The organism is Pseudoalteromonas luteoviolacea (assembly GCF_021654285.1).
Lineage (GTDB): Bacteria > Pseudomonadota > Gammaproteobacteria > Enterobacterales > Alteromonadaceae > Pseudoalteromonas > Pseudoalteromonas luteoviolacea_J.
On the sequence record NZ_JAKFZS010000032.1, the window covers coordinates 1 to 57,671 of the forward strand.

Here is a 57,671-nt window from a genome sequence, read left to right on the forward strand (position 1 = left end):
CTTTCTGTCTGAGCTGTGGTTAAAACGGCTTATTTCACCTTGCGCAAATTGAACGGACTCGCTTCGCTCATTGTCGTTGCATTTTGCACGTGATTCACCTTGCGTAAAAAGAGCGAATTCACTTCGTTCACTGTCGCTAATCTTTTACACTCCTCTTGCGTGAAAGAAATGTACTTACTGTGTTCGTTGTCCACTACGTCATCCTGAACTCGTTTCAGGATCCATGCTGTGCTTGTTTTGAGTTGGTTGCTGTGCTCAGAGAGGTGTATTGATTTTGTTCTGTTAAAACGGCTCATTTCACCTTGCGCGAAAAGAGTGTCAGCGCTTCGCGCTGTGTCACAAACCTTTCGCACGATATTCACCTTGCGCAAAGTAAACGCGCTCGCTTCGCTCGTTGTCGTTAATACTTTGCACTAACTTTGATGACAAAAAAATGACCGTTAAATAGATAAAATATATGTTTATTTTTATTTTTTTGGATTAATAAATTCCTTTTTTGGTGCGTTTTTTAACCTTTTTATCCAATTACCCATAGCGAGCACAGATCGATTGAGGTAACATAAATTGGTTAAGGATACCTCGTTTAGAAATATTTAAACTTACTGAACATGTATATGGGAAGCGTCATATGAGATTTGAACTCGCAATAGGTGACAGTTTTTTTATTAGTTCTACCCAAATAGGGAAAATTGAATTAAAAGATCTGATCAGCAAATTAAAGCCAATGCAAAAAAGGCGTTTAAGCAACTTTTCAAAGCTTGCGATAGGTGCTTTATTGAACCTAGATGGGCAGCTGTTAGAAGATGAAGATTGGGAGTTGGTGTTTGCCAGCCGCCATGGTGATTTTCATAAAACCAGCGAATTACTTACCAGCTTAGCGCTAAAAGAAAGTGTTTCTCCTTCAGGGTTTAGTTTATCCGTTCATAACGCCGTAGCAGGCATGTACTCAATATTTATGCAAAAGAAAGTGCCCATCACCGCTATTGCTGCGGGCAAAGATGGCTTATTTGCAGCGTTAACGGATGCATATATACGCTTAGAAAGTAAGCAGATAAGCAAGGTTGTGGTGGTATTAGTCGACCAAAGTTTGCCAGAGCAGTTTGCACAATACAGTGATGAGCAGCAGAAAGATTATGCACTCGCGATGGTTGTATCCAAAGTAGATGAGCGACTAGGTTCACAACCTCATGCGCTCCGTTTTGTTCGCGATCAACATGTATCTCATGCTGATGATACCGCTGAGCCGCCTGTGTGTGAGTTTGCAAAGTGGTTAGATGCAAATCAAGCGCAGCTAAACTTATCGGGTAGCAAGCAAAGTTGGGCTATTGAGCGACTAAATTAGCGCAGATACAGGCATAAGCTAATAGATTTATGCCCATTTCAAATTTAATAAAATTAAAGTGTTTTAACAAAAAAACAGTGATAGTATCCCAATTAGGAACCTTTGATTAACCTTTTGTTAAAGTTTGGTCAGGCTTCTATTTACTACATATGGTCAAACTCTCTAGAGCATTAGGTTATGCATAATTTGCCGAGAGTCGAAAAAAGGAGTTGAACAAAATGGCACACGCTGAACTGAATTTAGCAGTTAAAAAATTGATTATTGAAAGCCTCGATCTTGAGGATATTTCACCAGAGGAGATCATTGATGATGAGCCTCTATTCATTGATGGACTTGGCTTGGACAGTATTGATGCACTTGAGCTGGGATTAGCAATTAAAAAGCAATATGGCGTAAAAATTGACGCAAACAGCGAAGGCACGAAGCAGCACTTTGCTTCTGTTGCGAGTCTATGTGCTTTTATTGCCAGCCATGAGCCAGCATAAAGTTGTATTCCTCAACGGTCAATCTTCATCAAGGTTGGCTGTTGAAGCGCTTTACACGAAAGACGAGCCTACTCGTTTGACACAAATGCGTTGATCGTCTTTCAAAAGCGCCAAGTACCTTGTTAGGGACTGAAAAAGGAAATCATGCCAGATATTGAGCTGTAACCGCGCTGAGTTTGGGTGGTGCGGATGTGCATCCTGTCTGATTATTGGCTGTAAAGCGGGGTTTAGTTCTCAAAGCTGATGACCTTTAGTCTATGCATTGTTCTTTGTTGGTATGCAAAACTCTGTCAACCGCAAAGTCTGCTCGAGCTATAACAAATGACACCAGGCATTGGTAAAACCGGCTATTCAAATGGCTGAAAATAAGGATATACGCAAAGTAACTTATGCTTGCATCAATCGACTGTGCACCACAGGCCTTTTCGTTTGTGGATCACGAACATAATGAAATGAATGCTGATACTTTCTGGCGTTATTGTGCCGAGTACCAGCAAAAAATAAGACATATACAGGCCAATAATATTGAAGCAACGGCGATAAGGGCTGCCTTATTCGATACTGAACCAGGGGCGTTTTGCTACAAGTTATTTGCATTACTCAACCAAGGCGTTGAGGTCGTTTTACCCGCCAATATGCAGCCCGAGACCTTGTCTGAAGCGCAGCAAACTTGCGATTTGGTGTGCGGCAATGCCCCTTGGCAAGCTAAGTCTCATCATATAGATAAAATGGCTGTGAGTGGCGAGAATGAGTTTGCCCAACGGGCAATCTGGCCTAGTACTGGACAGCTCGTATTCTCAACCTCAGGCTCGACGGGCAAAAGTAAATTGATCATTAAGTCTTGGGCTGCTTTGCTCAGGGAGCTTAATCAGTTAATGGGTCAGTTTCCTCACCAAGGTGCGACCACTTTTATTCCAACAGTGCCCCATTATCATATTTATGGTTTGTTATTTAGAGTACTTTTACCTATGCAGCTGGGTGCAACGACCTATGCGACAAAGGCATACCCCGAACATTTTTTACCTATTTTAGCTCAGTCACAAACTCGTCGAGTGGTGGTGGTTTCGAGCCCTGCATTTCTTGAACGCTTAAGTGAAGATGCGGTGCTTGATGATTACGCAGATAAGCTGTGTTGTTTCGTATCTTCTGGCGGCGCACTGAGCGAGCATGCGGTGGTCAGTCTCTATGAACACCTTCGCACCATGTTTTATGAAGTGTATGGCAGCACAGAGTCAGGTGGCATTGCTTCGCGTATTCACGGCCAAGCGTTCCAACCGCTTTGGACGCCGTTTGATCTCATCAAGGTGCGTGCGCAGGCGAATACGCAGCGTTTGATATTGGACTCTGGCTATTTAGACGACGTTGAATTCAAGATGGATGACAAAGTTGAGATATATCCAAATGGTCAGTTTAAGTTATTGGGGCGTATTGATAGGACGGTCAAAATCGAAGAAAAGCGGGTCAACTTATCAGATTTGGAGCGCTACCTCTGTGAACATGATGGGGTAGACACGTGTCGGTTGCTGGTTATTAAGCGTCAAAGGCCACAGTTGGCGGCTGTTGTGGTACTTAATGAGTCTGTTGGCGAAAGGCCAGGGTTTAAGTTAAGCCAAGAGTTAAGAAAACATTTAGCAAATAAATTTGAGCTGATCTGTGTGCCTAAAAAGTGGCGTTATGTTGAGACTCTGCCAGTCAATGATCAAGGCAAAGTGATGATTGCAAATTTGGAGGGCTTGTTTGAATAAAGAGATAAAAATACCCGAGTGTCAGGTCGTCACTGAAAACCAGCAAGAGGTGGTGCTACAGCTTAGTATTACAGCTAACGCGATGTACTTCCAAGGTCATTTTCCCAATGCCCCCGTTTTGCCTGGTGTTGTGTTGCTCGATTGGGCAGTGCAATTCGCACAGCGCTACTTTCCATTTTTCTCAGCTCCTGTGATGGAAGTGCAAGCGCTGAAATTTCAAAAAGTTGTCCACCCAAATAGTCAGGTGATATTAAATCTGAATAAGTCAGGGGGCAACAAGGTGGTGTTTAAATATCACTCTCGTGAGGGGCAGTATGGCACTGGCAGGTTGTTGTTTTAATTTATGATTAGTTTGAGGATTCAAAGTGTCTCGTATGGGTGGGCAATTTGAATGACGTAAGGAAACGTTGAATGAGCTTGTTAAAGTTGTGTGCTTGCAAGGTATGAATGTCGTGATGTGATAGTCACAAACCAAGCACAACCATTGGCAAAGTGATCATGTGGTTCAACGCATTTTAATGTGAAGAGGGTAGGTGAGTGAGTAACAGTTTTATCACGTTTGGCGAAGGAAGGCTGACGATTAAAGATGTGGTTGATATTGCGATGAGCCGCGCCACAGCATCGATCAGTTGCAACCCCCAGTTTGAACAAAAAATAAATTCAGCGGTGGCTTTTTTAGATGGGTTATTGCAAGAAGAAGGCGTTATTTATGGCGTAACAACCGGGTATGGTGACTCTGTCACCGTGGATATACCACTAGATCTTGTCAATGAATTGCCACTGCATCTGACGCGTTTTCATGGTTGTGGGCTTGGGGCGTATTTTGATGAAGTGCAAGGCAAGGCAATCTTAGCAACGCGCCTAGCTTCATTATGCCAAGGGTATTCTGGGGTTGATTGGCCGATGTTAGAACTGCTGCGAGATTTCATTAACCATGATGTTATTCCACAGATCCCACAGGAGGGCTCTGTAGGGGCCAGCGGAGACTTAACGCCTCTATCCTATGTCGCTGGCGCCTTAGTTGGAGAGCGCAACGTGATGTATCAAGGGGAAGTGCGTGCTGCGAAAGAAGTCATGGAAACTTTGGGATTAATGCCCATCACACTTCGCCCAAAAGAAGGTCTGGCGATTATGAATGGCACGGCTGTGATGACCGCATTATCTTGCTTGGCTTATGAGCGAGCACGCTATTTAAGTCGACTTGCAACGCGTATCACCTCATTGGCAAGTATTGCATTACAAGGCAACTCACACCATTTTGATGAAATTTTATTTAGTGTTAAGCCGCATTTGGGTCAGCAGCAAGTTGCAGCAAGGATCCGTTCGGACTTAAGACATGTGGAACATCCGCGCAACTCACCTAGATTGCAAGACCGCTATTCTATTCGCTGTGCGCCTCATGTGATTGGGGTGTTAGAAGATAGCTTACCTTTTTTCGAGTCGACCATTGAGAATGAGCTTAACTCGGCCAATGACAATCCAATAATCGATGGCGTTGGGGAGCACGTGTTGCATGGCGGGCACTTTTATGGGGGGCATATTGCGATGGTGATGGACTCGATGAAAACAGCCGTTGCTAACCTTGCAGATTTAGCGGATCGCCAGTTGGCATCTTTGGTGGATACCCGTTACAACAATGGGCTGCCTTCTAATTTATCGGCCAGCAGCGAAGCGCGTAAATACATTAACCATGGCTTCAAAGCCGTTCAGATTGGTGCATCAGCGTACACCGCAGAAGCACTAAAGCTGACCATGCCTGCCAGTGTTTTTTCTCGCTCTACAGAGTGTCACAACCAAGATAAGGTGAGCATGGGCACGATTGCGTCAAGAGATGCGCTTCGTGTATTACAGCTAACAGAGCAAGTGTTGGCCAGTACGTTACTGGCGGCTGTGCAAGGAGTGCGTTTACGCATTCGTCAAAATCAACTGAGCCGTGATGATCTGGCCCCAAGTGTGGGTGCCATGTTTGATGATATTGATACGCTTTTTCCAATGTTAGAAGAAGATAGACCGCTTGAGTCAGTATTAAGAGAGACCATCGCGGCGATTCAAACTCAGAAGTGGGCATTATATGAAAAAGCTTAAGTCGTTGCTTGAGGCCAGTGTAGAAATTGAAATTCCGTTTCATGATTGCGATCCCATGAATGTGGTTTGGCATGGTAACTATGCGCGTTATTTTGAAGTAGCGCGTTGCAAGTTATTGAGCGCCTATGAATGCGGCTATGACAATATGGAGAAAATTGGCTATGTGTGGCCAATTATCGATATGCAAACGCGGTTTGTGGGGTCGTGTGTATTCGGGCAAAAAATTAATGTGTCAGCCCAACTATTGGAGTATGAAGACCGGCTAAAAATCGCATATTTGATCACGGATGTTGAGACCGGTAAAAAGCTTACAACGGGTGTGACCACGCAAGTGGCTGTGGAAATGGCCAGTAAAGCCATGCAATTTACAACCCCACAACCGCTTGCTAAAAGGTTGCGAGAGGCCATTGCCGCCTCAGCTATGTAATCAGGTTTCATTGTGGCACGACAGTAAAAACCGCGAGTAATATCTCAGTGAATACTGATGAACTCAGGTGCAAAAGAAAGGATATTTTGAAACTGGTAGCACACAGTGTTGGCAAATGTGTGCGCTATCAAAACACACTCAAAGAAGCGTAGGATTGAGTTAAATTATGACGACATTTTTAAATGATTTTGGGGTTGTGTGCGCGCTTGGAAATAATAAAAGCGAAGTCAAACAGGCGCTACATCACCCAGAGCTGGAGTATCAGAGCTTAGACCATGAATTGCATTTGGATGGTGATCCTGTCTATGTGGGTAAAGTTAAAGGGGCATTACCGGATATGTCTGCTTTTCCCTCATATCAGCGGACTCGTAACAATGCGCTGGCATTAATGGCCGTACAACAGCTTGAACCAACATTATCTCCCTTGCTAGCTAAGTTTGATAGTCAACGCATCGCGGTGATCATTGGCACGACGACGGCAGGGGTGCGCACGGCTGAAGAAGCGGTCGCGCATTACATGGCGACAGATGCTTTTCCTGTAGAGTATGGGCATCAATGTCAGGAACTGATTGCACCGGCACAGTTCCTCGCTGAATATTTGGGCGTAAATGGGCCAACTTACACTATTTCAACAGCTTGCAGCTCGAGCACCAAAGTGATGACGACTGCGCATATGTTGCTCGATACCGATATGGCAGATGTGGTGCTATGCGGTGGTGTTGACTCGCTGTGCCAATTAACTGTGAATGGCTTTGAAGCACTGGACTCAACCTCACAAAGCTTGTGCGAGCCATTTAGTGAAAGTCGCGACGGGATTAACCTCGGTGAAGCCGCTGCATTTTTTGTGATGTCCAAACAGCCCGGTCCAGTGGCATTATTGGGCGTTGGGGAGACATCAGATGCGTATCATATTTCAGCGCCTGATCCCAGCGGGGATGGTGCTATCCGTGCCATTAATATTGCTCTAGAGATGGCCAATCGTACCCCAGAAGATGTGGATTACATAAACCTCCATGGTACAGGGACACTTAAAAATGATGAAATGGAGTCAAGGGCAGTGTATACCTTGTTCTCGGATAAGGTTCCTTGTAGTTCTACTAAGCGTTTAACAGGCCATACGCTCGGTGCAGCGGGTGCGCTCGAGTTGGGTTTATGCTGGCTGCATTTGACTGATGCAGAGACGCCGCTTCCGCCGCACAAAATGACAAAACCACGTGATGAATCTCTAGATCCGATCCAATTGGTGCAATCAGTGACTCAACAGGCTTCGCGTATTTGCTTGAGCAATTCCTTTGCATTTGGTGGCAACAATATCAGTGTGTTGATTGGTCAGGCCGATGCAGCAAAATCGCTATGACATCGATCAGTTGATAGCACATCGAGCACCAATGGCATTGCTGAGCCGGCTTGTCGAATACGATAAGCAGCAAGCCATTGGTGAAGTCACCCTAGATGCGCAGTCGACTTTTATGACAGAGCAAGGGGTCGCGAGCTATGTGGGCATTGAGTATATCGCGCAAACTATCGCAGCCCTTGCCGGCGCGAATGCGTTGGATGCAGGGCAAGAAGTAGACATCGGGTTTTTACTGGGCACACGTCAATACCAAGCTCAGTACGCGTATTTTCAAGCAGGGAAAACGCTGCGAATTCATGTGACACAAGTTCATCAGGACGAGTCGGGACTCGGTCTGTTTGATGGGCAAATTCTCTGTGATGGAGATACTGTGGCTGCGGCGCAAATAAAAGTATTTCAGCCCAAAGATGCTACCCAGTTTATTTCCGCGTCAGACATGTAAATCGGTGTTTAGCGTGAACTTACTGACTCTCATGTCATTATTGCGAATGACCTAAAATCTGCTTAACTGTACAGAGTAAACAGCAAGATAGGAATTGAGCATATGGCATTGATTGAACGAAGTCAGGTAGGCGAGTTTTGTTGGTCTGAGCTTTGCAGCGCAGATTGGGCGGCAGGCAAAAGTTTTTATACTCAGTTGTTTGATTGGCAAAGTGTTGATCAGCCCATTGGTGAGGATTGCTATTACACCATGCTGCAAAAGCATGGCGTTGATATTGCTGCCATGTATGAAATGATGCCAGAGCAGAAAGCGGCAAAAATTCCAAGTCATTGGCTTGGATATATTGCGGTTAATAATGTGGATGAGCTGGCCGAGCGGGCCACGGCATTAGGGGCTGAGATCATTGCTGGTCCCCATGATGTACCAGAAGCTGGACGCATGGTGATGCTGCATGAACCAGGAGGGGCGCATTTTGCTCTGTGGCAAGCCGGTGCGCACACAGGCACTCAGCGAGAACTCGAAGCTAATGTCCCTTATTGGTATGAATTGGCCAGTCAAAACAGTGCCAAAAGTGAAGCCTTTTACTGCAATTTACTGGGTTGGCAAGCTGATCATCAGGCCATGGAAAATATGGATTATGTGGTGTTCAGTCATCAGGGTAAACCCGTCGCAGGTATGCTCGAAATGACGGAAGAATGGCAAGGTCTGCCACCACATTGGATGTTGTACTTTGCGGTGCTGGACTGTGACAAGTTTGCTGAAAAAGCAACCTCATTGGGCGGCGAGGTCTGTGTCCCACCAACAGATATCCCACAGGTTGGGCGCTTTGCGGTGATAACCGACCCTCAAGGAGCGGTATTTTCCATTATGACCTCTGCTATGGATGAAATCACAAGCTAGCCGGGACATGGTTTGAAAGCTTGATAATTTCACCATCGCAATCGGCAAACCCATTATTGATGCGATCAATAAAAGCGGCAAATTCGCCGCTTTTCATCATACCTTGAATGATGCTATCTAGCTTTGGTACCAATGCTTGATGTTTTTTGTGGATATAGTGGCGTATCACAATGCCCTTGGTGGGTAAAATACGCATGTAAATTTTATTCAGTCCGGAGCTGCATAAAGAGCCAATACTAAAGTGATCGGTTGCAAGCAATTGGTCACTGTGATGCCGTGTTAATGCCTGAAATGCCGAAACATTGTTTTTAACACCATGGCAAGTGAGTTTGGTACGACGACAAAAGCTGGTGGTGATCAAGCTTCCTTCAATGGTGATGATGTCACTGTCATTGTTGATGTGACACAGCTCTGGCTTTAAGCAAAACACCGCAAGCCGAACAGTGGCTAAGGGGGTCGGAATAGCAATCAGTTGAGTGTATGCGCTCATTTCATTTGCGGCACGTCCAGCCTCCGCATCAAAGCGGCCACTGTCGACCCATTGCAATCCACGCTGTGTTGGCAAGTAGTGAAAGCTCGGTTGGATATCCAGTGGGCCATAAATACGTGTGAAGATATCCTCGATTTGCTCTTTGGCTAAATGGAATGACAACCCTTCACTGATATTGATGTTGAACTCTTTGGCTAATGACTGATTGCATACCCACAGTAACATCAATGCAATTAAGCGATACACAGTTCTTCCTAATCTTTGCTGCTTGGTTTAAGCCTAGCAGAAGTCTTCAATTGCAGGCAGTTTGCGTGTAATTATTCTCTTGAATCCCGCTGTGTTTGCCCCAACAACTAAGATAAATCGTGACCTAAACTAAGAGGGAAACATGACCAAACAAGTAGTGATCACTGGAGCAAATAGGGGCATTGGACTGGAGTTTTGTCGTCAATATAAGGCGCAGGGCCATCAAGTGACGGCTGTGGTGAGACGCTCATCTGCAGAACTTGATGCATTAAACGTAGACGTGATTGATAATATTGATGTAAGTATTGAGCAGAATGTTGCGCGTCTAGCTGAATTAATGGCAACGAAGACCATTGATATACTGATAAATAATGCCGGTATTTTTAGTAATGAAAGTCTTGCTGATATGGATTTTTCCCAGCTAGAAGCCCAATTAGCCGTCAATGCGGTGGCCCCAGTACGCGTGACACATGCACTACAGTCTCAGCTTACAAGCGGCGCTAAAGTGGCGATGATCACTAGCCGCATGGGTTCAATTGAAGACAATGGCTCTGGTGCTTATATTGGCTATCGTATGTCAAAAGCCGCGCTCAATGCGGCAGGAGTGAGTTTGGCCCATGAGCTTAAACCTAAAGGCGTTGCTGTGGCATTGTTACACCCTGGGTTTGTACAAACGCAAATGGTCAATTTTGCCGGCGATATTTCTGCACAGGCGTCAGCAGAGCGACTGATCTTACGTATAGAAGAACTCAATCTGACAAACACAGGATCATTTTGGCATTCAAACGGTGAGTTATTACCTTGGTAATTAAATGACGGCGATGGGTCGAGTACAGCGGCCCACGCATTGTTGTTCGGGGCTGCGCTGGTGAACTATGCTACACTTGCAAAAAAATCACCTCAGAGACCCGTATGGAACTGCAAGAAAATACGCCATTAACACTTCCTCTTTTTCAATTAAATGAGCAACTAGAAAATCGCGATATTGAGTCACCCGACATGCAATTGTCGGTTAACTTAACCGCTGATTTACTCGCGAACTTATGCCAAAACCCAGCGCCAGAGCAAAGCATGAGCATTCCACTAGAAGACTATGCGGTGACTGACATTGAAGCCAGCTTTACAGCCGCTTTGAATGATGGACATCAAGCGCAGCTTATTTTAAATCATGGTCCTGTGCTCAGTGCGGTTTTAAGCCCAGTAGGCGAAGAGATGCTATTTGTTTCTCCACCTGTCGACATGATGCCAACCTTCGATCTTGGTCTAGATGACGAAGATGATGAAGACGAAGGGGAAGACGAAGAGACTGCAAAAAATAGTTAAGCAAAGAGGGTAGTACATGTTGCAAAAGCGCGTGATTTGGCTGGCCAGTGCCCTGTTAGCACTCAGTGGCTGTGCCATACTGGGAGTGAGTCACTATGACGATTTATTTGGACCAGAGCAACCACGTCAACGTGTGGTTGATTACCGTCAAGGTGGCGCGCAGTATTTGCAGCAAGTAAAGCCCATTTTGGATAATCGCTGTGTGGTGTGTCACGGCTGCTATGATGCGCCTTGTCAGTTGAAGCTGAGTTCGCCACAAGGCATTGAACGCGGATTGAGTAAAGCGTTAGTGTATGACGGTACGCGAATCTTAGCGACACCACCAACGCGCCTCTTATTTGATGCAACCACGACTGCCCAGTGGCGAGATAAGGGGTTTACGCCAGTATTAAATGAACGTGTGCAAACCCCTTATGCCAATTTGCAAGGCAGTGTGATGTATCACAGTCTACTGTTCAAACAGCGCACGGCGTTTCCTGTGCAATCAGTCTTAGGTGAAGAGTACGACTTTTCATTAGATAGACAACAGACTTGTCCAACGATGGATGAGTATGAGCAATACGCTAAGACCAATCCACATGCCGGCATGCCCTATGGTTTACCGGCACTGACCTCTCAAGAATATGCTCAGCTGCAGAGTTGGCTAGAGCAAGGTGCACGGATGGGGGAAGTCCCCGCGCCAAAGACCTCTGTGATTGCACAGGTCAATAAATGGGAAGCGTTTTTAAATCAATCAGGCAATAAACATCAGTTGGCTGCACGCTATATTTATGAACATTGGTATTTGGCCAATATCTACTTTAGTGACCATCGCCATTCAGACTTTTTTAAATTAGTGAGATCAAAAACCCCACCGGGAGAGCCGATTGAGTTGATCGCGACTGTTCGGCCATTTGACGACCCGAAAGTCTCACGAGTTTATTATCGCCTGATGCATGAGCGCAGCACCATTTTGTCTAAAACCCATCTGCCGCTAGCGCTCAGTGATAAAAAAATGGCCCGCTTGTATGCGCAATTTATTGGCAGTGATTATCAAGTATCTGAGTTGCCCGGTTATGCGCCTAAATTGGCCGCAAACCCATTTAAGACATTTGCAGCCATACCGGTTAAATCGCGCTATCAATTTATGTTGGACGAAGCTGAGCTGATCGTAAAAGGTTTCATTAAAGGCCCTGTATGTCGTGGGCAAATCGCCCTGAATGTGATTAATGACCATTTCTGGGTAACCTTTGTCGACCCTGATAAAAATGCGTCCCCAGCGGTAGAAGCACTGTTGATAGCCCATAATGATGATTTGTTGTTGCCTGCAGCTGAGCAAAGCAATGCCTTGCCGCTATCGAGCTGGGCAAAATACGCCAAACATCAAAGCGATTACCTAGAAGCAAAAACGCGCTTGTCGGAAGAGATATTTAACCAAGGTGGTAAGTTAGACTTAAACTTGATCTGGCAAGGAGATGGTCATAACCCCAATGCAGCCTTGACTATTTTCCGTCATTTTAACAGTGCAACCGTTGTCAAAGGGCTTGTGGGGCAGCAGCCAAAAACCGCTTGGGTATTAGACTATGCGCTGTTTGAACGCATTCATTATTTGCTGGTGGCCGGGTTTGACGTCTATGGCAATATAGGTCATCAATTAATAACGCGATTATATATGGACTTTTTGCGCCTTGAAGGCGAGCAGAACTTTTTGAACTTACTGCCGCAAAGTCACCGTCAAGTCATTAAACAGCACTGGTACCGCAACTCTCATTTGAGTTTAAGCGAGTTTATTAATCGCAAGAGCTTGTTGGGCGCACCGAGCCATATTCAGTATCACAGTCACGACCCACAACGCGAGCTCTATGACAAATTGACAGCCTACTTAGCGCCTGTACTGTATACAGAATATGACTATACGTCAGTCCCTGATACGCTAAAAACACTGAATCATTTACCCATCGAAGCCATCAGTACATTGCCGCAAGTGACGTTTATTTTGGCAAACGACGAGCTGGGCGAACTCAAAGGTTATACTTTGCTGCGCCACAATGCCCACTTTAATATCTCATCTTTACTGAATGAAGCAGGTCAGCGAGCGTATAAAGAGGATTATGTAACCCTGTTACCAGGTTTTGTTGGAGATTATCCTGAAGCCATATGGTACTTGCCAAATCAAGCGCATATCACCGCGTTTAGCGATGGCTTAAAGCAGGTCTCGGATGAAGCAAGTTATCAGGCGTTAAAAGCGCAGTTTGGGATCAGACGCACCCATCCTCAGTTTTGGCAATATAGTGACTTACTGCATCAGATTGCACAGCAGGCGCGAGGTGTAGAGTTTGGTCTATTTGATTACAACCGATTAGAGAATCGATAAATAAAAAAGTGGTGACAGCAGCTCAGCTAACACCACTTATCGCCTCGTTTAAAGTTTACTGGCTGCTGTCGCTGCAGCGAGTAACACATTTTCATCCAAACGCACTTTGTAATTGGGGTTTGCGTATTGGAACTGAATTAAGCCCTTTTTATCGATAACAAAGACTGCAGGCACAGGGAGTGCAACACGGTCCTTCCCATCGAGGTCAACAAAGCTCACGCCTAACTTGTTACGATATGCTTTGGCGGTTTTGTCATCCAAGTAGTAAGCCAACCCGAGTGCTTGAGAATAAGCCAGCTCAGCATCAGACAGCAGCATATAATTGGGTGACTCTATGGTGCTTTTAGCAAGAGACTGTGGAGAGTCTGGTGAGATAGCCACGATTTGCACACCTAATTTTTTCAGTTGCGGCTCAATTTTTTGGATCCCGTTCAGTTGGCGCACACAGTATGGGCACCATCCGCCACGATAAACGACCACGAGGGTCGTTTTGTTTTGATATAGCTTGGCTAAATCGACCGCTTTACCCTGACTATTTGTTAATGTCATCGCTGGGGCGTCTAACCCCGGTAGCAGCGGTGCCACCGTTTCTTGAGAGTTACTGATGTTGGTGACAGTGGCCGCAGATGCGCTTGGTAGCACAGCTAACAGTAAAGCAAAGAGTAATACTTGCATAAGTTCCTCGATAAAAATGATTGGTCAGTGATATAAGACAGGCAAAGTGACGAAAGGCTTTCGCTCGGGTATGATATTGTGTGTAACTTTTATAATTTATCAGGTCAAAGAGAGCGAATATGTCTGCAAATATCACAAAGCTGGTGGTAATGCTGGAAATGCAAAATGCGATGAATACCAAGGTGCATGAGCAATGGTTTAGTCAGGGTTTTGAATGGTATCGAGCTATTTGGGTCGAGTGTGCAGAAATGCTAGACCACTACGGTTGGAAGTGGTGGAAAAAACAAACGCCAGACACAGAGCAGGTGATTTTAGAGCTGGTAGACATTTTTCACTTTGGTTTATCACTGCGTATTGATGGCGAAACCTCATTTGACGAGTTGGCACAGCAGTTAGATAAAGAGCTTGCTGCTCCGAGCCAAGCTGATGACTTCAAACAAACGCTTGAGTTGTTAGCAGCCAGTGCTGTGGCCGACAAAGCGTTCAATGCAGCAGTATTTGCAGGATGCATGGCGCAAATTGGTATGAGTATCGATGATTTATACCGAGGGTATGTGGGTAAAAATACGTTGAACTTCTTCCGTCAAGATCACGGTTACAAAGAGGGGACCTACATCAAAGAGTGGGATGGTAAAGAGGATAATGAGCACTTGGTGGAGATAGTCAAAAGTCTAGACACTGAGCATCCAGACTTTGCTAAGCAAGTATATAGTGGCTTACAGTCACGTTATCCTGCGTAATTTACGTAATGGGTAAGAGTGTACGATAGTCACTGATGGCCATGTAGTCAGTGATCTCCTTTGGAGGTTGCTGACTGTCAGGGTTATTGATCGCCAATAAGTGGCCAATGCCATATTCTTTTGCAGCAGCTAATACGCTTAAGCTGTCATCTACAAATAAAGTCCTCGACTTATCAAAACCAAGGTCTGCTTGCACTTGCTGCCAAAGAGACTGACTTTCTTTACTGACACCATATTCATGGGTCGAAATGATCTTGTCCAAGTAGCCATCGAATTGCGTGCCAATGAGCTGGGTGCGCTCTATTTTAAGACTTAAGCTATCTGGATGGGCATTGGTAAGTAGCACCAATTCTTTACCTGCATCTTTGAGCGCCTGTAAAAATTCTGGCACATCCTCTCTGAGCGAAATGAGATGTTCCACTTCGCGTTTGAGTTCCATAATAGGTAGCTGAAGTTCTGCTTGCCAGTAATCAAGGCAATACCATTCAATTTGTCCTGTTACGGCTTCATATCTGGCAAGAATATCTGCGCGAGCTTGTTCGAGCGTAAGGCCCTGTCTGAGTGCATGGGCTTTGGGGATGATCTCCAACCAAAAGTGGTTATCAAAATGGAGATCTAAAAGGGTGCCGTCCATATCGAGTAAGACGGTATCGATTTTTGACCAATTTAGCATAGGCTTTTAACTGCAAAGGCTTTATGATTAGGTTATTCACATCATAGCAAATAAAAGTTTATGTCACAGAAAAAGCATCCTTGTCCGCCGGAAATTTTGTCATCTGATGTCGTTGCCTCGAGTCGGTTGTTTACCGTTGAAGCTTTATCTTTAGAGTTTTCAAATGGTGAGCGAAGGCAATATGAGCGGGTTAAAGGTGGTGGTCGCGGGGCGGTCATGATTGTGCCAATAACGGCTGAAAATGAACTATTATTAGTAAGAGAATACTGTGCAGGCACACATGACTATCAACTGGGCTTCCCCAAAGGGCTGATTGATCCAGGTGAGACACCAATAGAAGCCGGTAATCGAGAATTAAAAGAGGAAGTCGGATTTGGCGCCAATGAATTTGTCGACTTAAAAACGGTTTCTCTTGCGCCCAGCTATTTCAAAGCACATATGCATATTTTATTTGCAAAAGATTTGTACCCTGAACGTTTAGAAGGAGATGAGCCGGAACCGTTGGTGGTGGTGAAATGGCCCCTTGATGACTGGCAATCTCTACTGGATCAAAGTGACTTTACTGAAGCGCGAAGTGTGGCTGCACTGTTGTTATTACAGCAGCATTTATTAAAGGAGGTTTAAATTGCAAACCTACTTAGAGCCATGTATTGAACTTGCGCAATTGGCAGGTAAGGCCATTATGGCCATTTATCAGCAAGATGATATTGGTCAGCAGGAAAAGTCTGATCATACCCCTGTCACTGCCGCTGATTTGGCTGCCAATGAGGTATTGCTCAATGGCTTAAAAGCGCTCGCACCGGATATTCCCGTGATGTCTGAAGAAACGCCTATTCCCCCGCTTGAGCAGCGACAAGGTTGGCAACGTTATTGGCTTTTAGACCCAATGGATGGAACCGGCGAGTTTATTTTGCAAAGTGGCGACTTTGCGGTCAACATTGCTTTGATTGAGGGGAATCAGCCCGTATTGGGTGTGATCCATTGGCCAGCAAAAAATGTCACTTATTTTGCGGCTAAAGGGGCTGGAGCGTATAAGCGCTCAGGTGAGACTGATGAGCAAATATTCGTGGCGCCACCTGATACGCTAACGCTTGCTGTGAGCCGACGACAAAAAATTGAAGTAGTGAGTCAGTATTTAAATAGTCAGTTTGACACGATTGCACTGGGCTCTTGCTCATTAAAAGCGTGTATTATCGCTGAAGGCAAAGCGGATTGCTTTTTACGTGTCGGCCCAACAGGCGAGTGGGACACGGGAGCATCTCAAGTGATTGTAGAAGAAGCAGGTGGATGTATTACCGATGCACAATTCAATCCGTTGACATACAACCAGCGAGAGACGACCGAAAATCCTGACTTTATTGTTATGGGTCACCCTGATTGGCAGTTTCAGAAGTTGATCAGTCCTCATCAAAGGTAATGAGTAAGGTTCTAGCTGCGTATTTTGTCATGTTACGTGGGTAAAATACGTGGTTGGTACGTTAAGCTTTCTACTCAAATACGCGATTTTATAAAGAAAAACACAGTTTTGCCGTATTTTTGTTCATTTGAGCAATTATTTTTTGTCAAATCCTTGCAATAAAAATAAATTTAGATATTATAGCGACCTCTTTAAGGAAGAGCTGCAAAGCACTTATTTAAAGAGGCATCGATTTATTGATGCATACAGGCGCGGGATGGAGCAGCCTGGTAGCTCGTCGGGCTCATAACCCGAAGGTCGTCGGTTCAAATCCGGCTCCCGCAACCAACTTCTTAGTTAAGGAAGAAGCAAAACAAACTTAACATTACAGGCGCGGGATGGAGCAGCCTGGTAGCTCGTCGGGCTCATAACCCGAAGGTCGTCGGTTCAAATCCGGCTCCCGCAACCAACTTCTTAAGTTAAGAAAGAAGCAAAACAAACTTAACAATACAGGCGCGGGATGGAGCAGCCTGGTAGCTCGTCGGGCTCATAACCCGAAGGTCGTCGGTTCAAATCCGGCTCCCGCAACCAACTCCCTGTATTAATCAAAATTAATATTCCTAATCAATTTCTCCTTTAGATTTATATCACTTATTTATTCACATAGTCTTTTGCTGCTTTTTAAATGAGCGCACTATTCAGTACGCTGGTTATTTCTTTTCGCTTAACAACGGCAAGATGAGCGGTTACCAATGCAGCTATGTGCAATTGAAGCTTGGCAGCATGCTGTATTAGCGGTTCTTGCCCCTGCGATATTTGGTGTCTGTGCAGGATCTATTACTTTTTCATGTGTTAGCGATTTAAGCTTTTTTTCTCTATTTTTAATTTCATTAAATTTTCCTTTTTAACTGATTCAAAATAAAAGTGACCGTTTAGACGTCACCTCAAAAAATAACTTAATACATGTCATGTGAGAAATAAATATAAATAACAAGTTTACAAAACTTTACGCGGGATTACTTTGAAGATTTTGGCTTATAAATTAGATTAATAATGGAAAGCGGCGCTGCTTCTAACTTAAAATTAAAAAGGAAATTAAAATGAAATTATCTCTTCAAAAGAAAAAACTAAAAACCTTGTCTAAAAGCCAAAGTGTCATGACAGAGCAAACACCAAACGTCGCCGGTGGTGCGGCATTTAATACCACAAGACCGGGTTCTACATGTCAAAATACAACAGCTTGCCCATCTAGAGATAGGCCTGATACTTGCAAAACTATTTCAAGAGAAATCAGTTGCTTAATTGGCCACAGTTGTCTGTGCTAATACCATAATATGTTGCAGTGGGGGCGTGGGCTTTCGCTGCTTTTGTAAATCAATATCATTTCCTCACACGTATGCCTCAGATTGGATTAGCTGTCATTATAGTGAGGCTGTATAGGGCATGCCAACACGCATTAATTAATTGGAAGTCGTTATTTAGAAGTGTCTAAATTGGGAATTTTTTTTTGCAAAAAGCCGTGTTTTATTTAGTTGCGGATAAAAGCGCAGGCAGGCTGAATAGCCCACCTGATCTAAATTAAAATTGAGCAGAAAACGCTTCAGCTTGTTTCCAGACTCTAAGGGTATTCCCACCTAAAATCAGTTTAATGTCTTTATCGCTGTAGCCGCGATCAAGCAGGCCTTGCACAAGATTCGGGTAGGTAGAAACATCCTTAAGCCCGATTGGCAGTGAGTCGCCTACGCCATCGTAATCAGAGCCAATACCGACGTGCTCGATGCCAATCAGTTTAACCACATGATCAATGTGGTCTAGTACCTGCTCTAAAGAGGCGAATGGAAATGGGTTACGTGCTAAATATGCAGCACGAAAGTCTGTTTTTGTGGCACCGCGACTTGTCGCTTCTTGTTCTGCCTCGCTGCGCTTGTCATACCATTTTCGTGATGCTGAGGTGACAAAGCTCGAGCCAAAGTTGATCTGGATAACACCGCCATTTTTTTTCAACGCTAATAACATGTCATCATCCATGTTGCGCTCAAATCCCGGTGTATATTTTCGCAGCGATGAATGTGATGCAATCACGGGTACTTTTGAGATCTCCATGACCTGATAAAACGCTTTATCAGAAATGTGTGAGACATCTATCAACATGCCCACTTTGTTCATTTCGACAACCAGATCTTTACCAAAGGGACTGAGGCCTTTCCATTTTCGACGTAAATCATAAGACGAGTCAGAAATATGGTTACTTTGAGAGTGTGCTAGTGTGATGTAGCGTACGCCTCTGTCGAAGAAGTGCTGTAAGTTCTTCATCTCTCCCTCAATAGGCGAGCCGTTTTCCATACCCATCGCAATTGACATCAAGCCTTTGTCAAACTGTGACTCAATATCTTTAGTACTGTGGGCAATGGCAAACTTATGTGGCGCACGATGAACCAGCGCTTCCATCCCATCAATGAGCTGGTTGGCTAGCTGATAGCTTTTCCCTTTCCCCTCAAACTCAAGACTGGCAGGAATGTAAATTGACATAAAAGGCGCATTGAGTCCGCCCTGCATAGCGCGCGGGTAATCAAAATCCCCACCTTCGGTGGCTTTTGAGACATCGTCCCACTTCATGTTAATTCTATAAGGAACATCAATATGGGTGTCGATGAGCAGGTTTTCTTGTGCCAAACGAATGGCACGTTCGGATGCGGTGTATTCTTTTGCATGGACAGAGGTGCTTGCCAATGCCAGAACACAAAGAGCTAAGCTTAACTTCATGTTTGCGCCTTTATTATGATTGTGAAGTTTGATTGTAACAACTAATTATAAAGGCTCAATATGCGGTGTTATTTTAATCGCTGAATTATTAATAAACGGGCTCAGAAGTATAATCTTGGCTTTGCATCGCATGAAACTCAGCTTTACTGACAATATTCACGGACTCATGGAGCTCTGAGAAGACAATTAATGCTTCTCCACTTTGTAGCTGTGCTTTTACTTGCGCCACTTTTTGCTCTGTGGTGATTTCGCTATCGCCATAGTCTGTGCCTTCACGCAAAACATAATGCTCAATTAAACTATCGAGTGTTTCAGTGGCTATTTGTTGATAAGGAATAAGCATACAGATACCGCTATTTAATAAGTGAATGAATATAGTCAGGCACGACCTTTTCGAGCCAGTAAACAGGTTTGAATGGGTTGTTACCCGCAATAAAGCCAACATGTCCGCCTTTTGAAGAGACCGCCAACTTAACCTGTTTACTGACCTGCTCTGCTAAGGGGATCGCTTGCTTTGAAAGCATGGGGTCATCCTCTGCATGGATCAGTAAGGTAGGGGTTTCTATTAGGCCAAGGTATGGCTGTGAACTGGCCTGAGCGTAATAATCTTCAGCACCTTTAAAGCCATGTAGTGGCGCGGTGACGCGGTCGTCAAATTGCCATAAATCGTTTATCTTGGCTAGCTCATTGGCAGTCAGATTAATCGAGCTTTGTATTTGGCTGAGCTTGCGTGAAAAAGAGTGTTTCATCCTATCTAATAAATATTTTTGATAGAGCTTATAGCAACTTTTCCTGATCACCTGACATGATGAAGAGAGGTGGTAGGGGGCAGAAACGACTGCCGCGCCAGCTAAGCGGCTTGCTTGACCTTTTTCACCGAGATATTTGGCAAGTACATTGCCACCTAAAGAAAAACCAACAGCGAACAGCGCTCTACCTGGAAAGCGTTTGCTCAGTGTTTGAAGTAAAAAGCTTAAATCCTGCGTTTCACCACTGTGATAAGCGCGAGGTTGCTTGTTTACTTCTCGAGAGCAATTGCGAAAGTGCATCAGTACGGCATCTAACCCAGAGCGTGTTAGCGCCCGCAACATCCCCTTGGCATAAAAGCTGTTGATATTGCCTTCTAAGCCATGCAGAACAACAACTAAAGGCGCATTTGGGTTGCCATTATTAGCCCAAGCTAATTCTAAAAAGTCGTCATCTGGCGTAGAGAGGTGTTCAAAATTGACATTGGCTTTTAAATTTGGTCGAAATGCGCGAGGAAGTATGGTTTGAACGTGTCGGTTGCGCATCCACCAAGCGGGCCGAAAATTTAGATCAAGCTGCTTTGACATAGGACGGTGACATTCTCTTGTGACGGTTAACTTAAACAGTGTACCAAAGCTGCAACCAAATGAGTATGTGTGTCGATGAGATATAAAAAGCACCCGACCAGCGAAGCTGATAAGGTGCTTTGTGCGTCGTGCTTAATTCTGAAACGGGAACTAAATTTACTTAACAATAGTCAGGTGACTTGCTTTTACTCAGGTACTTCAGCCTCGTTGACCTTTTTCACAAAGTAATAGACATAGTAGATACACAGCGCAATGACGACGCCAAGCAGACCGAATGATAAATACAATACTGGGTCGGAAAAGAAATCTCTAAAGAATACGTTCATGGCTGTGACTCCTCAATTTGTCGATGAGTAAATAGTAGAGGAGCCTTGCGGATAGGGTTATGATCGAGATCAAGTTTATTATTTAGCCGATATTTACTCGGGATAGCGCTTGATCTTGATCATGTTTTCGCGTGCTCAAAGCGTGTGACGAGCTGCTTTGGCAAGTACAGTTCTAGGTTGCTGAATTGCTGAACACTGGGTTTTAAATCAAATCCAGTGACCAACTCAATGAGACAGTGCTGTTGTAGCTTTTCAAGCTCAAGCTCTGTACTTAATAGACTTGTTCTTAGGGCTGCATACTCAGGGTAATCATCAAATCGCTTTTTCACTTGCTGTCGAGTGGCGCGATATGGATGTAGTAATGTTTTATCTGTATCAGCAGCACAGGCTGCTAAGGCCTGAACTTGCTGTTCGGTAAGTTGGATAGAGTGCGTAGTCAGATAATCTAGCAAGAGGCAAAGGTTGACGTTTTTACTATGCAGGTCCTGGCACTCTAAGAGTACCTGTTGGACCTGCGTGTTGCGATAAACATCGCAGGCATAGCGCCAAAAACTGTCGGGGCTTAGCATATTTCGCCGGTGCTCGCGAAGTGGGCTTCTTTTTCCTCTAACTCTTCAAGGGCTAAAAGAAGCGATTCTTCCGTATCGTTGAGTTTAGGGGTCATGTCTGCTTGCTTGGCTAATAATTCGCTTAGCTTGGCCTTGTTTTCCGCTTCGTAAAGGCTGTTATCAGCCAATTGTGATTCAACCTCTGCGAGGGCACTGGTGAGCTTATCAAGCTGTTTTTCCAGTTTATCAATGGACTTTTTTAGCGGTTGTACAGATTTTCTAAATTCGGCTTCAAGACGTTTTTGCTCTTTGCGATTTACACTTGAGTGTGCTTTTTCTTCTACTTGTGGCTTTTGCTTCGCTTCTTTATTGGCATTGAGTAACCATTGATAATATTCATCTAGGTCGTAGCCAAACGCAGAGACGGTGCCATTATCAACAAGATAGTATTCATCCGCTGTGTTTTTCAGCATATGACGATCGTGAGAAACGGTGACCATCGCCCCTTCAAAGCCTTGTAATGCCATGACCAAGGCGTGACGCATTTCTAAATCTAAGTGGTTGGTAGGTTCATCGAGTAGCAGTAGGTTAGGTGATTGATACACTAACATGGCCAATACCAGTCTGGCCTTTTCTCCACCTGAAAACGGTGCAACAGGGTCGAGTGCCTTGTCTCCATGAAACGCAAAACCACCGAGGAAATCTCGTAGTGATTGCTCAGTGGCCTGTGGGTCTAAGCGCTGCAAATGAGTGACTGCACTGGCATTTAAGTCCAGGGACTCTAGTTGGTGCTGAGCAAAGTAACCGACTTTTAAGCCTTGGTGTTGGAATACCTCGCCCGCTTGAGGGCTAATATCGCCAGCCAGTAATTTGATTAAGGTTGATTTACCTGCACCGTTTCTACCCAATAATGCGATGCGGCTACCAGGCACAAGGTTGAGCTTAATTTGGTGCAGTATGGTGATATCTCCGTAACCTGCTTGTGCTTGATCGAGCGTCATCAGCGGGTTAGGGATGTTATCTGGGTTAGAGAATTCAAAACTAAATGGAGAGTCGGCATGCGCTGGTGCCAGCTTTTCCATACGTTCAAGGGCTTTAACACGACTTTGTGCCTGCTTTGCTTTACTGGCTTTGGCTTTGAATCGAGTAATAAATTGCTCAAGGTGCGCAATGGTTTCTTGTTGCTTTTCGTACATGGCTTGTTGCTGTGCCATGCGCTCTGCTTTTTGGCGCTCAAACTGGGAGTAGTGACCTTTATAGACATTGATACACTGTTGATCTATGTGCCAGATTTGGTCGATAACCGCGTCTAAAAACTCTCTGTCGTGAGAAATCAATACCAGCGTGCCTTGGTAGGCTTTTAAAAAACGCTCTAGCCAATAAACAGCGTCTAGATCTAGGTGGTTGGTTGGCTCATCCAGTAACAGTAAATCGGCGTCGCGGATCAAAGCCTGTGCTAAGTTCAAGCGCATTCGCCAACCACCAGAGAACTCGCTTACGGCGTAGTCGAGCTGTTCATTACTGAACCCTAAGCCATGCAATAACTCTCCAGCCTTGGCTTCGATGCTATAACCGCCAACCAGCTCCATCTGCTGATGCACTTGGGCTTGCTTCTCTCCATCGCCTTGCGCCTCTGCCTGTTGCAATGCCGTGCGTAGCTCATAATATTGCTGATGACCTTGCAGCACATATTCCATCGCTGAAATAGAAAGGGCAGGTGTTTCTTGTTTTACAGAGGCTATTGACCAGTCTTTTGGTATTTGAAAGTTACCGGCATCGGCATGCAGCTGGGACTTGAGTAAGGCAAATAGAGACGATTTACCGCAGCCGTTGGCCCCGACTAAACCGACTTTATGCTGTGCAAACAAGGTCGCGCTGGCATTTTTTAAAAGCGTTTTTCCGCCACGTAACAGTTCAATATCAGAAAGTTGGATCATAATAAGCTCAATTCAAAATCACTGTCTGAATGATAACATGGATCTATAACTAGAGAACAAGCGTATAAAAGCATCCAAACTTAAGTTAAAATAGCCTTTCACAGAGTCAGTGGGGTTGTATTGTGAGAACAAAAAAACGGTTTATTGCCGGCGCGTCTTGTCCAGCTTGTAACAAAATGGATGTGATGATGCTATACAAAGAGCATGATGTGGAAAAGGTCGAGTGCGTGGCATGTGGCCATTCAATGACGCAACCAGAAGAAGCGGTACAAGCGTCAACGCGTCAGTTTGAGCAAGTGATTGGCGTATTTAAACCACAGTAAATGATGCGCCCTAGCGCATCATTAGGGTCGTGCTTAGTAGTGTGGTGGAGGTGGCTCTTGCTCAATCGGCATCATGCCGTCGTCTTTCCCTTCTTTTATCTTTTCTGCCAGCAACCTGATCTGATGTTGCATGGTTGATAACCTTGCTTGATGGATTTTCAGCTCATCATTTAATGTCTCGATGGTATCTTCTTGAAAAGCAATCTTTGCTTCAAGTTCATTTACGCGACTTTCTAACTCTGTCATTACTCTATTACTCTTTCGAACTGCTCCATCAAACCACTCGAGCTCTCAGTAACCAAGATGCCGTCTCGTTTTGCAAATGCAACATCAAAGACAACGGCTGACTTAGGTCTGCTACCTTCTCGTGGCTTGACTCGCCAAGTTTTTAGCTTTGTACCATCGCTTATCCGCCACAGGGTAAGCTGGCGGTTAGGAGAGCCTGTTGCGAGCAGGTTGCCTTGTTGGTTGAAGCGGACAGCACTGAATATTTTCTGCCTCGCAATATACTGTAATTGTGCCACAAGATCACCTGAAGTCAGCTGCCAAATACTGGCTTTTTTCATGCTGTCAGCAGTAAATGCGTAGCGCCCTTGTGGATCTAAGGCGACTTTGGTTACTCGACTCGGGTGGTTAAAGCGGTGTATGACTTGACCTGTTCGGGTATCCCAAAAGTAGGCACTGTAGTCGTTTGCACCGGTTAGAGCGAAGTGGCCATTGGGTGAAAGCGCAATACTATTAATTTTTTCTTGGTGACCAAGGAACTCTATGCGCCTTCCGCTATCTAAGTCGAGATGCACAACGACATTATCGCTGCGACCATATAAAACATATCGACCATTATTACTGATGGCGATGTCGCGAATGGAACCGGTGTCTATTTGGTAGTAGCCGATGTTTTTTCCATCTGCAATTTGCCATATGGCAAAGCGGTCGTTGGCTGCTGTGATGGCCGTTGAGTTGTCGTGTGCGATGGCAAGGGAGTGGATCAGGTCATCAGGTTGGTCCGAGTGAGACCACTGATATTTCAGGCCGTGTGTAGTGTTATCCCATAAAACCGCACCATGTTCGACAGATGACACTAAACTGTAACGGCCATCGTGTGAAATAGCGGCTGCAAATGCCCCGCGAGATGCATGTTCAACGGTAAGTTGCGCTTTGGAGCTATCAGGTACACAGCCGGGCAACATCAGTATGAGCAGGCAAACACAGAGTGAAGTGTGCAATTTAAAAAATTTGGCCATAAATTCGGTATTTCCTCTTAACTCTATGATTTGCACCGAGTAGACTAGTGGTAAAATTGATTGGGCCACAAACAGATATTAGCGTATTCGCTAAAGTATGTCGTCAGTCGTACAGATATTTCCCGTGGCAAGGTTCTCTGGGTGTGAATCTTGGCTTTGGTGGCAATGAGTGATAATGTGACATCACCTTTTTAAATTAATAATTATTTAACATGACAATGAAGTTAGAGGGCAACGCGATGTTGCTGGCTGCTCGGATGTCGGAGAAAATAAAATGAAACAAACTATTAAGCTGTCTTTAATTGCAGCCTCAGTACTTGCACTAACTGCGTGTAATCAAAAAGCACAAGAAACTGCAAAAGTAGAAGAAGTAAAACTAGAAACTGAAGTACAACAGCAAGCATACGGTATCGGTGCATCAGTTGGTAACTTCCTACAGAAAGATCTAGCTGACAAGCAAGGCCTAGGCATTGAGCTTGATCAAGAGCTTCTGATGAGAGGCTTTAAAGATGCACTTGCTGGTAACTCTAAGCTAGATGACGAAAAGATTCGTGAAGTGCTAACGGCACTAGATACGTCTGTACGTGAAAAACAAACTGCTAAAGCGGAAGCAGACGCAAAAGAAAACAAAGAAAAAGGCGCAAAGTACTTAGCTGAAAACGCGAAGAAAGACGGCGTAACAGTCACTGAGTCTGGTCTTCAGTACGAAGTTATTTCAACAGGTGAAGGTAAGAAGCCAGTTGCGACTGACGTAGTTAAAGTACACTACAAAGGTACTCTACTAGACGGTTCTGAGTTTGATAGCTCATACTCTCGTAACCAACCTGCGACTTTCCCACTTAACCAAGTAATTGCGGGTTGGACTGAAGGTCTACAATTAATGCCAGTTGGTTCAAAGTATAAGTTCACTATTCCTGCAGAGCTTGGCTACGGTGAGCGTAACCTAGGTAAGATCCCAGCGAACTCTACGCTTGTATTTGAAGTTGAACTACTTGAGATCCAAGAAGACCAAGAAAAGCCTGCAGCATAATTTGCACAGCGCGAATAAAAAAGGGCCACTGTGAAGTAGCCCTTTTTAATGTCTATTATTTTAGTCAGTATGATTTGCGAAGAGGTTATCGATTAACTCATCTTCCAATCCGAAGCGTTGTTCTAATGCTTCGCCCAGCGTAGATAAATCTTTATCAAAATCCGCCAGTGGGTTTTCACTGCTCGCCTCAGCATATTTGTCGTTAAAATCCAAAGCCAAGTCTGTAGACGCAGTAATTTTTGGATAAATTGACTGTGCCAGTTTTAAGCTTTCCGGTCCTTTTTCTTTGCATGCAGCGACAATATTGTCATACACCTCAAAGTGGCCTGCCGACAAGTAATCCATTAGGATCTGGCAAAATGATTGGATTTGCACTTGCTCTGGCAAAGCTTTGTCACTGCTTTCAAAAGGCGATAATCCAGCGACTTTATAATACAGCAACAGTAGCTCTTGACGTTCCATGAGCCAGTTATCGATAACACTATGACTCCCTCCCCATTTTTGTTGGGCTTGTTCTAACCGTGAAAGCATAGTTATCTCCTTAGCGGGTCGTTATTTAGGCCCTGCACTGACCAAATTGTGTATATGTAACGGGTATTATTTTCATGGGTACATCAAAATAGGATGGTTTGGACCCAAAAACAGACAGCAATTTGGTAATACTGAATACTTAATCTTGCCTCCTATAAAAATGAAAACTGATGAAAAGATCAACCACTTTTTGCAAAAAGCACATATTTTCTTTGATTTGTACCCTAGCTGGGTTTTTTACTCTTGGTGTTAATCATTTTTATTCCGTATTCAGTTAGCTTGTATACGGGTAGTGTGTATTAAAAACAAAAAACCACCCGAAGGTGGTTGAAATCAGTTTAGCGATTTGAGTTTATTCTTGTTAGAAGGTGTTTTGTTATTGTTGTTTTGCGCAGCATTTTTATAGCAAGGTTTTTTTTGTGGTGCAAATGTTCTGCGCTACTTTTTTGTGAATTTAATATCTCAAGTTTATGAAACGCGGTTGCCAAGCGTTGGGTTTAGCATTGCGATTCATCATATTAGGCATACCTGGCAGTACAGCTCATTAATCTGGATCATAGAGAAGTGATTTAAACGTTTGAACAGCTAGGGCGAGTAGGGATAAAGTGATACAATTCGAACAATTTTTACAGCACTGGAATTGAATCACGCTATGAGCGAGTTGAAAAATGATCGTTATTTACGCGCGTTGCAGAAGCAGCCGGTTGATGTGACACCTGTATGGATGATGCGCCAAGCGGGGCGATATCTACCTGAATACAGAGCGACGCGAGCGCAAGCTGGCGACTTTATGAGTTTGTGCAAAAATGCGGAGCTTGCATGTGAAGTGACATTGCAGCCGTTACGTCGTTATCCACTGGATGCTGCGATTCTATTTAGTGATATTTTAACTATCCCAGATGCGATGGGCCTAGGTTTATACTTTGAAACGGGTGAAGGCCCTAAATTTGAGCGTCCAATTTCTTCTCTGGCTGATGTGCAAAAACTGCCTAAATTAGATCCAACTGATGAGCTGGGCTATGTCATGAATGCAGTGAGCACAATTCGTCGAGAGTTAAAAGGTGAAGTGCCGTTAATTGGTTTTTCAGGTTCACCGTGGACTTTGGCGACCTACATGATTGAAGGCGGCAGTAGCAAAACTTTTGGCAAGATTAAAAAGATGGCTTTTGCAGAGCCACAGACGCTGCACTTGTTGCTCGATAAAGTAGCGGATTCAGTGATTGACTATTTAAATGCGCAAGTGAAAGCGGGTGCTCAGTCGCTGATGATCTTTGACTCTTGGGGCGGCGTACTCAGCCCACGTGATTACAAAGAGTTTTCGTTGCAATATATGCATAAAATTGTTGATGGACTTATTCGTGAAAACGATGGACGCAAAGTGCCAGTGACGTTATTTACTAAAAATGGTGGTCAGTGGATTGAGTCTATTGCTGCGACAGGGTGTGACGCGATTGGTTTAGATTGGACCATTGATATTGCGGATGCGAAACGACGCGTTGGTGATAAGGTTGCGCTACAAGGCAATATGGATCCTGCGATGCTCCATGGCACGCCTGAGCGTATTCGTGAAGAAGTGCAGTCTATCTTAGCTGGTTTTGGTGAAGGCAGCGGCCATGTATTCAACTTAGGGCATGGGATCACGCCAGATGTAGACCCTGAAAATGCGGGTATATTCATCAACTCTGTCCACGAGTTTAGCCGCCAGTATCATCAAAAGTAATACTGGATAAAAACAAAAAAACCCAAGCTTTGCTTGGGTTTTTTGTTTTTATGTGGCGCGCTTTATTTGTCAAATGCGCGGCGCATAAAGTTTGGCGTTGCGAGTGCTCCTTTGTGAATACCTGTGTTGTAATACTCAGTATCAAACTCGGCAGCATCCACATCTTGCTCTCTGAAGCCATTAAACTGCTCACCTTTACGCGCCAAAGTGGCAGACCATAAACCGCTTGGGTAAATTGGCTGTGGGAACGGTAAAGTTTGTAAATCCGCAAAGCCAACATCTTTCATTGCTTGGCGCATCTCTTTTAACAGCGGCATGTGCATCAGCGGCGACTCACTTTGCTGGATTAAAATCCCGCCATCACTCAGTGCTGCTAAACAACTGGTGTAAAACGCATGGTTGAATAGGCCTTCACCAGGACCAACTGGATCAGTACCGTCAACGATGATCACGTCGATAGAGTTTGCCGCTGCTTCACGCATGTATTTGATGCCATCATCAAACATCACGGTTGCACGTGGGTCGTCATTGGATGCGCAAAGCTCTGGGAAGTATTTAAGTGACATTTGTGTCACTACTTCGTCAATGTCGATTTGCGTGACTGATTCAACATCTGGGTGCTTAAGCACTTCACGCAATGTACCGCAGTCACCACCGCCGATAATTACCACGTTTTTTGGTGCAGGGTGTGCAAAAAGCGCTGGATGGCTCATCATTTCATGATAGAAAAAGTTCTCACGTGTACTGACCATAGTACAGCCATCAATGATCATCAGATTGCCAAAGTCGGTTGTCTCGTACATTTCAACTTTTTGAAACGGCGACTGAACCTCATCCAGCTTTTTATTGATACGCAGAGAAAAAGCGCTTCCATCTCGGTCACTTATCTCTGTAAACCAGCGGTTTGCTTCTAAATTAGACATGTTTGCTTTCACATTGAATTTAAATTTGGCGCAAATTTACCAGCGCCGAGGAATTTGCTCAATCTATTTTAGTCGATAGCACGCAGTTTGTCTGTTTGTCATCAGTAGGTCACAGTCTGTGTATCTCAAGGCGTATTTAACGGTCGCTAATCACGATAAGGCGTATTAAAATGAGCACAGTATGAGAATTTTTTAGTAGGGTAAATAATGGAGTGGGGAGTCGATACCGCACGCAACACATACAATGTACAGCATTGGAGTGATGGCTACTTTGATATCAATGACAGTGGTGAGCTGATTGCTTACCCTGATGGTGACCATAGTAAAGCGCCAATCGTATTATCAGATCTCACTGAGCGATTTAAAGAGCAAGGATTGACCTTACCGGTATTGGTGAGGTTCACTGATATTCTTCAGAATCGTGTTGATACGTTAACAGGTGCGTTTGCACAGGCAAAAGCGCAAAGAGAGTATCAAGGTGAGTATACCTGTGTTTACCCTATTAAAGTGAATCAGCAACGCTCGGTGGTGAGCAAACTGTTGAGTCACCCAAGCGGCTTGGTTGGTCTAGAAGCCGGCTCTAAGCCTGAGTTGATGGCTATTTTAGGTTTGGCCACGTCGCCAATCACGATTGTTTGCAATGGCTATAAGGACAGAGAGTTTTTACGTTTGGCGCTGATTGGTCAAGCGATGGGCCATAAAGTACAAATTGTGGTAGAAAAACTGTCTGAGCTCGATGCATTAATCAAAGAAGTGGATGATATGCAAATTGAGCCAGCTATTGGTATTCGCATCCGTCTTAACTCGATCGGTAAAGGTAAATGGCAAAATACCGGAGGGGAAAAGGGCAAATTTGGTCTCACAGCAGGTCAAGTACTTAATGCCGTTGACACTTTGCGTCGTCATAACAAGCTGCATTTGATGCAGTTAGTCCACTTCCATATTGGCTCACAAATCGCGAATATTCGCGATATCCAACGCGCACTGAGAGAGTGTGCGAGGCACTATGCGGAGTTATCACAGTTGGGTGTGCCACTAAAAACCGTAGATGTAGGCGGTGGCTTAGGCGTGGACTATGAAGGTTCGGGTTCTCGCAGTGCTTGCTCTATGAATTACACGGTAGGCGAGTATGCGCGCAATGTGGTTAATGCCTTTGCTGAGGTTGCTGAACAACATGATTTACCACATCCTGATATTATTACGGAATCTGGTCGTGCCTTAACAGCGCATCATGCCGTGTTGATCACCGATGTGATAGATATTGAAACCGCGCCGAATGAAGATGTGCCTGAGAAGATCAGTGGTGATGAACACAATTTAATACAAGAGTTGCGACAGGCGTTATCTCGCCTTACGCCAAGGCTTGCGCTGGAAACGTATCATGATGCAATCCACTTATTTGGTGATGCACATGATCAATATGTTCATGGTCTCATTTCTATGGCGCAGTGGTCGAAAATTGAACGTCTGTATTTTACGATACTGAGACAAGTGCGCGACAGTTTAAGTGCGCAGTCAAGGGCACATCGTGAAGTCTTGGATGATTTAAACGAAAAGCTGGCAGATAAGCTGTTTGTTAATTTCTCATTGTTTCAGTCCTTGCCGGATGTATGGGGTATTCAGCAGTTGTTCCCTGTGGTGCCGATTTCAAATCTAGACCAGCCGTTGACGCAAAGGTCGATTATTCAAGACATTACATGTGATTCTGATGGGCAAATTCGTGAGTATGTAGAAGGCGCTGGGATTGAGTCTAGCTTACCTATGCCGCAATACCACCCATCTGAGCAGTATCATTTAGCGATGTTTATGGTTGGCGCGTATCAAGAGATTTTGGGTGATTTACACAATTTATTTGGTGATACAGACTCAGTGCATGTCGAATTAAATGAGACAGGCTATCAGCTGACAAATGCGCTCAAAGGCGACTGTGTGGAAGACGTGTTACGTTTTGTGCATTACGATAAGCAACAACTTATCGATAACTTCACTCGTCAGGTCAATGCAGTGGCCGTGGCGCCAAAAACAAAAGAAACCTTCTTAAAGGAATTAAAGATGGGGTTAACTGGTTATACCTATTTTGTAGATTAACTCTAACTGCTCAGATTTTTTATTCCCTTGAAATTGCGTATGATGCCCTCATCACAATTCTAAATTGTGATGAGGTATAGTCGAGTAAAATAAAAGTAGTAAAGGAACTTTGCATGTCGCTAGTCCGTCAAATTGTGGGGCTGATTTTATACGTCCTAAATACATTAATTTGGTTTGTGCCGATATTTATATGCGGTGTGCTCAAACTGATCCCCATTCCTCCGTTGCAGCGCTTATTAAGCAAACTTGCTAAATCATGTGCAAGTATGTGGGTGGCTGGTAATAACGTAAATCAGCGCTGTATCTCTCCGTATGAGCTGCAAATAAATGGTGCTGATGAGATCAACAGAAAAGATTGGTACTTGGTGATTGCGAACCATCAAAGCTGGGTAGATATTTTAGTGCTACAGCGGGTGCTGCATCGCAAAATTCCATTTCTAAACTTCTTTTTGAAAAAAGAGTTACTATATGTACCTTTTTTGGGGCTAGCTTGGTGGGCATTAGATTTTCCATTTATGACCCGCACGAGTAAAAGCCAAATTAGGAAAAATCCTAAATTAAAAGGCAAAGACATCGAGACGACACGCAAAGCCTGTGAAAAATTCAAAACGATGCCAGTGAGCATTGTGAATTTTGTTGAAGGCACGCGCTTTACAGATGAAAAGCATCAAAGACAAAACAGCCCATTTAAACATTTACTTAAACCTAAAGCGGGTGGTATTGCGTTTGTGATGCAGGCGATGGGAGAGCAAATAAATCAAGTGGTGAATGTGACCATTCATTACCCCAATGGTGTACCGACATTTATGGATTTCGTAGCAGGTAAAGCCGGGCAAATTAACGTTGAAGTTGAATTAATGCCAGTAAGTGACAAGTTAGTGGGTGACTACACGGGAGATAATGAGTTTCGTGTTCAGTTTCAGGGTGAGCTCAACCGCCTTTGGTCTGAAAAAGACAAATGCATTGAACAGTTAGCAACTCCAGGCGAATAGTCGTTTAGTACAACTCAGAATAATAAGCTAGTAAAGGAACAAACTATGAAGAGTATATTACCGAAGTGGTTTCACGGTGCGACTGGTGCTTTATTTTTGTTACTCAACACTGCATTTTGGGGCTTGATCATACTGGGTTTGGGTATCGTAAAATGGTGCCTACGCGTTCGCTTACTCTCGGTGCTCTTACACTGGGCTTATCATAAATGGTGTGTGGGTAATCGTATTGGTCTAAAGCTTGGCGGTGTGTCTATGCATGTCAAAATGCCGCAAGCTATCTCAGTAAATGGTTGGTATTTACTGGTATCAAACCACATTAGTTGGTTGGACATTGTTGTACTGAGTGCCCAATCCCAGCTGCCTGCCCCGAAGTTTTTTCTTAAAGATGAATTGAAATATGTGCCATTGATTGGCACTGGGGCATGGGCTTTGGATATGCCGTTTATGAAGCGTGCCAGTAAAGCGCAAATTGCTAAAAATCCGAAGCTAAAGCGTATGGATGTCGAGCGAACAAAGCAAAGCTGCAAAAATTTTAAGCATCACCCAACGACGGTGATTAACTTTGCTGAAGGGACGCGTTTTACAGTGCAAAAACATCGTCGCCAAGCCAGTCCTTTTGATAACCTTCTTAAACCAAAAGCGGGGGGAACTGCATTTGCACTGGATGTATTAAGCGAGCAGGTTGATGGCTTATTAAATACCGCTTTGGTGTATCACAGCGAGGATTTGCATATTTGTCGCGCTTTTGTATTTGGGCGTCTTGATGCGGTTTCTTTGCAAGTTGACTATATTCCTATGAGTGAATTGCCTTTAGGAGATTATCAAGGTGATAAAGCATATCGAGTACAATTTCAGGCTTATATGAATACACTTTGGCAGCAAAAATCTGCACAGATAGCAAGACTAGAGCAGCGCCCTGAAGGGGAAGCAGATAACTTGCCTTCAGAGGTAAACTCATTATGAGTATGGCCCATTTGCAAGATGTGATTTCGCCTTTTGTTGGCGGTCAGAGCATGCACCCATTTATCTTGGCGTCGCTGACAAACAGTGTGTCACTGATCGGGTTAGTGGTTATTTTTGCTTTGATAAAGCTTGCGCTCGTGCCCAAAGTCAAAAACATGTTGTCTCAATTCTTACGAGCTAAGATTGCATATCTTGCCCCTCAGTTAAGTAAACTCAGTGGCCGTGTCGCACTGCTGATCAGCAGTATTTTGTTTGTGATGATCAACAAGTACATGTTTGTTGCACCGGCGTGGGTCATGAGTCAGCTGCAATTGCTGGCCCAAGTGATTTTGATAGTGGCGTTTGGCTTCTTGGTGAGTTCATTATTAAACATTGCTCATACTATTTATCAACAACAAAAGTTTGCTAAAGACGTGCCTATCAAGGGCATCGTTCAGTTGGTAAAGCTAATGGTGTTTATTGTCACGACTGTGTTAGTAGTGAGCACCATTGTCGATAAGTCGCCGACATATATACTCTCAGGTTTTGGCGCCATTGCAGCGGTTACTTTATTGGTTTTCAAAGACACCATTTTGGGTTTGGTTGCCAGTATTCAAATTGCGGCTAATAAGCTGGTTGCCACAGGTGATTGGATCCAAGTAGATACATTTGGTGCCGATGGAGAAGTCATTGATTTAGGGCTGAACACGGTCCGAGTGCGCAATTGGGATAATACGGTGACGACCATTCCAACATACGCTTTGATATCAGATTCTTTTAAAAACTGGCGCGCGATGCAAGAATCTGCTGGCAGACGCATCAAACGTAATATCCCCATTGATATGAATAGTGTCTGTTTGCTGACGGAAGCACAAATCGGCGAGTTAAAAGCGAAGTTCCCTGCACTGAATGCGATCAAGCTACCCGAGATGTGCAGCAACCTCACTGCATTTAGAATGTATGCTGAGTATTTGTTAAAGCAAAGGCCCGAGATAAATACAGAGTGTACCTGCATGGTGCGTGAGCTATCACCATCATACCACGGTATTCCAGTGGAATTTTACTGCTTCAGTAAAGACAAAAGCTGGGTGAACTATGAGCATATTCAGGCGAATATTCTCGACCAAATGTTGTTGTTACTCAATGAGTTTGAGCTGCGACCATACCAAGTGCTGTAATCGCATTATCACGGTTAGCTAAAGCAATATGCACAACGCGTATAAAAATCACTGAGCTGAGTACACTTAGTATGTTAAGGTGATGACACAGTCACGATTTTATTGTGGTATTTTTGTGACAATCAGATATGTTATAAAGAGGGAAAGCAGGTAAAGGTAGTGGCGAGTACGCTGAGTGTCTTGATGTCAAAATGCGTGTTATTAGGTAGGTGATCGAATGAAGTTAATAAACGTGCTAATACAGAGTATGTTCGCTTTGACATTTAGTGCGTATAGCCTTGCGGTTGACCAAATTGTCCATGTTGCTGTTGATCATGCTCCGCCTTATAGTCGCTTAAACGAGAATAACCATCCGCAAGGTCTTATCTTAGACATCCTCAAATATGCTGAATTAACCAGCGGAAAAAAATATAAAATCAAAGCCGTACCCTGTCCTTTTTCACGTTGTGTGCGTTTGCTCAGCAAAGGCAAAGTGGATGTTATGGGCGGCTTAATTCGAACCCCTGAACGTGAAAAAATCATGTCTTTTGTCGAACCCCCTTATATGGTGTTGTCTTCATCGTTTGTCTTTTATGGTCAACAAAATAGCGATATTGAAGTCAACCGCTATGAAGACTTGCAAGGTAAGCGTATTGCTGTGATGCGCGGTGGCGCTTTTTTCCCACAGTTTGATAAAGACAATAGTTTAAATAAAGTCGCAGTGCCGTCTGAGCGTGTTGCGGTAGACCTTGTCTTGAAGGGGCGCGTTGATTTGGTGATTGCGGTTGAAGACACGGCTGATATTGCGATGGATGTGCTTGACCAGCCGATGCACAAATTAAAGAAAATGCAGTATCGCCATACACAGCCAATTTATGGCTATATGGCGATGAGTGAATCGTTTGCCAATTCGGGATTGGGTGGCCATATCTCTCAGCAAATGCACACCATGGCAAAAAATAAGACGCTGGACAAATTAGTCGCGCCTTATCATTTACCTAAAATTCCTACCCAGCTTATTGAACCTTTGGCCTCATTTACGCAGCACTAACTATGTTAGTGCTGCTGTTTTGGCAGTTGAAGAGTAAGTCTGAATAGCAAGGTTTCCAGTTGATTGTACACGGCTTTAACCTCGTCTGTTTTTGCGTAAGTATCTGTCAGTAAAACATAGCCAACTTGATTAAATCTATCAGTAAAGAGCAGCGAAGTTGGGCCTGTGCCATGGCTAAGATGGTAAAACTTGTGATTATCATGATGCCAAAAATAATGAGGGTGGGGTACATGCTCGCTGGATATCTCAGACGACTGTTTGCTCAATAAGTTGCTGATATCATTGGCGGTAGATATGAGTCTGTGATGCGTTTGACCTGATGCGTCAGACCAGTGTGTACTGTGCATATTGAGTGGTTCAAAAACATAGCGCTGGGTTAACTGAGACAAGGGGGCTTGATGTGTTTGTGAAAAAAGCGAGCCGGCAAGTGTGATACCTAAGCGAGAGAAAATCTCAGTATTGCCTGCATCAATCCCATAATGACTCGAAAAGTTGCCTTCGTGATAAAGTGCCCCTTCTTTATGTAAATATGCTTCTAGCAAAGCGTCTGGGCTAGTAAACATGTCAGGGCAGAGGGGGTGCGCGGGCTCGTTGATACAGGGCAAGAGGGATTGATCATCAACAATACCGCTTTTGCCCGTTAATAACTGTGCTGCTGTGATATGCTCAATGGGGCTGTCGAGCTCAAAAGGCAATATATGCGCCAAAGGCTGGCCGAGCTGTAACATGCCGTCAATGCTCGCATTGTGCATCGCATCCCCAATTAACACGCTGTCTAAACCCGTGACATCAAACGGACTGTTGGTATTGACGGTACGTTCGGGCTCTATTGAAAACCCTTGGCTATATATGGGTTTACCTTTTGCTAGAACCGCAATGGCGATACTTGGGATGTTACCTTGTGTTTGAAGCGCCGTGACTTGACGCTCAAAGTCGTCGATATCCATTGTGGGGAAAGGCGTTTTATCGAGCTTATTCAGCACAAAGTCGTAGGTTTCAAATCTGCGCATTTTGAGGTCATATTTACTGAATGCAGGGACAAGGTGATCTGGTGTTAAGCCTGTGTGTTCAAACATGTCGCCTTGGGCATTGCGATATACTTCATTGGATAAACTTATTTGCCAGCCGTTTGGTAGGGTAAAACGCAGGGCATCAGACAGTGACCCTGCGGTTTCCTCACCGACTAAGGCTACATGGGGGAGTTGATCCATGGCCATAGTGAATACCTCTGCGGCACTGACGGTTAACTGGCTAGTGAGTAGGTATACAGGTCGTGTGTAAGCCGTTTGCTTGGCTTTCAACTGTTGACGCACAGGAATACCGCGCCCTGCGGTGTTGATGGCTCGCTTGTTAAATGCCAACACATCTTGGTCAGAAAAGTAATTGGCAACGGCCAAAGCGATGGCATCATCCCCGCCGGTGTTATGGCGGATATCAATGATGATAGCGTCAGTATCTTGGAGGTCGGCCATAACATTGTCCATTACAGTACGCGCGGCCTTTAGGTTTTGAACTTCATCTGCATCATCGTGTGTGGCGTAGCTGTCTAGGTTGTTTAGAACCAGCACCCCAACATTACTTGCTGTCTTACCCCAAAGTGCAGTGGCATTGTCACTCTTTTGTGGGTGTATCTTGATGCTTTCTGTTAAGAGGTATTGTTTACTCACTTGCTGTGATTGAATTTGATAATCTTCGAAGAGTGCATTTACGTCACCGGGCTTGCCTTGCAAGCGCTGTAAGGCCGCATCTTGCTGTATGGCGCTTAGAATAGGCGTTGGCTTGTGAGAAAAATACTCCTGTTGTGCTGAGGAGATGGTGACATGCATATCTTGCAGGGGGGCAACCATGTCTGAAAGCAGTGTAAAAAGTGCTTCATCAGTCATTGTCTCAGTCACTTGGGCACGGTATTGCTGATACTGTGCCTGCCAATCAAGGTCTTTGACTGCGAAAAACGCATAGTAGTCGTTAAAAGTATGCCAGAAGTAGTCAAAGACAGCATGAGGCGAGGCGCTCTTAGATATTTTTATGGGTGTGGCACACTGACTTGGCAATGCATCATTGTGTGTATACTGACTTGGGTACACATCCCCTTGACGTTGTATTCGCAATCGATTTGAGTCGAGTATGTCAATGGATGACAACGCAGCGTTTGCTTCATGATGTGGTTGTGCTGACACTTGAATGCAGCCATAGCTATTGTATTGATAGCTGAGTATGCGATTCATGGTGATATGAAGGACCTGTCCGTAGCCTGTCTTTTGCCAATTCCCCGCTGAGCGCTGTAAATCAGTGCGATGATCTTGATTATCCTGACAACCAGTGAGCATTAAACAAGTGGCCATTAAACAGGAAGTGTATTTCAAAGCCAGTGTCATAATCAGCAATCCTTTGTATGTTGGTGTCTAAATAAAGTGACATCGAGTCTACAAGTCAGTAAGTGGATGTGCTGTAAGCTAGTTGACTAAAAACGTCAGTAAATGTGTAATCGATGCTACATTTTTAAACAGTTCGCCGCTATGTTTGCGGTTAGTCTGTTGAACATGGTGTGTTTAAGGATAAATAGATGCGGTTTGAAAATTTGGCAGCGAAGTACTTTTCTATGAGTGAGGACGTGTGGCAAAGACACACAAATCCTTGGAGTGTTTGGACGCGCTATAGCTGTTTACCGATGTTGATTGCGTGTATTTGGTGGCGTGAGCTATTTGGAGTATGGTTTTGGCCAATATTAGTTGCACTGAGTGTGTGGATTTGGATAAACCCTAGATGCTTTAAAAAGCCTGCCCATACAGACAGCTGGGCGTCACAAAGTGTGCTTGGAGAGCGCATTTTAATTTACCAGCGTGCGCAAGTACCCTTGCACCACTTCAAAACACTCGATGTGATTTCAGCGTTATTATGTGTATTTACCGCGATGTCTGTCGCGGGGCTGTTTTTTCATGAGCCGATCAGTACGTGCACCGGTACAGCTGGCCTCATCCTCGCAAAAACATGGTTTCTCGATCGCATGGTGTGGCTCTATCATGAGGTGCATGGTCGTGATGAGGTCATTAATTAGCAAACATCCTACACAACTCGTCTGCGCGACACGTTACGACAGTCACCCGCTGATAACCTATACGTTTAAGTTGCTCGGCGGCAAATAAAGCGCGACTACCCGCCGCACAATGCAGATAGATGGCGCGATTTTGATCCGGCTCTAATGTAGGCAGTTTAAACTCGAGTAAACCTCTTGGGATATTGACTGCACCCATGGGGGCGCCGGCTTGGTGCTCCGACACTTCCCGCACATCAATCAATAAACCGTGATCGGACTGTATTTCTTGTTTTGCTTGCATACCATCAATACACCTTTGTTGGTCTTTGAGGGTGGTGAGTAGTGCTTGCACAGATTTGAGCATAATTGTGAACTCATTACATTAGGATTTACTAATATTAGATCTTTCTAATATACTTGTCTATAATGCCGTCAAAGACAGGTGACATGGACATAATATTGAAAGCACAAGATATGGCGCAAAGTGCAGAGCACGCAGAGGCGCTACTTAAACTGATGGCAAATAAAAACCGTTTAATGATTTTATGTAGTTTGCTACAGCAAGAAATGAGTGTCAGTGAGTTAAATGCGCAGGTACCACTGGCACAGTCTGCACTATCGCAGCATCTGGCTGGGCTTCGTAAAGCCAATGTGGTGGCAACGCGTCGTGATGGACAGACAATTTACTATCGGATCATTGATGATAAGGTCACGGCGATTTTGGCCCAGTTGTATCAACTATTTTGTCAGCCAGCTATCGACGAGGACGACAGTTAATGTTTACACGCGTTATGAGACAGCTACTGCATAGTCGCATTCCTCTCTTTATCTTACTGATCAGTATCCTATTCGGGATACTGGCGCTGCATCAGACTGCACGTGAAGAAGAGCCGCAAATTGTGGTGCCAATTTTGGATATCCATGTTGAGGTGCCAAATATTGCGGCCTCTGAAGTGGCGCGTTTGGTGACCGAACCCCTTGAAAAAATACTCAGGCAAATCCCGGGTGTCGAGCATGTCTATTCGACCAGTGCATCTGGTAGTGTTGCTGTCACTCTGCGCTTTGAGGTTGGTCAGGACCGTGAGCGTGCTATCCTCAACACTTATACCAAGTTATATGCCAATGAAGATACGATGCCGAGCGTGGTAAAGCACTGGCAAATAAAACCGGTTGAAGTGGATGATGTGGCGATACTGATGTTGGGTTTATACAGTGAAGACCCTGAACGCTATAGCGACTTTGAGTTAACGCGCATTGCGCAAGAAGTCTCGGCACAATTGCAGACCATTAATGACACCAGCGAAGTGTCGGTGCTATCGGGCCGTACACGGCAAATACAGGTCGCACTCAACGCCAGTGCACTGGCTGCGTATCACACCACGCCACTTGATGTATTAAAGGCAATTGAATATGCCAACCAACTAGATACGGTGGGGGACTTTGTTGTTGGCGATAAGCACTGGCAGTTGCAAGCTGGAGATGTGCTGCGTACGACCGAACAATTAAACCAATTGGTTGTGAATGTCGTTAATGGCAAACAGATTTATCTCTCGGATATTGCCACCTTGCATGATGGACCCAGTGAGCCACATCACTATCAGTGGATCACACTGGATGATCAGCGACGCAATTTACCTATGGTGACCTTGAGCGTTGCTAAGCAGCGCGGCAGCAATGCCGTTCAGGTCGCTGAGCAAAGCCTGGCCATGATGGATAAGCTGGAGTCTGAATTATTGCCAGCCGGTGTACGATATCAGGTATTGCGAAATTATGGGCTAACAGCGGATGAGAAGGTAAACAATCTCACTGCGAGTCTGGCTTTTGCGATTGTGACTGTGGTGGTTTTTATTGGCCTCTTTTTAGGTTGGCGGCAGGCACTGATCATTGGCTTGGCTATTCCTGTGTGTTATGGGATCACACTCAGTTTGGGCTATCTATTTGGTTACACCATTAACCGGGTAACCTTGTTTGCATTGATCCTTGCCTTGGGGTTATTGGTTGACGACCCCATTACAGGGGTCGACAATATGACGCGTTTTTTACGTCGCCACACAGATAGGTTGAGCCCATCAAAACGTGCCAATACCATTGTGGATGCGATGCTTGAAGTAAAAGTACCGCTATTAACATCCACATTGACCATCATCGTGGCATTCATTCCATTGGCATTTATTACTGGCATGATGGGCCCTTATATGGCACCCATGGCGTTTAACATTCCAGTGGCGGTGATTGTATCAACCTTAGTTGCTTTGTTTGTCACGCCTTGGTTGGGCAGTAAACTACTGAGCAGCACGACAATCACGGAGACTGCGCAACATAATCAATGGTATAGAGGGTGGCTGAGTTCGTTGCTTGCTAACCCAATCAGAGCAAAATGGCTGCTTTGGTCTGTACTTGGCTTATTTATTGTCAGTGTAAGCTTGCCATTGCTGCGGGCGGTGCCACTCAAACTCCTACCATTTGATAACAAAAATGAAGTGCAAGTGCTCATTGATATGCCACGAGGTACGAGTTTAGAGGCCACGGCAGCAATGACGCAGCGAGTACAAGAGGTTGTTTGGCAGTTACAGGAAGTGACAGCAATGGCTGCCTATGTTGGTCGGCCATCCAGTGTTGATTTTAATGGCATGGTGCGCGGGTATTATCAACGCCTTAGCAGTCACTTTTCAGAATTAAGAGTCTTATTAGTTGATAAGCAGCACCGCGTTCATCAGTCTCATGCTGTGGTGCTGAGAATGCGTGACGCATTGGCGCCACTGATAAAAAATGGCATTCGCATCAAAGTGGTTGAGGTACCACCCGGGCCCCCTGTGATGTCGACATTAGTCGCTGAAGTGTATGCCAGTGACTTATTTACAGATAAAGCCACGCATGTGGCAGCCGCCCATGTGCTCAAAGCACGACTTGAGCAAGAAGCACATGTGACTGAGGTCGATATGTCTTTGGCCCCTCAAGCGATGCGCCAACGCTTCATTTTGGATAAACGCAAAGCCGCCTTATCAGGTATTGTCACTCAGGATGTGAACCAGACATTGCAGATTGCCAGTGGTGGTTTCGTTGCAGGTGTGTTGCAAATGCCCCATGAAGTCACCCCGCTTGATATTGAATTACAGTTGCCCTTTGCAGAGCGCAATCAATGGCCTGTGATCAATGCACTGCAGTTAAGAGGTACGCATACATTGGCAAAAATGACGGCGGGGAACGCACTTGAAAGTGCCACTTCACCTCTGGTGCCTTTGGGGGAGCTTGGACAGTGGCAGCAAAGTTTAGTGGAGCAGCCTATCTATCGCAAAGATCTCAAAGAGGTGATTTATGTGACGGCTGAGCTTAATGGAAGAACACCGGCAGCGGTCATTGCAGATATTGTCAGTGATGAGGGTAAAACAACACAGCACATTCAGTGGCCTTGGCAGTCACGAACATTTTTATCCAGTGGCGCTGGGCTTGGTTGGCAGTTGCCAGCAGGGACAGAATACCGTTTCTCTGGTGAAGGAGAGTGGCGTATTACTGTGGATGTATTTCGCGATATGGGGATTGGCTTTGCCTTTGCGCTGACGGCGATTTTCATCATTTTACGCTGGCAAACAGCATCGAGTGCACTGGCTGGCATCATTATGTCGGCTATTCCGTTGACCATGATAGGGATCATGCCGGGGTTTTGGTTATTAAATCAGTTTGGTGAGCGCACCATAGCTGGCGCACCTGAGCCTGTGCTATTCACCGCCACTGCCATGATTGGCATGATAGCGCTGGCAGGTATTGTGGTGCGAAATAGCCTTATTCTAGTCGAGTTTGTTAATCAGCAACGTGCCCGTGGGGTGACAATAAAAGAGGCACTGTATCAAGCTGGAGAAGTGCGCATGCGGCCAGTATTGCTCGCAGCTGGAACAACCATGTTAGGTAATTTAGTGATTATTTTAGACCCTGTATTTAGCGGTCTTGCACTGGCGATTATTTTTGGCACTTTGGCATCCACAGTATTGTCATTGTTTGTGGTGCCTGTGGTGTATTTTTTGGTGTTTAAAGACACACAATATGAGGAAATGGACAATGCGCTTAACAACTAGACATTGGGGAGCGATGGGCGCATTCATTGCTTTAGGGGTTTTATTAGGTGCTTTTTCCGGGCTATTTAATCCACAAGTTGAGCCGCAATTTCGCACTAAGCCTGCTGTATACAGTGGCGAGCAATACCTTGTTACCACGGCAAAGGTGATTCCTGAAGACTTTGTCAGCGCCAGTTTGGTTGCTAAAGAGAATACGCACGTATCTAGTCGTGTGTTGGCACAATTACACACGCTCGAGGTGCGAGCAGGTCAACTGGTGAAAAAGGGTCAATTACTGGCGACTTTAGAAGATACCCAACTACGTGCTTCTATGGAGGAAATTCGCGCGCAAAGTCGGGCCAATGAAGCGCAATTATCTCAGGCACAAAAACAGCTGTCTCGCAGCGAAGCTTTGTTGAGTAAAGGGCTCGTTGCCAACAATCAAATGGATGAATGGCAGAGTAAAGTTGAAGAGCTTAAGGCGCGTCGCGCTGCACTGACTGAGCAGTTAAGTGGCGCACAAGCGGCACTAAGTTATACGCGCTTGCATGCGCCATTATCTGGTGTGGTGGTGGAACGACTGCAAGAACCGGGTAGCATGCTTAGCCCAGGTGTGCCGATTGTTGAGATTTTTAATCCTGCGAGTTTGCAAGTCAGGGGGGCTGTGCGCTCTAGCTTAGCGGGGCAGCTCAAAGTGGGTGATGCATTGCAGGTGGAATTGAAGGCGTTGAGTACATCCGTTATGGGCACAATCAGTGAAATTGTACCTGTAGCTGATAGCTTAGCCCGACAATTTGAAATAAAGCTAGATATTGTGCCACCAAAAGGCAGTAAGCCGGGTATGTATGCACAGATTAGTTTACCGTCCACGCCGATCAAAAGGGTGGTGATCCCACAGCAATATGTAAAGCGCACAGGGCAGTTAACCATGGTGTATGTTGTTGAGCAGGGAATAAAACAGCGCAGACTGGTCCGCTTAGGCCAATCATTGGGAGAGGATGTGGTGGTGGTCTCTGGGCTGGCAGCAGGGGAAGTACTGGCGATAGCCAGTACACCCTCTTAATCAGTTAAATAAATGACGCAATCTCATCCAATGGCTTTTTAACTAATGCATGCTCTGGTACCGTGGCATCCTCAGCTGGATAGCCTGCTATCAGCAGCATGTATGGCCGCTCATTGTCTTTATCTCGTTGGCAGATCTCTGTTAAAAAGCTCATTGGCTTCGGAGTATGAGTCAATGTTGCCAATCCTGCGTTGTGTAGTGATTGGATCAAAAATCCAGTCGCGATACCGACGGACTCATGTACGTAATAGTTGGTATTTTTATCCTCTGCATGGATCCCGCCTTTCTTTTGGGTAAAAATAGCAATGAGCCAAGGCGCATGCTCCAAATACGGCTTTTGCGCATCTGTACCCAAAGGCTTTAATGCATCCAGCCATTCGTCACCTGCACGGCCTTCATAAAAGGAGCGCTCAAGTTGCTCGGCAGCGTCTCTAATTTGCTTTTTCACATCACTGCTGTGGATCGCCACAAAGTGCCATGGCTGGTGGTTTGCACCACTTGGCGCCAGTCCTGCGGTTTTGATACAGGTTTCGATAACTTCCTTGGGTACTGGGCGGTCACTGAAGCTACGAATGGTATGTCTACGTTGCATGAGCGAGAAGTTATCATCGGCGCGTTGTTGCATCTCTTGCGGCGAATATTCTATAAAGTCGGTGAGTGGGATATTGTCATGGGCTTTCATGGATGTGATTCCTAGTTACTTGCTGTGTGGTTTTTATAACTTGTGATTATAAAGGTTTCAACTTATCGTGCGTTTTTATTAACATAAAGTTTCCATAACAGTGGCAAAATAAGTTTACTGTCGCGTGCAGTGAGATGCGCAAAATAATATCTATGTATATTGAGTATAAGGATAATCTGCTCAATGTTTGTCTTGAAGTTAGATACAATTCTAGGAGAATCACAGGATAGTAATGGAGAAAGTAATGTATCAGCATAAATGGGTATCAGGAGAGGCGATATCGTTTCCAGCCGGTAAAGCAGTCTGTATTGGCCGCAACTATGTGGCTCATGCGCAAGAGTTAAATAATCCCATACCCGAGTCTCCTTTATTGTTTATCAAACCTGCCAGTGCGTTCTGTGATTTTTCCCCAGCATTCACGATTAATGAACAGCTTGGTGAGCACCATTATGAGGCGGAGTTAGTGTTGTTAGTTGGCGAGACGATAACCGCTGACACACTAGAGCCGTTATCACATATTTGTGGTATTGGTCTTGGTCTCGACCTGACTTTACGTCATCTACAGTCTCAGCTTAAAGCACAAGGACATCCTTGGGAGCGCGCAAAAGCATTTGATGGCAGCGCTTGTCTATCTGCATTTATACCTGCGAAAGAGTTAGAACTGACACAGCCTTTAGAGTTTAGGTTCTGGCAAAACGGTCAGCTTAGGCAATATGGTGAAACCGATAAGATGATTTTTAAACTAGACCACCTACTCCAAGAGGTAACCCGATACTTTACCTTGCAGCCGGGCGATATTGTGATGACAGGCACACCACAGGGGGTGGGTAAACTGAATGTGGGAGACTCACTCGCACTACAACTTGGCGACTTTGAGCAACTAAAATCTCAGGTTCAAGCAATACTGCAATAGTTTTTAATTAGTTGGACTGAACCTACTTAGATAATTTGACTGGACTCACTGTGCTCACTGGGCTTAGGCTACAGGGGTGAATTTACGTATATCAGGAAAAATTATGAAAACTAAGCTATTAGGCACCCCTTTTAGCCCAACAGCATGCAAAGTATTGTTTTGTGGTGGCGGAGAGCTGGGCAAGGAAACTGTGATTGAATTTAAGCGATTAGGGGCAGAAGTCATTGTGTTAGACCGCTATGACAACGCGCCAGCCATGCAGGTTGCAGACAGAAGCTATACGCTCTCTATGTTGGATGGTGAACGACTGGCAGAAATTATTCGTGCAGAGCAGCCTGATTACATCGTGCCAGAAATTGAGGCGATCGCCACAGATACATTGGTTGCGTTAGAGGCTGAAGGCTTTACGGTTGTACCAACGGCAAAAGCAACACAGCTCACCATGAATAGAGAGGGGATCCGCCGATTAGCAGCTGAAGAATTAAAGTTAGCCACTTCACCTTATCAATTTGTTGATAGTATCGACGACTTTCGTGCGGCCATAGAACACATTGGCATGCCCTGTGTAGTGAAGCCGATCATGAGCTCGTCGGGTAAAGGGCAAAGTGTGGTAAAAACGCATGAGGATATTGAGTCTGCGTGGGAATATGCACAGCAAGGCGGAAGAGCGGGGCAAGGGCGTGTTATTGTAGAGGGCTTTGTCGATTTTGATTATGAAATCACTTTACTGACCATACGCCACAGTCAGGGTACTAGCTTTTGTGCCCCAATTGGGCATGTACAAGCCGGTGGAGATTATCAGCAAAGCTGGCAGCCACAGGCAATGAGCGAACTTGCATTGGCACGCAGCAAAGATATTGCTAGCAAAATTACTGAGGCACTCGGTGGTCGCGGTTTGTTTGGCGTTGAGCTATTTATCAAAGGGGACGAGGTTTATTTTAGTGAGGTATCTCCACGTCCGCATGACACTGGCATGGTGACCTTGATTTCCCAAGATTTGAGTGAGTTTGCGTTGCATGCGCGTGCTGTGCTTGGTTTGCCAATTCCTGCGATTCACTTTCATGGCCCTTCTGCATCCAGTGTTATTCTTGTTGAAGGTGAGTCTGATCAAGTGCAATTTGGCAATTTAGGGCAAGCATTGGCAGAAGCCAATACCGATATCCGCTTGTTTGGTAAACCACAGGTTCAAGGTATCAGGCGCATGGGCGTTGCATTGGCACGAGATAATAGTGTGTATAAAGCGATAGAAAAAGCAAAGCGTGTCAGCGGTGCAGTTGAATATACCGTTTAATTGCCTGAAATAGGGCCTTACGGCCCCAAGGTTTGCAGCAAATTAAACCTATAAATCAAAATCGATGGCGTAGCTCACATAGACTTTGAGGTCGTCATCGGCATCAAGGTCGGTCTTTACTAAGCCAAAAGTATAGGCATCTTTACTCAGGCTGACGCCATAATCCATATAGCTGTCATCTTCTCCTGTCCATTCCATGACAGTATCACCACTGGAATTACCAATATGCAAGCCCAGCTCGGCGTCTGTGAAGACAGGGAAAGCAGCACTCAGTTCAACATAGAGCATATCTTCTTCTGTGCTGCTATCAGATTGCGCATGTGTCATATAACTCACTTTTAAACTGACGTTACGCCAACCGAGTGCACCATAGACTTCACCAAAATCGATATCGCCAGCTGCATCAGGATAAGCGTAGTGAATATAGCCAACGTCATAGCTCAGCGCCTTTACCTCGCCACTAAACCCTAAGTAGAAGTCTAATTCATAGCTGGTACTGGATGTGTCACCAAAGTCGACATTGGAGGCCCAAGTACCGATATAAAAGCCAGAGTCATGGCTATAGTCAATCCCCCCTGATACGGCTGCGCCATCATCAGATTGAGTAATGCCACGCCAAAAGTAATTTGAACTGGCAGCTGCATTGGCGGAGACCGAGTGTTCGCTGGCTGAAATAGCCTGAGTAGAAAAGAGCGCTGCACACGTACACAATAAGAGAGTTGCTTTATTTGTCATAGTGGTTCCTATATGGCACAGAGTAAATCGAATTTTAAACGAGTGGCTCTGGGGTGGTCAGCGATAGACCAAGCCGCAGAGGTATATCAGCAATCGCAAACTGCACGCCACTTTAGGCGCATTGGCTAGAATTTAGTTTAGGTGATTGAAATAAAATGTAATAAGTTTTTGTCAGACTAAATGTGTGAAGAGGTGTATTTTATCAGGGTGCACATCTATGGTGCGGATTGTTTCAGCCTGCACTGATAGTATGCAGGCTGTGAGCTAGGTGATTAGCCAAATATGGTACGCATTAATTGAATGGTTTCATCAACGCTTCGGCCTTTTTCGACTTCCGCGATGATTGAATCGCGTTTGGCACGAATATGTTCAGGCATAGATTCATCACTGAGTGCTCTATCAACCAGCGTTTCAGCTGATTCTTTGCTTCGGCGCACAGATTTAGTACCAGAGCCGCTAGCTGTGCGTTTTGGCTTATGCAGTAGCTTGTAATAGTTCGACGAGGTCGCCATGTCTTCGTCGGCATAATAAAACAGTACAGGTAGAAGCGCCTTGATATCAGCCAATTTGGTTTCAAGTTCATTGCTGCCACTGGCCATTGCAAACCAAGGCATTTTAGCGATTGTTTGCACTATATCTTGCCAGTACCGCTCAAAGTCACGGTTGTTTAAGCGTGTGATCCCCAACGCTTGGCAAAGGGCATCAAGGCGATTGTTACTGATAGGCGTAAATACATCAGGACGGCGCATAGCAAGTAAGCGCGTAGCTGGTGCAAGCGTTGGCTTTTCATCGCTGCCGTTGAAAGCGCTGAGAAATGCGATGGTAAAGCCTTGGTAGTGCTCTAACGTGACTGGGCCTTCAAGTGGAATATGCGCTAAGGCATCATCGAAAGCACCCGGTAGGTCAGCCAGCTGTTGGTGGAACCCTTTGGCACTTTTTGTCGACGCAAACCACTCGACATCAAACTGATAAACACTGGTATCATGCTTTGCTGTATGTTTGCCGGCAAAAGCTAGACGGTCCTCTACAATCATATCTTGTAGTCTGCTATCGCGTAGTGTGGCAATGTAATCCAATAGTTTTAACTGCTCATCTAGTACTAATACGTCACTGCGCTGAGCGATGAACTCACCGACCACAGGCCAAGGTGCAATTCTCAGGGTTTTGACCTGTAAAAAGCTGATAGCTGAGATCAGCATGTCTTGGAGTTTTTTAACAGTGGGTAGCTGGTGGTCATCCAGCAGGTCAAAATTGATTCGGTTTTTAGCCACATCGAGTAACTCATAACACCAACCCAGGAAGTCCTCCGGGTGATTTTCTACTTTAACTGCCATCAGGTTCAGGCTGATCTCAGTAGATTGCTTTAAGATGTTTTGGTAAATCTGACTTTCTTGTTCGCCCAAAGCCATATTTGACGGTGAAATGAGCAACTTTTTCATGCTGCGTGAGTACTCCAAGGTTAGGTTGAAATCTAGACTATTCAGTTTAGCGAACGTATCGTTAAACTGGCAAGGGCGAGGATCATACCGAGTTCTAGCACAGTTGCAATGTGGTTTTTGCGTCTTTTTTATTCTTTGATTTAAGCTGATTTTTTTATTGCGCATATTTTGCGAAAAATAGGGAATTCTGCGATTTGGTATTTTCTGCCTCTTGCCGCCCTTAGGTGAGCATGTAATTATCGGTGATTGATCGTTAAATGTACTTTTTAAGCTATAAAAACATAGGTTTAGGATTTTATGGTAATCTGTAAAATGATTCTATAAAACGTTAAATTGATTTATATTTATGCAAGATAGCATTTAGCCTCAGTGCTGCTTTGTGGTTTTTTATCAGCCTCGCTATCATAATGCATAGATAATTATTTCTCTGGAAGGATGGATGATGAAGGCGATATTAAAAGGTGTAGTAGGGTTACTGATATTTATTGTGGTGTTGATAGTTGTGGCACCCATGTTGATCCCAACGGAAACGATTGTGTCACAGATCACGACTCAAGTGGAGAAGACCACAGGCCGAAAGTTGACGATTGCAGGTGATAGTGAATTATCCATTTTGCCAGAGTTGAACATTAAGCTTAACCAAGTGGCCTTTGATAACATGCCAACGGGCAGTGCACCACATATGCTGGAAATGGAGCAGTTAGCTGTACATATTCCATGGGGATCTTTGCTATCTGGTGATTTTAAGCTGGAGCGTTTTGTCATTCAAAACCCCAAAATTTTGTTGGAAGTGGACTCAACAGGCAAGCCAAATTGGCAGTTATTTGGCGCAACATCGACATCAGCAAGTACATCAACGAATGAAACAAGCTCAGGTCCTGTCACCTTACCTGATGGATTTGATATTGCTTTAGGGGAAGTGGCAATTTATGGCGGCTCACTCACTTATGTTGATAACCAAGGTGGAACTAAAGAAGAACTGAATGATTTATCATTGAGTGTAGCCCTTCCTTCATTATATCAATCACTTTCAGTGCAAGGCCAAGTTACTTTTCAAGGTCAGCGCTTTGACCTTGAATTAAGTGCAGATACGCCAGCTAAGGCAATTCAAAGTGAAGACTTCAAATTTACTAAAAAGCTTCGCAATGAGTTGGTAAATATCGATTTTAATGGCAGCGTACTCAAGCAAGGTCAGCTGTTTGAAGGCGCGCTTTCGCTGTCGGGCAGTTCAGTGAAATCGTTAGCTGCATGGCAAAAGGTCGACTTGAATGCCAAAGACAATGCCTTTAACCAGTTTGAAGTCACAGGAGACATGTCATTTGCGGACAATGTGTTTAGTCTCAAGCAGTTCACTGCTGCGCTAGATGAGTTGGCCATAAAGGGTCGTGCACAAGTGAACTTAGCCCAGAGGTTATCGGTCACTGCAGATGTCGATTTGGGGATGCTTGACTTAAACCCGTATTTACCAGAGCCTGCTGCAGCGCCTGAGCAAACGTCAGAGTCAAAAGAAGACACGCCTGCGCAGCCAATCGTATGGGATGATACTGAAATTGACTTGTCCGCTTTAAATACATTAGATGCGGATATCGTGGTGCGCTCAACGGGATTAAAAGCGCGCAAAGTTACTTTAGGCAAAAACCAGTTATCAGTGAAGTTAAATGGCGGCAAAGCCATAGTGTCATTGGATAGTTTTAATGCTTATGAGGGAGCCGGTAAAGGGAAAATAGAAATCAATGGAGCTAAAAAACCATACCAGATCAAGACAAATTTTGCGCTCAATGGCATTAATGCCGAGCCATTACTCACTGATGCCATCGACTTTGATAAGGTACTGGGCAAAGGCAGTATTAATTGGCAGTTAACTACTCAAGGGGTGAGCCAAAAGCAATTTGTTTCGCAGCTAGGTGGACAATTGGCATTTGAGTTTAAGGATGGAGGCGTAAAAGGAGCCAATTTGGCTGAGATGGTAAGAAAAGGCCAAGAAATGCTCAAAGGCAATTTCTCTGGGCTGTCTGAAGGCATTAATGCAGATTTTGATCCTCAGCAGAAAACCGACTTTTCAGCACTCACGGGGAGCTTTAAGTTTAATAAAGGTGTTGGAACGAATACCGATTTATTGCTGGCAAGCCCACTTATTCGCGTGACTGGCTCTGGAGATGTTGATTTGCCTAAGACGTTTGTCGATTATCGTTTGGTAACAGGCATAGTCGATACCATTGAAGGGCAAAGTAGCCGTGATAAAAGTACAGGCTTTAAAGTCCCTGTACGGATCAAAGGCCCATTCCACAAAGTGGAAACGAATTTAGACTTAAGCAGTGCGGCTAAAGACAAAGCCAAAGATACAATTAAAGATAAACTTAAAGACAAATTCAAAGGCTTATTTGGCGGTTAAGCCTAGGCGATGCATATTATTCAACGCCAATAATATGCATCGCTGCTATTTCACTTCGGCGTTATTTTCCCCAATGCACCTCTAGCACATAATGTAAACCCGCCATTGGTATACATTAATTATTGCTTTTTTTACATATATTTTAGGCGTTATTATCCCTAAGTCTCAGTTATCTAAAACGATAAGTCATCGGGAATTTGATAATTGCGAATAGTACTGTGTACATGTAATATTTTTGATTGAAAAGTATACAGCTATTGTTTAATGCTATTAGGCATATTCCCAAAATAGATAAACATGTAGACCATGCTTATTACTCATGATTTGTTAGGTGTTATCAATTTAATCTGTGTTCTTTATTACATGCGCTACACGGCCACTCGATACTGTTTAGGGGCGAGATGATGCGACTAAAGAGTGATAGGGCGGTGATCCAAGTGAAGAGCGTGAGTAAAACTTACCAAGGCTATCGCAAGCCTCTTGGGCTATCAGCCTCCTTAAAAAATCTTTTTCACCGAGAAATTGAATACACAGAAGCCGTTAAAGGGGTTTCTTTTGATATTGCTCGCGGTCAGACCGTGGCAGTGGTTGGCCAAAATGGGGCAGGAAAAACCACAACGATGAAGATGCTATCTGGGATGATCAACCCGACTCAAGGGCATATCACTGTTTTTGGCCAGTCTCCCTGTATACACAAAGCAGCGTTTAAAAAACGATGTTCATATTTTATGGGGCAGAGCTTTCAGGTTTGGCCGGATTTACCTGCGATGGATAGTTTCAATTTATGCCAAAGCATTTATGAGATCCCCATTCCTGTTTATAAACGGCGGCTGTCTTATTTGTCTGAATTTTTGCAAGTGACGCATTTATTGGGCATTCAAGTACGACGCCTTTCTATGTGTGAGCGCATAAAAATGGAGCTGATCGCTGCACTGCTACATAGTCCAGAAGTGTTGTTTTTAGATGAACCGATTGCAGGGTTGGATTATTTATCACAGCGAGCAATTATGCGTGCAATACAGCATTTAGCAGCAGAGGATAAATTGACCGTTTTGTTATCAAGTCATTCAATTACAGATCTTTCGCTCTATTGTGAAAGGGCATTGGTGATGGAAGGAGGAAGATTGGTACTTGATAATGACATGCACTTGGCTGAACAATCATTACAGTGTTACGCAGAGACGATTTAAACGATTAGGTGACAGGTAAAAATGAATAAATGTCATGTTGGAATGAGATACGCATGGTAATCACAGCTTACTCTTGGCAGTGTAGGCCATTCATGAAAAAGCGAATGTAATTCTGTATGCCACAGTATGACTGGCTTGTAGTAAAAATATTATACTGACCTATAAACTGGATAATAAAAGTCCAGTCTTTCCAATTGCTCACTAATTTTTAGAATAAGAAAGCGCAGGTTTACATTTATGTCATTTTTCTTTCTGTAAGGTGTCATGCTTGGTCTGTTTTAATCGACTCACTTTTTATTTTCTATTCATGTGTTAGGCGATAGGAGAGGCTTATGATAGTTAATCACTCAATCTTCTTTGTTGTACTACGCCTCTTAAACATTGAATATTCAGCTATTGTGTTTAGGTAAATTATTTCTGTCTATATGAATGTTTCGAAATTGAAACAGGTTTATAAAAGTTCTAAATTGAGATGTTTTAGCTAATTTTTAACCAACTTAATGTTTTAATTATAATGAACAGCAGGATAGGACTTATGCATGAGAACAAAAAAGCATTAACGGCGCGCACTTTGGTTGCGTTATTACCGGCCATGGTAATAGCTGGCCAAACTTGGGCCAGCACCAGCCTAGTACAAATAAATCAGCAGCAACTGAATCAGCTTGCTGATACCCTCGATGTGAAGTATCGCTTACTCAGTAATATGCCTGAGCAATGTCCAGGTTCTACGGCTGAATTTTGTTATCACGCACAAATTGAAATCACGAGTCCGTTTACTGCAAAGGTAGATGGTTGGAAAATCCTGTATAGCCAAGTGTATCCAGCGACGCAAAGTAAAAGCGAGCAGCTGACATTACGTCACTTCAATGGTGACCTAAACCACATCGCACCAAGTAACGCATTTACTGGATTCGAAGCAGGGAAGAGCCAAGTTATTGAATTTTGGGTCGCCAGTTCACTGCTTAATGAAGGTGAGTTGATGCCCAACTATATACTCACCGCACAGGGTCTTGAGCCAAAAGTGATAAAAAGCACCCAATCATACATTGAGCAGGATACAAGATTAGAAATAAAGCCTTATGCAGCGGTCAGTGCCAAAACCAGTGTGATGCAATCTCATCCTGATGATCAATATGCAAACTTTACCTCAGCTGCCTTATTTGAAAATTATAAAATCGACGATTATTTAGTTGATGCTGTTGCGCATGCAATTGTGCCAACGCCTGATGCAATGAAGGTGTTTAGCGGTGAGGCGCCACTTAATTTGAGTCGCGGTATTAAATTACAGCTATCTGGGTTGGAGTATGGTGATGTGGCAGCTGCCCTAAAGCGCCTAGATGCGTTAGGGGTTAAGCAAACGTACAATGGCGTTGCAGTAAATATCATTGTGCGTGGCAAGCAACAAGGTCATAGCGGGGCGTATCAGCTCAGCACTCAAGGAGGGAAAATACAGATTGAAGCGCAAGATAGTACCGGCGCATTTTATGGATTACAGTCGGTGGCGAGTTTGCTGTCACTGGACTCTATGCAGGTGCCTGCGGTAAGCGTGGTTGATAAACCACGCTATGATTATCGGGGCTTGCACTTGGATGTGGCGCGTAACTTCCGTTCTAAAGGGTTTGTATTGCGGTTACTCAGTAAAATGTCTGCTTATAAGCTTAATAAGCTGCATTTTCATCTCGCAGATGATGAAGGGTGGCGCATTGAGATCCCGGGTTTACCTGAATTGACAGCGTTATCATCACATCGATGTATCGATTTGGATGATAAGCATTGTTTACAGCCTCAATTGGGGTCGGCAATTAATACCGATAGAGACGGTTATTATTCTATTGCTGATTATCAAGAGATCTTGAATTTTGCAAAGCAACATCATATTGAAATTATTCCTTCGTTAGACATGCCAGGCCATTCGCGTGCAGCAGTCAAAGCCATGGAGAAACGCTTTTACACGCTCACCAAAAAAGGTAAACATGACGCTGCGCGCCAGTACTTAGTCAGTGATCCGCAAGATGTGACCGAATACCGCTCAATTCAGCACTACAACGACAACACATTAAATGTTTGTATGGAGTCAACTTATGCATTTGTTGATAAGGTGATTTCAGAAGTGGCTGCGCAACATAAAAAAGCGGGCTCACCGTTAAATATCTATCATATTGGTGCAGATGAAACTGCTGGGGCATGGGTCGAGTCGCCAGCCTGTAAAAAGTTCATTGCTGATAAGTCCAATGATGTACATGAAGTGGAAGAGTTGACGGGCTACTTTATTGAGCGAGTGTCGGCAATGATTGCTAAAAAAGGTATTGAGGTTGCTGGTTGGAATGATGGCCTTTCTGAAACGAGACAGGACAAGATGCCACGTAAAGTGGCGTCGTATGTCTGGGCAACATTACCGCAAAATGCCCACAAGGTTGTGAGTGCTCATGCCAGACGGGGTTGGGACATTATTTTATCAACACCGGATGTCACTTACTTAGATTTTCCCTATGAGTTAGACCCAAAAGAGAGTGGCTATAAATGGGGGGCGAGAAGAACAAATAGCAAAACAATTTTTGAGTTTATGCCTGATAACTTACCAGCTAATGCAGAAGTTAAAAAAGACACCATAGGCAGAAACTATGTGGCTGATGATCGCACGCAAGTAGATGAAAATGGTCAGTTTACTCATCAACCACTTCCTGAAGGTTTCCGTGTTACGGGGATCCAAGGTCACCTGTGGTCTGAGGTTGTGCGAAAAGACCACCTAGCTGAGTACATGCTATTTCCTCGGTTGTTAGCGCTGGCAGAGAAAGCATGGCACCGAGCACAGTGGGAAGTACCTTATAACTATGCGGGTGAAAAATATGACCACACAACAGGGTTCCTAACTGCCCATATGCGTGCACAGCGAGATCAACAGTGGCAAGACTTCATTCATGCCGTTGGACATAAAGAACTTGAAAAGTTTGATCGATTGGGTGTTTTTTATCGGATCCCGAATGTGGTGAGCAAGGTGATAGACAATAGGTTGCATGCCTCTACGATTATTCCTGGGTTACCAATTCAGTACAGAGTCAATCAAGGAGAGTGGCGAGAGTATGATCAGCCATTGACGTTGAAAGCCGGAGCAGAGGTTGAGCTACGAGCACTTTCTCCCGATAGGCGACGCCCTGGTAGAATCGAGTTTGCCGACATAACTGGCACTGCCCGATTTTAAGTTGCTGGGAGGCTCCGAGTTCCTATGGTGCTTCCCAATTCTTTCTAGCGCAATAAGTGGCTGTGGTCATCATATACATAGATAACAATTAAAATTGCCCAATGGCATCCCTTCATATTTTGGCGTCTATCTGTTATTGCGGTAGCCCATAACCATCAAGAGCATTTTGTATGATCAGTCGAGTTATACAGGGACAAACTGAGCCGGAAGATAATGCGCTATTTGGCATAGATAAAGAGCTAACTACATATCATGATGAGATGGACATCACCTGTATTTGTGTAATTGAGCAGTGCTCAGAGCTCAAGAAGGTTTTAAGTATGTTAGAAAATCAGTCTCTATGCCCTATGGAAGTTGTGATATGCCACCCACCCTCACTACAGTGTGATGTATCTCAACAAGCAAGTTTTACAGTGCGTCTATTACCTTTTGATTTTCCGATGAATTTGAGTACTCAGACGCCAGAACGGTTGGCATTAGCAATTAATTGTGACTATGTCGTTGTCTGCTCAGAAGCGTGTGCTTGGATATCGAATGAGTGGCTTAGTTTGCAACTCTATTATTTAAAAAATAATAAATTAGACGCGATAGGGGGGGTCCAAGGCGGTGCCTTTGTGTCAGCAGAATCCTGTTCTTATATGCAAAGTAACACTTTTTTCTGCACAAAAGAGTTCTTTTTAGCAAAACATCATGCACAAGATAAGCAGCTTGGCTTTGAGGTGAAGCCGAACCAATACAGTGAACACAGCATCCAGTCCCAAGCGGTGCAGGCGCACATATCATCAGATTGACTCAATACAGGAAATACATTGTTAGAACGTGATACAACCGCATATCGAGCGACAGAAAAGAGAATGTACCGAACAAGAAATATACTTTCACTGTTCATGTCTATGTTAAGCATGATGTTTTTAGTCCCAGAAATAAGAGCTGAGGAAGTACCTGCACTTGAAAGTCAGGTATTTGACCGTGCTTTCTTTGAGCAGTACCACCCACAAACAGCCTTGGATATGATTTATCGCTTGCCTGGTTTTTCATTTCAGAATACGAGTTCTGCGCGTGGCTTTGGCGCGAATGTTGGGAATGTTTTAATTAATGGCGCTCGCCCAGTTGTTAAATCTGAAAAACTCAGCAACGTGTTAAATCGTCTGCCAGCTGCTTCTGTACAACAGATCCGAATTTATCGGGGGAGTCAAATTCCGTCAGTTGCGGCCGGTAACGCAGTGGTTGCTGATGTGATTTCGCTTGATTTAGAAACATCGGAAATGTGCAAGGGGAGCTAGTGCAGTTTCATGACGGCAGTATAAAGCCAAAAGTCGCATTGCAATTAACAACGCCATTGTTGGGGTGGGAGGCATCACTGGGTATTCAAGCAAATAATACCCCTGGTTATCGCACTGCACTAATCACACAGCGAGATGAGCAAAAAAAAGTCATCGCAAAAGCTTCGGAAGTGCTCGATGAATCCACGAAAGAGTTTAAATTGACGGCTCAATTGAGCCAAATAGATACAGACACTGAAACTATGCTGACAAGCAAAGTGAGCCGTGAAAAGTATCTGGGTGAAACTGCTAGATATGATGATATGCAGTCAAGTACTGAAGCGCTGCATTTAATTCGAGAACTTGAAGTAGAAAATACAACGGATATTGTAGAGCTAGGTATAGATTGGCTCATTAAACGGGCGAGTCATCGGTGGCAAAATATGGTTATTTGGGTCATTGAAGACAAAACATTTGCCAACAAAGATGCCTTTTTTCCGACTGCGCTTGCTCACTCTACATGGCATCAAAATGAGTTGAAAACAGAACTCATATTGAGAAGCAGCATTGAACTATCTCCAATAGGTCACTTCACACCTCAATTTGGTATTGAGTTAGTAGAGAACAGAATGCAATCATCGGTATTACAATCTGGCGAGCATAATATGGACCGTACTGATGTCAGTGAGCTCAGAGCTGAGCTATTTGGCAGTGTCAGTTATCAAGTGAATGAGAGCCTCACCAGTGAAGTGGGGATAACTTATGAAAGCTCACGTATTGATGTATCTGCACAAGAAAACAGTGAGCAATCCCTCTCTTTTTTGAAGCCAAGACTCA

General features: G+C 44.5%; 55 protein-coding genes and 3 tRNA genes (1 of these 58 running past the window's edge). 39 read left to right on the plus strand and 19 right to left on the minus strand.

Annotation, left to right across the window (positions count from 1 at the left end; genetic code table 11):
* Positions 1-29: 29 nt before the first annotated feature.
* A complete protein-coding gene (locus L1077_RS22490) occupies positions 30-353 on the minus strand; it encodes a hypothetical protein (protein WP_237139101.1) in 324 nt (107 codons plus the stop codon).
* Between the two features lie 275 nt (positions 354-628).
* Between L1077_RS22490 and L1077_RS22495 the strand changes: the two genes are divergently transcribed.
* The 9 genes from L1077_RS22495 to L1077_RS22535 all read left to right on the plus strand — a co-directional run bounded on the left by L1077_RS22495 (position 629) and on the right by L1077_RS22535 (position 8,780).
* Positions 629-1,342, plus strand: coding sequence for a beta-ketoacyl synthase chain length factor (locus L1077_RS22495; RefSeq protein ID WP_237139102.1), 714 nt, complete (start codon positions 629-631; stop codon positions 1,340-1,342).
* A 218-nt stretch (positions 1,343-1,560) separates the two neighbouring features.
* Positions 1,561-1,827 carry a phosphopantetheine-binding protein gene (locus L1077_RS22500; protein WP_237139103.1) on the plus strand — a complete coding sequence of 89 codons (267 nt, stop codon included), beginning with the start codon at positions 1,561-1,563 and terminating at the stop codon, positions 1,825-1,827.
* A 389-nt stretch (positions 1,828-2,216) separates the two neighbouring features.
* Positions 2,217-3,572: an AMP-binding protein gene (locus L1077_RS22505; protein ID WP_237139104.1), complete on the plus strand. Its 1,356-nt coding sequence runs from the start codon at positions 2,217-2,219 to the stop codon at positions 3,570-3,572.
* The gene (locus L1077_RS22510) at positions 3,565-3,912 is read left to right on the plus strand and encodes an ApeI family dehydratase (protein ID WP_237139105.1); all 348 of its coding nucleotides are present in this window, start codon (positions 3,565-3,567) and stop codon (positions 3,910-3,912) included. Before L1077_RS22505 ends, L1077_RS22510 begins: the two co-directional genes overlap by 8 nt.
* A gap of 197 nt (positions 3,913-4,109) precedes the next feature.
* Positions 4,110-5,657: an HAL/PAL/TAL family ammonia-lyase gene (locus tag L1077_RS22515; RefSeq protein WP_237139106.1), complete on the plus strand. Its 1,548-nt coding sequence runs from the start codon at positions 4,110-4,112 to the stop codon at positions 5,655-5,657.
* Positions 5,644-6,084: an acyl-CoA thioesterase gene (locus L1077_RS22520; protein WP_237139107.1), complete on the plus strand. Its 441-nt coding sequence runs from the start codon at positions 5,644-5,646 to the stop codon at positions 6,082-6,084. Before L1077_RS22515 ends, L1077_RS22520 begins: the two co-directional genes overlap by 14 nt.
* A 166-nt stretch (positions 6,085-6,250) precedes the next feature.
* Positions 6,251-7,441, plus strand: coding sequence for a beta-ketoacyl-ACP synthase (locus L1077_RS22525; protein ID WP_237139108.1), 1,191 nt, complete (start codon positions 6,251-6,253; stop codon positions 7,439-7,441).
* Complete coding sequence (locus L1077_RS22530; protein WP_237139109.1) at positions 7,422-7,880, plus strand: ApeP family dehydratase; 459 nt, start codon at positions 7,422-7,424, stop codon at positions 7,878-7,880. Before L1077_RS22525 ends, L1077_RS22530 begins: the two co-directional genes overlap by 20 nt.
* A gap of 102 nt (positions 7,881-7,982) precedes the next feature.
* Positions 7,983-8,780, plus strand: a complete 798-nt coding sequence (locus tag L1077_RS22535) for a VOC family protein (protein WP_237139110.1) — start codon at positions 7,983-7,985, stop codon at positions 8,778-8,780.
* On the opposite strand, the gene L1077_RS22540 is transcribed toward L1077_RS22535, so the two are convergent.
* Entirely contained in the window at positions 8,770-9,516 is a 747-nt protein-coding gene (locus L1077_RS22540; RefSeq protein ID WP_237139111.1) for a hypothetical protein, read from the minus strand. The two genes, L1077_RS22535 and L1077_RS22540, sit on opposite strands and share 11 nt — an antisense overlap.
* Positions 9,517-9,658: 142 nt before the next feature.
* On the opposite strand from L1077_RS22540, the gene L1077_RS22545 reads away from it, so the two are divergent.
* The 3 genes from L1077_RS22545 (at position 9,659) to L1077_RS22555 (ending at position 13,192) form a co-directional block, all read left to right on the plus strand.
* Positions 9,659-10,324: an SDR family oxidoreductase gene (locus tag L1077_RS22545; RefSeq protein WP_237139112.1), complete on the plus strand. Its 666-nt coding sequence runs from the start codon at positions 9,659-9,661 to the stop codon at positions 10,322-10,324.
* Positions 10,325-10,428: 104 nt separating this feature from the next.
* Positions 10,429-10,839, plus strand: coding sequence for a hypothetical protein (locus L1077_RS22550; protein WP_237139113.1), 411 nt, complete (start codon positions 10,429-10,431; stop codon positions 10,837-10,839).
* A gap of 16 nt (positions 10,840-10,855) precedes the next feature.
* Positions 10,856-13,192, plus strand: coding sequence for a fatty acid cis/trans isomerase (locus L1077_RS22555; RefSeq protein WP_237139114.1), 2,337 nt, complete (start codon positions 10,856-10,858; stop codon positions 13,190-13,192).
* Positions 13,193-13,240: 48 nt separating this feature from the next.
* Here L1077_RS22555 and L1077_RS22560 read toward each other — a convergent pair whose 3' ends face one another.
* Positions 13,241-13,867, minus strand: coding sequence for a peroxiredoxin-like family protein (locus tag L1077_RS22560; RefSeq protein WP_237139115.1), 627 nt, complete (start codon positions 13,865-13,867; stop codon positions 13,241-13,243).
* 119 nt (positions 13,868-13,986) lie between these two features.
* Between L1077_RS22560 and L1077_RS22565 the strand changes: the two genes are divergently transcribed.
* Positions 13,987-14,607, plus strand: coding sequence for a dUTP diphosphatase (locus L1077_RS22565; protein WP_237139116.1), 621 nt, complete (start codon positions 13,987-13,989; stop codon positions 14,605-14,607).
* Between the two features lies 1 nt (position 14,608).
* On the opposite strand, the gene yrfG is transcribed toward L1077_RS22565, so the two are convergent.
* Positions 14,609-15,280: a GMP/IMP nucleotidase gene (gene yrfG, locus L1077_RS22570; RefSeq protein WP_237139117.1), complete on the minus strand. Its 672-nt coding sequence runs from the start codon at positions 15,278-15,280 to the stop codon at positions 14,609-14,611.
* 60 nt (positions 15,281-15,340) lie between these two features.
* Between yrfG and nudE the strand changes: the two genes are divergently transcribed.
* The 6 genes from nudE (at position 15,341) to L1077_RS22600 (ending at position 18,001) form a co-directional block, all read left to right on the plus strand.
* Entirely contained in the window at positions 15,341-15,904 is a 564-nt protein-coding gene (nudE, locus tag L1077_RS22575) for an ADP compounds hydrolase NudE (RefSeq protein ID WP_063361951.1), read from the plus strand.
* 1 nt (position 15,905) lies between these two features.
* On the plus strand, positions 15,906-16,697 hold the full coding sequence (gene cysQ / locus L1077_RS22580) for a 3'(2'),5'-bisphosphate nucleotidase CysQ (RefSeq protein WP_237139118.1): 792 nt from the start codon (positions 15,906-15,908) through the stop codon (positions 16,695-16,697).
* 250 nt (positions 16,698-16,947) lie between these two features.
* Positions 16,948-17,024 (plus strand) — tRNA-Met (locus L1077_RS22585).
* Positions 17,025-17,068: 44 nt separating this feature from the next.
* Positions 17,069-17,145, plus strand: a tRNA-Met gene (locus L1077_RS22590).
* A gap of 45 nt (positions 17,146-17,190) precedes the next feature.
* A tRNA-Met gene (locus tag L1077_RS22595) sits at positions 17,191-17,267 on the plus strand.
* Positions 17,268-17,776: 509 nt separating this feature from the next.
* A complete protein-coding gene (locus tag L1077_RS22600) occupies positions 17,777-18,001 on the plus strand; it encodes a hypothetical protein (protein WP_063361949.1) in 225 nt (74 codons plus the stop codon).
* Positions 18,002-18,254: 253 nt separating this feature from the next.
* On the opposite strand, the gene L1077_RS22605 is transcribed toward L1077_RS22600, so the two are convergent.
* The 6 genes from L1077_RS22605 to L1077_RS22630 form a co-directional block, all read right to left on the minus strand.
* The gene (locus L1077_RS22605; RefSeq protein WP_237139119.1) at positions 18,255-19,439 is read right to left on the minus strand and encodes a dipeptidase; all 1,185 of its coding nucleotides are present in this window, start codon (positions 19,437-19,439) and stop codon (positions 18,255-18,257) included.
* A gap of 88 nt (positions 19,440-19,527) precedes the next feature.
* Positions 19,528-19,782, minus strand: a complete 255-nt coding sequence (locus L1077_RS22610) for a YheU family protein (protein ID WP_237139120.1) — start codon at positions 19,780-19,782, stop codon at positions 19,528-19,530.
* Between the two features lie 10 nt (positions 19,783-19,792).
* Positions 19,793-20,773 carry a hydrolase gene (locus L1077_RS22615; protein ID WP_237139121.1) on the minus strand — a complete coding sequence of 327 codons (981 nt, stop codon included), beginning with the start codon at positions 20,771-20,773 and terminating at the stop codon, positions 19,793-19,795.
* Positions 20,774-20,958: 185 nt separating this feature from the next.
* Positions 20,959-21,099 carry a hypothetical protein gene (locus L1077_RS22620; RefSeq protein ID WP_196760586.1) on the minus strand — a complete coding sequence of 47 codons (141 nt, stop codon included), beginning with the start codon at positions 21,097-21,099 and terminating at the stop codon, positions 20,959-20,961.
* A gap of 119 nt (positions 21,100-21,218) precedes the next feature.
* Positions 21,219-21,668 carry a TIGR02444 family protein gene (locus L1077_RS22625; RefSeq protein ID WP_237139122.1) on the minus strand — a complete coding sequence of 150 codons (450 nt, stop codon included), beginning with the start codon at positions 21,666-21,668 and terminating at the stop codon, positions 21,219-21,221.
* Complete coding sequence (locus L1077_RS22630; protein WP_237139123.1) at positions 21,662-23,584, minus strand: ATP-binding cassette domain-containing protein; 1,923 nt, start codon at positions 23,582-23,584, stop codon at positions 21,662-21,664. The genes L1077_RS22625 and L1077_RS22630 overlap by 7 nt, the downstream gene beginning before the upstream one ends.
* Before the next feature lie 122 nt (positions 23,585-23,706).
* Here L1077_RS22630 and L1077_RS22635 point away from each other — a divergent pair, with 122 nt between their 5' ends.
* On the plus strand, positions 23,707-23,907 hold the full coding sequence (locus tag L1077_RS22635) for a YheV family putative zinc ribbon protein (RefSeq protein WP_023401300.1): 201 nt from the start codon (positions 23,707-23,709) through the stop codon (positions 23,905-23,907).
* Between the two features lie 33 nt (positions 23,908-23,940).
* Here the strand turns inward: L1077_RS22635 and L1077_RS22640 are convergent, their stop codons facing one another.
* Positions 23,941-24,153: a SlyX family protein gene (locus L1077_RS22640; protein WP_063361943.1), complete on the minus strand. Its 213-nt coding sequence runs from the start codon at positions 24,151-24,153 to the stop codon at positions 23,941-23,943.
* Complete coding sequence (locus L1077_RS22645) at positions 24,153-25,151, minus strand: WD40 repeat domain-containing protein (protein WP_440589561.1); 999 nt, start codon at positions 25,149-25,151, stop codon at positions 24,153-24,155. The genes L1077_RS22640 and L1077_RS22645 overlap by 1 nt, the downstream gene beginning before the upstream one ends.
* Before the next feature lie 274 nt (positions 25,152-25,425).
* Between L1077_RS22645 and fkpA the strand changes: the two genes are divergently transcribed.
* On the plus strand, positions 25,426-26,181 hold the full coding sequence (gene fkpA, locus L1077_RS22650; protein ID WP_063361941.1) for an FKBP-type peptidyl-prolyl cis-trans isomerase: 756 nt from the start codon (positions 25,426-25,428) through the stop codon (positions 26,179-26,181).
* Positions 26,182-26,241: 60 nt separating this feature from the next.
* Here the strand turns inward: fkpA and rsd are convergent, their stop codons facing one another.
* Positions 26,242-26,712: a sigma D regulator gene (gene rsd, locus L1077_RS22655; protein ID WP_237139124.1), complete on the minus strand. Its 471-nt coding sequence runs from the start codon at positions 26,710-26,712 to the stop codon at positions 26,242-26,244.
* Between the two features lie 652 nt (positions 26,713-27,364).
* Here rsd and hemE point away from each other — a divergent pair.
* On the plus strand, positions 27,365-28,432 hold the full coding sequence (gene hemE / locus L1077_RS22660) for a uroporphyrinogen decarboxylase (RefSeq protein WP_063361939.1): 1,068 nt from the start codon (positions 27,365-27,367) through the stop codon (positions 28,430-28,432).
* 62 nt (positions 28,433-28,494) lie between these two features.
* Here hemE and speE read toward each other — a convergent pair whose 3' ends face one another.
* Complete coding sequence (speE, locus tag L1077_RS22665) at positions 28,495-29,355, minus strand: polyamine aminopropyltransferase (RefSeq protein ID WP_063361938.1); 861 nt, start codon at positions 29,353-29,355, stop codon at positions 28,495-28,497.
* A 207-nt stretch (positions 29,356-29,562) separates the two neighbouring features.
* Here speE and speA point away from each other — a divergent pair, with 207 nt between their 5' ends.
* From speA to L1077_RS22690, 5 genes are all read left to right on the plus strand, one after another.
* Positions 29,563-31,443, plus strand: coding sequence for a biosynthetic arginine decarboxylase (gene speA, locus L1077_RS22670; protein WP_237139125.1), 1,881 nt, complete (start codon positions 29,563-29,565; stop codon positions 31,441-31,443).
* 113 nt (positions 31,444-31,556) lie between these two features.
* Complete coding sequence (locus tag L1077_RS22675) at positions 31,557-32,435, plus strand: acyltransferase (protein WP_237139126.1); 879 nt, start codon at positions 31,557-31,559, stop codon at positions 32,433-32,435.
* 45 nt (positions 32,436-32,480) lie between these two features.
* Complete coding sequence (locus tag L1077_RS22680; protein ID WP_237139127.1) at positions 32,481-33,398, plus strand: acetyltransferase; 918 nt, start codon at positions 32,481-32,483, stop codon at positions 33,396-33,398.
* A complete protein-coding gene (locus L1077_RS22685) occupies positions 33,395-34,555 on the plus strand; it encodes a mechanosensitive ion channel family protein (RefSeq protein WP_237139128.1) in 1,161 nt (386 codons plus the stop codon). Before L1077_RS22680 ends, L1077_RS22685 begins: the two co-directional genes overlap by 4 nt.
* 217 nt (positions 34,556-34,772) lie before the next feature.
* Complete coding sequence (locus L1077_RS22690; protein WP_237139129.1) at positions 34,773-35,585, plus strand: substrate-binding periplasmic protein; 813 nt, start codon at positions 34,773-34,775, stop codon at positions 35,583-35,585.
* Between the two features lie 5 nt (positions 35,586-35,590).
* Here L1077_RS22690 and L1077_RS22695 read toward each other — a convergent pair whose 3' ends face one another.
* Complete coding sequence (locus L1077_RS22695) at positions 35,591-37,960, minus strand: S41 family peptidase (RefSeq protein ID WP_237139130.1); 2,370 nt, start codon at positions 37,958-37,960, stop codon at positions 35,591-35,593.
* A gap of 188 nt (positions 37,961-38,148) precedes the next feature.
* Here L1077_RS22695 and L1077_RS22700 point away from each other — a divergent pair, with 188 nt between their 5' ends.
* A complete protein-coding gene (locus tag L1077_RS22700) occupies positions 38,149-38,640 on the plus strand; it encodes a DUF6653 family protein (RefSeq protein ID WP_237139131.1) in 492 nt (163 codons plus the stop codon).
* Here the strand turns inward: L1077_RS22700 and L1077_RS22705 are convergent.
* Complete coding sequence (locus L1077_RS22705; RefSeq protein ID WP_237139132.1) at positions 38,633-38,983, minus strand: rhodanese-like domain-containing protein; 351 nt, start codon at positions 38,981-38,983, stop codon at positions 38,633-38,635. The two genes, L1077_RS22700 and L1077_RS22705, sit on opposite strands and share 8 nt — an antisense overlap.
* Before the next feature lie 83 nt (positions 38,984-39,066).
* Here L1077_RS22705 and L1077_RS22710 point away from each other — a divergent pair, with 83 nt between their 5' ends.
* The 3 genes from L1077_RS22710 to L1077_RS22720 are packed head-to-tail and all read left to right on the plus strand — an operon-like array spanning position 39,067 to position 43,731.
* Positions 39,067-39,396 carry an ArsR/SmtB family transcription factor gene (locus L1077_RS22710; RefSeq protein ID WP_237139133.1) on the plus strand — a complete coding sequence of 110 codons (330 nt, stop codon included), beginning with the start codon at positions 39,067-39,069 and terminating at the stop codon, positions 39,394-39,396.
* Complete coding sequence (locus tag L1077_RS22715; protein ID WP_237139134.1) at positions 39,396-42,689, plus strand: efflux RND transporter permease subunit; 3,294 nt, start codon at positions 39,396-39,398, stop codon at positions 42,687-42,689. Before L1077_RS22710 ends, L1077_RS22715 begins: the two co-directional genes overlap by 1 nt.
* The gene (locus L1077_RS22720; RefSeq protein ID WP_237139135.1) at positions 42,673-43,731 is read left to right on the plus strand and encodes an efflux RND transporter periplasmic adaptor subunit; all 1,059 of its coding nucleotides are present in this window, start codon (positions 42,673-42,675) and stop codon (positions 43,729-43,731) included. Before L1077_RS22715 ends, L1077_RS22720 begins: the two co-directional genes overlap by 17 nt.
* A gap of 4 nt (positions 43,732-43,735) precedes the next feature.
* On the opposite strand, the gene L1077_RS22725 is transcribed toward L1077_RS22720, so the two are convergent.
* Positions 43,736-44,413, minus strand: coding sequence for a nitroreductase family protein (locus L1077_RS22725; RefSeq protein ID WP_237139136.1), 678 nt, complete (start codon positions 44,411-44,413; stop codon positions 43,736-43,738).
* 244 nt (positions 44,414-44,657) lie between these two features.
* Between L1077_RS22725 and L1077_RS22730 the strand changes: the two genes are divergently transcribed.
* The gene (locus tag L1077_RS22730) at positions 44,658-45,326 is read left to right on the plus strand and encodes a fumarylacetoacetate hydrolase family protein (protein ID WP_237139137.1); all 669 of its coding nucleotides are present in this window, start codon (positions 44,658-44,660) and stop codon (positions 45,324-45,326) included.
* Positions 45,327-45,429: 103 nt separating this feature from the next.
* Positions 45,430-46,617 carry a formate-dependent phosphoribosylglycinamide formyltransferase gene (purT, locus tag L1077_RS22735; RefSeq protein ID WP_237139138.1) on the plus strand — a complete coding sequence of 396 codons (1,188 nt, stop codon included), beginning with the start codon at positions 45,430-45,432 and terminating at the stop codon, positions 46,615-46,617.
* A 48-nt stretch (positions 46,618-46,665) separates the two neighbouring features.
* Here purT and L1077_RS22740 read toward each other — a convergent pair whose 3' ends face one another.
* A complete protein-coding gene (locus L1077_RS22740) occupies positions 46,666-47,352 on the minus strand; it encodes a TorF family putative porin (protein WP_237139139.1) in 687 nt (228 codons plus the stop codon).
* A gap of 272 nt (positions 47,353-47,624) precedes the next feature.
* Positions 47,625-48,791 carry a hypothetical protein gene (locus L1077_RS22745; protein ID WP_237139140.1) on the minus strand — a complete coding sequence of 389 codons (1,167 nt, stop codon included), beginning with the start codon at positions 48,789-48,791 and terminating at the stop codon, positions 47,625-47,627.
* 442 nt (positions 48,792-49,233) lie between these two features.
* On the opposite strand from L1077_RS22745, the gene L1077_RS22750 reads away from it, so the two are divergent.
* The 6 genes from L1077_RS22750 to L1077_RS27650 form a co-directional block, all read left to right on the plus strand.
* Positions 49,234-51,183, plus strand: coding sequence for an AsmA family protein (locus L1077_RS22750; protein WP_237139149.1), 1,950 nt, complete (start codon positions 49,234-49,236; stop codon positions 51,181-51,183).
* A gap of 401 nt (positions 51,184-51,584) precedes the next feature.
* Positions 51,585-52,373: an ATP-binding cassette domain-containing protein gene (locus L1077_RS22755; protein WP_237139141.1), complete on the plus strand. Its 789-nt coding sequence runs from the start codon at positions 51,585-51,587 to the stop codon at positions 52,371-52,373.
* A gap of 535 nt (positions 52,374-52,908) precedes the next feature.
* On the plus strand, positions 52,909-55,572 hold the full coding sequence (locus L1077_RS22760; RefSeq protein WP_237139142.1) for a family 20 glycosylhydrolase: 2,664 nt from the start codon (positions 52,909-52,911) through the stop codon (positions 55,570-55,572).
* Positions 55,573-55,742: 170 nt separating this feature from the next.
* On the plus strand, positions 55,743-56,363 hold the full coding sequence (locus tag L1077_RS22765) for a hypothetical protein (protein ID WP_237139143.1): 621 nt from the start codon (positions 55,743-55,745) through the stop codon (positions 56,361-56,363).
* 18 nt (positions 56,364-56,381) lie between these two features.
* On the plus strand, positions 56,382-56,855 hold the full coding sequence (locus L1077_RS22770) for a Plug domain-containing protein (protein WP_237139144.1): 474 nt from the start codon (positions 56,382-56,384) through the stop codon (positions 56,853-56,855).
* A protein-coding gene (locus L1077_RS27650) for a TonB-dependent receptor domain-containing protein (protein WP_237139145.1) crosses the window boundary here: on the plus strand, positions 56,855-57,671 show its 5' portion. 758 nt of this gene lie beyond the right edge of the window; 817 of the gene's 1,575 nt are visible here — the first part of the coding sequence; it begins with the start codon at positions 56,855-56,857; its stop codon lies beyond the right edge, outside the window. The genes L1077_RS22770 and L1077_RS27650 overlap by 1 nt, the downstream gene beginning before the upstream one ends.

Coding starts and splice junctions, on each gene's coding strand:
- L1077_RS22495 (WP_237139102.1), top strand. CDS start 629: ATGAGATTTGAACTCGCAATAGGTGACAGTTTTTTTATTAGTTCTACC.
- L1077_RS22500 (WP_237139103.1), top strand. CDS start 1,561: ATGGCACACGCTGAACTGAATTTAGCAGTTAAAAAATTGATTATTGAA.
- L1077_RS22505 (WP_237139104.1), top strand. CDS start 2,217: ATGCTTGCATCAATCGACTGTGCACCACAGGCCTTTTCGTTTGTGGAT.
- L1077_RS22520 (WP_237139107.1), top strand. CDS start 5,644: ATGAAAAAGCTTAAGTCGTTGCTTGAGGCCAGTGTAGAAATTGAAATT.
- L1077_RS22525 (WP_237139108.1), top strand. CDS start 6,251: ATGACGACATTTTTAAATGATTTTGGGGTTGTGTGCGCGCTTGGAAAT.
- L1077_RS22530 (WP_237139109.1), top strand. CDS start 7,422: ATGCAGCAAAATCGCTATGACATCGATCAGTTGATAGCACATCGAGCA.
- L1077_RS22535 (WP_237139110.1), top strand. CDS start 7,983: ATGGCATTGATTGAACGAAGTCAGGTAGGCGAGTTTTGTTGGTCTGAG.
- L1077_RS22545 (WP_237139112.1), top strand. CDS start 9,659: ATGACCAAACAAGTAGTGATCACTGGAGCAAATAGGGGCATTGGACTG.
- L1077_RS22550 (WP_237139113.1), top strand. CDS start 10,429: ATGGAACTGCAAGAAAATACGCCATTAACACTTCCTCTTTTTCAATTA.
- L1077_RS22555 (WP_237139114.1), top strand. CDS start 10,856: ATGTTGCAAAAGCGCGTGATTTGGCTGGCCAGTGCCCTGTTAGCACTC.
- L1077_RS22560 (WP_237139115.1), bottom strand. CDS start 13,867: ATGCAAGTATTACTCTTTGCTTTACTGTTAGCTGTGCTACCAAGCGCA.
- L1077_RS22565 (WP_237139116.1), top strand. CDS start 13,987: ATGTCTGCAAATATCACAAAGCTGGTGGTAATGCTGGAAATGCAAAAT.
- yrfG (WP_237139117.1), bottom strand. CDS start 15,280: ATGCTAAATTGGTCAAAAATCGATACCGTCTTACTCGATATGGACGGC.
- nudE (WP_063361951.1), top strand. CDS start 15,341: ATGTCACAGAAAAAGCATCCTTGTCCGCCGGAAATTTTGTCATCTGAT.
- L1077_RS22600 (WP_063361949.1), top strand. CDS start 17,777: ATGAAATTATCTCTTCAAAAGAAAAAACTAAAAACCTTGTCTAAAAGC.
- L1077_RS22605 (WP_237139119.1), bottom strand. CDS start 19,439: ATGAAGTTAAGCTTAGCTCTTTGTGTTCTGGCATTGGCAAGCACCTCT.
- L1077_RS22610 (WP_237139120.1), bottom strand. CDS start 19,782: ATGCTTATTCCTTATCAACAAATAGCCACTGAAACACTCGATAGTTTA.
- L1077_RS22615 (WP_237139121.1), bottom strand. CDS start 20,773: ATGTCAAAGCAGCTTGATCTAAATTTTCGGCCCGCTTGGTGGATGCGC.
- L1077_RS22620 (WP_196760586.1), bottom strand. CDS start 21,099: ATGAACGTATTCTTTAGAGATTTCTTTTCCGACCCAGTATTGTATTTA.
- L1077_RS22625 (WP_237139122.1), bottom strand. CDS start 21,668: ATGCTAAGCCCCGACAGTTTTTGGCGCTATGCCTGCGATGTTTATCGC.
- L1077_RS22630 (WP_237139123.1), bottom strand. CDS start 23,584: ATGATCCAACTTTCTGATATTGAACTGTTACGTGGCGGAAAAACGCTT.
- L1077_RS22640 (WP_063361943.1), bottom strand. CDS start 24,153: ATGACAGAGTTAGAAAGTCGCGTAAATGAACTTGAAGCAAAGATTGCT.
- L1077_RS22645 (WP_440589561.1), bottom strand. CDS start 25,151: ATGGCCAAATTTTTTAAATTGCACACTTCACTCTGTGTTTGCCTGCTC.
- fkpA (WP_063361941.1), top strand. CDS start 25,426: ATGAAACAAACTATTAAGCTGTCTTTAATTGCAGCCTCAGTACTTGCA.
- rsd (WP_237139124.1), bottom strand. CDS start 26,712: ATGCTTTCACGGTTAGAACAAGCCCAACAAAAATGGGGAGGGAGTCAT.
- hemE (WP_063361939.1), top strand. CDS start 27,365: ATGAGCGAGTTGAAAAATGATCGTTATTTACGCGCGTTGCAGAAGCAG.
- speE (WP_063361938.1), bottom strand. CDS start 29,355: ATGTCTAATTTAGAAGCAAACCGCTGGTTTACAGAGATAAGTGACCGA.
- speA (WP_237139125.1), top strand. CDS start 29,563: ATGGAGTGGGGAGTCGATACCGCACGCAACACATACAATGTACAGCAT.
- L1077_RS22675 (WP_237139126.1), top strand. CDS start 31,557: ATGTCGCTAGTCCGTCAAATTGTGGGGCTGATTTTATACGTCCTAAAT.
- L1077_RS22680 (WP_237139127.1), top strand. CDS start 32,481: ATGAAGAGTATATTACCGAAGTGGTTTCACGGTGCGACTGGTGCTTTA.
- L1077_RS22685 (WP_237139128.1), top strand. CDS start 33,395: ATGAGTATGGCCCATTTGCAAGATGTGATTTCGCCTTTTGTTGGCGGT.
- L1077_RS22690 (WP_237139129.1), top strand. CDS start 34,773: ATGAAGTTAATAAACGTGCTAATACAGAGTATGTTCGCTTTGACATTT.
- L1077_RS22695 (WP_237139130.1), bottom strand. CDS start 37,960: ATGACACTGGCTTTGAAATACACTTCCTGTTTAATGGCCACTTGTTTA.
- L1077_RS22700 (WP_237139131.1), top strand. CDS start 38,149: ATGCGGTTTGAAAATTTGGCAGCGAAGTACTTTTCTATGAGTGAGGAC.
- L1077_RS22705 (WP_237139132.1), bottom strand. CDS start 38,983: ATGCTCAAATCTGTGCAAGCACTACTCACCACCCTCAAAGACCAACAA.
- L1077_RS22710 (WP_237139133.1), top strand. CDS start 39,067: ATGGACATAATATTGAAAGCACAAGATATGGCGCAAAGTGCAGAGCAC.
- L1077_RS22715 (WP_237139134.1), top strand. CDS start 39,396: ATGTTTACACGCGTTATGAGACAGCTACTGCATAGTCGCATTCCTCTC.
- L1077_RS22720 (WP_237139135.1), top strand. CDS start 42,673: ATGCGCTTAACAACTAGACATTGGGGAGCGATGGGCGCATTCATTGCT.
- L1077_RS22725 (WP_237139136.1), bottom strand. CDS start 44,413: ATGAAAGCCCATGACAATATCCCACTCACCGACTTTATAGAATATTCG.
- L1077_RS22730 (WP_237139137.1), top strand. CDS start 44,658: ATGTATCAGCATAAATGGGTATCAGGAGAGGCGATATCGTTTCCAGCC.
- purT (WP_237139138.1), top strand. CDS start 45,430: ATGAAAACTAAGCTATTAGGCACCCCTTTTAGCCCAACAGCATGCAAA.
- L1077_RS22740 (WP_237139139.1), bottom strand. CDS start 47,352: ATGACAAATAAAGCAACTCTCTTATTGTGTACGTGTGCAGCGCTCTTT.
- L1077_RS22745 (WP_237139140.1), bottom strand. CDS start 48,791: ATGAAAAAGTTGCTCATTTCACCGTCAAATATGGCTTTGGGCGAACAA.
- L1077_RS22750 (WP_237139149.1), top strand. CDS start 49,234: ATGAAGGCGATATTAAAAGGTGTAGTAGGGTTACTGATATTTATTGTG.
- L1077_RS22755 (WP_237139141.1), top strand. CDS start 51,585: ATGATGCGACTAAAGAGTGATAGGGCGGTGATCCAAGTGAAGAGCGTG.
- L1077_RS22760 (WP_237139142.1), top strand. CDS start 52,909: ATGCATGAGAACAAAAAAGCATTAACGGCGCGCACTTTGGTTGCGTTA.
- L1077_RS22765 (WP_237139143.1), top strand. CDS start 55,743: ATGATCAGTCGAGTTATACAGGGACAAACTGAGCCGGAAGATAATGCG.